The sequence below is a fragment of the Bradyrhizobium sp. Unk1 genome, from assembly GCF_059512345.1.
Genome location: NZ_JCAMOP010000006.1, coordinates 55,302 through 109,254 on the forward strand (window position 1 = coordinate 55,302; position 53,953 = coordinate 109,254).

The 53,953-nt window shown below is 64.9% G+C and carries 60 protein-coding genes (2 of these 60 only partly in view); 46 read left to right on the top strand and 14 right to left on the bottom strand.

What is annotated here, in order from left to right:
• The 19 genes from rpsQ to AC5ZFO_RS09405 form a co-directional block, all read left to right on the top strand.
• Positions 1-58, top strand: the 3' end of a protein-coding gene (gene rpsQ, locus AC5ZFO_RS09315; RefSeq protein ID WP_007603028.1) for a 30S ribosomal protein S17. 191 nt of this gene lie to the left of the window's left edge; 58 of the gene's 249 nt are visible here — the last part of the coding sequence; its start codon lies off the left edge, out of view; its stop codon occupies positions 56-58.
• Between the two features lie 83 nt (positions 59-141).
• On the top strand, positions 142-510 hold the full coding sequence (gene rplN, locus AC5ZFO_RS09320; protein WP_007603030.1) for a 50S ribosomal protein L14: 369 nt from the start codon (positions 142-144) through the stop codon (positions 508-510).
• Positions 510-824 carry a 50S ribosomal protein L24 gene (rplX, locus tag AC5ZFO_RS09325; RefSeq protein WP_014494502.1) on the top strand — a complete coding sequence of 105 codons (315 nt, stop codon included), beginning with the start codon at positions 510-512 and terminating at the stop codon, positions 822-824. Before rplN ends, rplX begins: the two co-directional genes overlap by 1 nt.
• Positions 817-1,374 (top strand): 50S ribosomal protein L5, encoded by a 558-nt coding sequence (gene rplE / locus AC5ZFO_RS09330; RefSeq protein ID WP_008136341.1) that lies wholly within the window; start codon positions 817-819, stop codon positions 1,372-1,374. Before rplX ends, rplE begins: the two co-directional genes overlap by 8 nt.
• Positions 1,375-1,420: 46 nt before the next feature.
• A complete protein-coding gene (rpsN, locus tag AC5ZFO_RS09335) occupies positions 1,421-1,726 on the top strand; it encodes a 30S ribosomal protein S14 (protein WP_057745473.1) in 306 nt (101 codons plus the stop codon).
• A 14-nt stretch (positions 1,727-1,740) separates the two neighbouring features.
• Positions 1,741-2,139 (top strand): 30S ribosomal protein S8, encoded by a 399-nt coding sequence (gene rpsH, locus AC5ZFO_RS09340; protein ID WP_008136338.1) that lies wholly within the window; start codon positions 1,741-1,743, stop codon positions 2,137-2,139.
• A gap of 16 nt (positions 2,140-2,155) precedes the next feature.
• Positions 2,156-2,689, top strand: a complete 534-nt coding sequence (gene rplF, locus AC5ZFO_RS09345) for a 50S ribosomal protein L6 (protein WP_063982587.1) — start codon at positions 2,156-2,158, stop codon at positions 2,687-2,689.
• Positions 2,690-2,700: 11 nt separating this feature from the next.
• Entirely contained in the window at positions 2,701-3,063 is a 363-nt protein-coding gene (gene rplR / locus AC5ZFO_RS09350) for a 50S ribosomal protein L18 (RefSeq protein ID WP_007603036.1), read from the top strand.
• Positions 3,064-3,107: 44 nt separating this feature from the next.
• Positions 3,108-3,698: a 30S ribosomal protein S5 gene (gene rpsE, locus AC5ZFO_RS09355; protein ID WP_028152981.1), complete on the top strand. Its 591-nt coding sequence runs from the start codon at positions 3,108-3,110 to the stop codon at positions 3,696-3,698.
• A 25-nt stretch (positions 3,699-3,723) separates the two neighbouring features.
• Positions 3,724-3,918 (top strand): 50S ribosomal protein L30, encoded by a 195-nt coding sequence (gene rpmD, locus AC5ZFO_RS09360; RefSeq protein ID WP_011088137.1) that lies wholly within the window; start codon positions 3,724-3,726, stop codon positions 3,916-3,918.
• A gap of 75 nt (positions 3,919-3,993) precedes the next feature.
• A complete protein-coding gene (gene rplO, locus AC5ZFO_RS09365; RefSeq protein WP_014494508.1) occupies positions 3,994-4,479 on the top strand; it encodes a 50S ribosomal protein L15 in 486 nt (161 codons plus the stop codon).
• 148 nt (positions 4,480-4,627) lie between these two features.
• Positions 4,628-5,959 carry a preprotein translocase subunit SecY gene (gene secY, locus AC5ZFO_RS09370; protein WP_282521063.1) on the top strand — a complete coding sequence of 444 codons (1,332 nt, stop codon included), beginning with the start codon at positions 4,628-4,630 and terminating at the stop codon, positions 5,957-5,959.
• A gap of 275 nt (positions 5,960-6,234) precedes the next feature.
• Positions 6,235-7,116 carry an adenylate kinase gene (locus AC5ZFO_RS09375; protein WP_282521062.1) on the top strand — a complete coding sequence of 294 codons (882 nt, stop codon included), beginning with the start codon at positions 6,235-6,237 and terminating at the stop codon, positions 7,114-7,116.
• Between the two features lie 187 nt (positions 7,117-7,303).
• Positions 7,304-7,672: a 30S ribosomal protein S13 gene (gene rpsM, locus AC5ZFO_RS09380; RefSeq protein WP_014494511.1), complete on the top strand. Its 369-nt coding sequence runs from the start codon at positions 7,304-7,306 to the stop codon at positions 7,670-7,672.
• A 123-nt stretch (positions 7,673-7,795) separates the two neighbouring features.
• On the top strand, positions 7,796-8,185 hold the full coding sequence (gene rpsK, locus AC5ZFO_RS09385) for a 30S ribosomal protein S11 (RefSeq protein ID WP_007603045.1): 390 nt from the start codon (positions 7,796-7,798) through the stop codon (positions 8,183-8,185).
• A gap of 112 nt (positions 8,186-8,297) precedes the next feature.
• Positions 8,298-9,329, top strand: coding sequence for a DNA-directed RNA polymerase subunit alpha (locus AC5ZFO_RS09390; protein WP_038942308.1), 1,032 nt, complete (start codon positions 8,298-8,300; stop codon positions 9,327-9,329).
• Positions 9,330-9,452: 123 nt separating this feature from the next.
• On the top strand, positions 9,453-9,869 hold the full coding sequence (rplQ, locus tag AC5ZFO_RS09395; protein WP_282521061.1) for a 50S ribosomal protein L17: 417 nt from the start codon (positions 9,453-9,455) through the stop codon (positions 9,867-9,869).
• Between the two features lie 120 nt (positions 9,870-9,989).
• Complete coding sequence (locus tag AC5ZFO_RS09400) at positions 9,990-10,829, top strand: c-type cytochrome (protein ID WP_282521060.1); 840 nt, start codon at positions 9,990-9,992, stop codon at positions 10,827-10,829.
• 200 nt (positions 10,830-11,029) lie between these two features.
• On the top strand, positions 11,030-11,818 hold the full coding sequence (locus AC5ZFO_RS09405) for an SDR family NAD(P)-dependent oxidoreductase (RefSeq protein ID WP_282521059.1): 789 nt from the start codon (positions 11,030-11,032) through the stop codon (positions 11,816-11,818).
• A 116-nt stretch (positions 11,819-11,934) separates the two neighbouring features.
• Here AC5ZFO_RS09405 and AC5ZFO_RS09410 read toward each other — a convergent pair whose 3' ends face one another.
• A complete protein-coding gene (locus AC5ZFO_RS09410; protein ID WP_282521058.1) occupies positions 11,935-12,948 on the bottom strand; it encodes a zinc-binding alcohol dehydrogenase family protein in 1,014 nt (337 codons plus the stop codon).
• Positions 12,949-13,081: 133 nt separating this feature from the next.
• Between AC5ZFO_RS09410 and AC5ZFO_RS09415 the strand changes: the two genes are divergently transcribed.
• A complete protein-coding gene (locus AC5ZFO_RS09415) occupies positions 13,082-13,465 on the top strand; it encodes a winged helix-turn-helix transcriptional regulator (RefSeq protein ID WP_028151187.1) in 384 nt (127 codons plus the stop codon).
• 41 nt (positions 13,466-13,506) lie between these two features.
• Here AC5ZFO_RS09415 and AC5ZFO_RS09420 read toward each other — a convergent pair whose 3' ends face one another.
• Positions 13,507-15,138 carry an OprO/OprP family phosphate-selective porin gene (locus tag AC5ZFO_RS09420; RefSeq protein WP_282521057.1) on the bottom strand — a complete coding sequence of 544 codons (1,632 nt, stop codon included), beginning with the start codon at positions 15,136-15,138 and terminating at the stop codon, positions 13,507-13,509.
• A 312-nt stretch (positions 15,139-15,450) separates the two neighbouring features.
• On the opposite strand from AC5ZFO_RS09420, the gene AC5ZFO_RS09425 reads away from it, so the two are divergent.
• Genes AC5ZFO_RS09425 through AC5ZFO_RS09435 form a run of 3 tightly spaced genes read left to right on the top strand, consistent with a single transcriptional unit; the run spans position 15,451 to position 19,458 of the window.
• Positions 15,451-16,857: a DegQ family serine endoprotease gene (locus AC5ZFO_RS09425; protein ID WP_282521056.1), complete on the top strand. Its 1,407-nt coding sequence runs from the start codon at positions 15,451-15,453 to the stop codon at positions 16,855-16,857.
• Positions 16,854-18,191: a replication-associated recombination protein A gene (locus tag AC5ZFO_RS09430; protein ID WP_282521055.1), complete on the top strand. Its 1,338-nt coding sequence runs from the start codon at positions 16,854-16,856 to the stop codon at positions 18,189-18,191. The genes AC5ZFO_RS09425 and AC5ZFO_RS09430 overlap by 4 nt, the downstream gene beginning before the upstream one ends.
• A gap of 52 nt (positions 18,192-18,243) precedes the next feature.
• Positions 18,244-19,458, top strand: a complete 1,215-nt coding sequence (locus AC5ZFO_RS09435; protein WP_282521054.1) for an RluA family pseudouridine synthase — start codon at positions 18,244-18,246, stop codon at positions 19,456-19,458.
• A 136-nt stretch (positions 19,459-19,594) separates the two neighbouring features.
• On the opposite strand, the gene AC5ZFO_RS09440 is transcribed toward AC5ZFO_RS09435, so the two are convergent.
• Positions 19,595-20,041: a hypothetical protein gene (locus AC5ZFO_RS09440; protein ID WP_282521053.1), complete on the bottom strand. Its 447-nt coding sequence runs from the start codon at positions 20,039-20,041 to the stop codon at positions 19,595-19,597.
• Between the two features lie 74 nt (positions 20,042-20,115).
• On the opposite strand from AC5ZFO_RS09440, the gene AC5ZFO_RS09445 reads away from it, so the two are divergent.
• From AC5ZFO_RS09445 to AC5ZFO_RS09465, 5 genes are all read left to right on the top strand, one after another.
• The gene (locus AC5ZFO_RS09445; protein ID WP_496122002.1) at positions 20,116-20,892 is read left to right on the top strand and encodes an ATP12 family chaperone protein; all 777 of its coding nucleotides are present in this window, start codon (positions 20,116-20,118) and stop codon (positions 20,890-20,892) included.
• A gap of 74 nt (positions 20,893-20,966) precedes the next feature.
• A complete protein-coding gene (gene fliK, locus AC5ZFO_RS09450; RefSeq protein WP_282521051.1) occupies positions 20,967-22,559 on the top strand; it encodes a flagellar hook-length control protein FliK in 1,593 nt (530 codons plus the stop codon).
• A complete protein-coding gene (locus AC5ZFO_RS09455; RefSeq protein ID WP_282521050.1) occupies positions 22,556-22,819 on the top strand; it encodes an EscU/YscU/HrcU family type III secretion system export apparatus switch protein in 264 nt (87 codons plus the stop codon). Before fliK ends, AC5ZFO_RS09455 begins: the two co-directional genes overlap by 4 nt.
• Positions 22,820-22,893: 74 nt before the next feature.
• Entirely contained in the window at positions 22,894-23,712 is an 819-nt protein-coding gene (blaOXA, locus tag AC5ZFO_RS09460; RefSeq protein ID WP_496122003.1) for a class D beta-lactamase, read from the top strand.
• A gap of 63 nt (positions 23,713-23,775) precedes the next feature.
• Positions 23,776-24,432, top strand: a complete 657-nt coding sequence (locus AC5ZFO_RS09465; protein WP_282521048.1) for a carboxymuconolactone decarboxylase family protein — start codon at positions 23,776-23,778, stop codon at positions 24,430-24,432.
• A gap of 175 nt (positions 24,433-24,607) precedes the next feature.
• Here the strand turns inward: AC5ZFO_RS09465 and AC5ZFO_RS09470 are convergent, their stop codons facing one another.
• From AC5ZFO_RS09470 to AC5ZFO_RS09480, 3 genes are all read right to left on the bottom strand, one after another.
• Positions 24,608-25,603 (bottom strand): dienelactone hydrolase family protein, encoded by a 996-nt coding sequence (locus tag AC5ZFO_RS09470; RefSeq protein ID WP_282521047.1) that lies wholly within the window; start codon positions 25,601-25,603, stop codon positions 24,608-24,610.
• 72 nt (positions 25,604-25,675) lie between these two features.
• Positions 25,676-26,272, bottom strand: coding sequence for a hypothetical protein (locus tag AC5ZFO_RS09475; RefSeq protein WP_282521046.1), 597 nt, complete (start codon positions 26,270-26,272; stop codon positions 25,676-25,678).
• 142 nt (positions 26,273-26,414) lie between these two features.
• A complete protein-coding gene (locus AC5ZFO_RS09480; protein WP_282521045.1) occupies positions 26,415-26,819 on the bottom strand; it encodes a DUF4260 domain-containing protein in 405 nt (134 codons plus the stop codon).
• A 149-nt stretch (positions 26,820-26,968) separates the two neighbouring features.
• On the opposite strand from AC5ZFO_RS09480, the gene AC5ZFO_RS09485 reads away from it, so the two are divergent.
• Together AC5ZFO_RS09485 and AC5ZFO_RS09490 are read left to right on the top strand one after the other, a co-directional pair.
• The gene (locus tag AC5ZFO_RS09485) at positions 26,969-28,501 is read left to right on the top strand and encodes an acyl-CoA carboxylase subunit beta (protein WP_282521044.1); all 1,533 of its coding nucleotides are present in this window, start codon (positions 26,969-26,971) and stop codon (positions 28,499-28,501) included.
• A 65-nt stretch (positions 28,502-28,566) separates the two neighbouring features.
• The gene (locus tag AC5ZFO_RS09490) at positions 28,567-28,914 is read left to right on the top strand and encodes a hypothetical protein (RefSeq protein WP_282521224.1); all 348 of its coding nucleotides are present in this window, start codon (positions 28,567-28,569) and stop codon (positions 28,912-28,914) included.
• Between the two features lie 147 nt (positions 28,915-29,061).
• Here the strand turns inward: AC5ZFO_RS09490 and AC5ZFO_RS09495 are convergent, their stop codons facing one another.
• Together AC5ZFO_RS09495 and AC5ZFO_RS09500 are read right to left on the bottom strand one after the other, a co-directional pair.
• Positions 29,062-29,712 (bottom strand): glutathione S-transferase family protein, encoded by a 651-nt coding sequence (locus AC5ZFO_RS09495; protein ID WP_282521043.1) that lies wholly within the window; start codon positions 29,710-29,712, stop codon positions 29,062-29,064.
• A gap of 196 nt (positions 29,713-29,908) precedes the next feature.
• A complete protein-coding gene (locus AC5ZFO_RS09500) occupies positions 29,909-31,867 on the bottom strand; it encodes an alpha/beta hydrolase domain-containing protein (protein WP_496122004.1) in 1,959 nt (652 codons plus the stop codon).
• A gap of 106 nt (positions 31,868-31,973) precedes the next feature.
• Between AC5ZFO_RS09500 and AC5ZFO_RS09505 the strand changes: the two genes are divergently transcribed.
• Both AC5ZFO_RS09505 and AC5ZFO_RS09510 read left to right on the top strand, forming a co-directional pair.
• A complete protein-coding gene (locus AC5ZFO_RS09505) occupies positions 31,974-32,303 on the top strand; it encodes a hypothetical protein (protein WP_282521041.1) in 330 nt (109 codons plus the stop codon).
• Positions 32,304-32,437: 134 nt separating this feature from the next.
• Positions 32,438-32,716, top strand: a complete 279-nt coding sequence (locus AC5ZFO_RS09510; RefSeq protein ID WP_282521040.1) for a twin-arginine translocation (Tat) — start codon at positions 32,438-32,440, stop codon at positions 32,714-32,716.
• Positions 32,717-32,867: 151 nt separating this feature from the next.
• Here the strand turns inward: AC5ZFO_RS09510 and AC5ZFO_RS09515 are convergent, their stop codons facing one another.
• From AC5ZFO_RS09515 to AC5ZFO_RS09525, 3 genes are all read right to left on the bottom strand, one after another.
• A complete protein-coding gene (locus AC5ZFO_RS09515) occupies positions 32,868-33,119 on the bottom strand; it encodes a GCG_CRPN prefix-to-repeats domain-containing protein (protein ID WP_282521039.1) in 252 nt (83 codons plus the stop codon).
• 301 nt (positions 33,120-33,420) lie between these two features.
• Positions 33,421-34,431 (bottom strand): alpha/beta fold hydrolase, encoded by a 1,011-nt coding sequence (locus AC5ZFO_RS09520; RefSeq protein WP_282521038.1) that lies wholly within the window; start codon positions 34,429-34,431, stop codon positions 33,421-33,423.
• A 180-nt stretch (positions 34,432-34,611) separates the two neighbouring features.
• Entirely contained in the window at positions 34,612-35,310 is a 699-nt protein-coding gene (locus AC5ZFO_RS09525; protein ID WP_028154913.1) for a winged helix-turn-helix domain-containing protein, read from the bottom strand.
• A 164-nt stretch (positions 35,311-35,474) separates the two neighbouring features.
• On the opposite strand from AC5ZFO_RS09525, the gene AC5ZFO_RS09530 reads away from it, so the two are divergent.
• Genes AC5ZFO_RS09530 through AC5ZFO_RS09540 form a run of 3 tightly spaced genes read left to right on the top strand, consistent with a single transcriptional unit; the run spans position 35,475 to position 37,019 of the window.
• Complete coding sequence (locus AC5ZFO_RS09530) at positions 35,475-35,783, top strand: NIPSNAP family protein (RefSeq protein ID WP_282521037.1); 309 nt, start codon at positions 35,475-35,477, stop codon at positions 35,781-35,783.
• Between the two features lie 24 nt (positions 35,784-35,807).
• Positions 35,808-36,158 (top strand): antibiotic biosynthesis monooxygenase family protein, encoded by a 351-nt coding sequence (locus tag AC5ZFO_RS09535; RefSeq protein ID WP_028151163.1) that lies wholly within the window; start codon positions 35,808-35,810, stop codon positions 36,156-36,158.
• Between the two features lie 51 nt (positions 36,159-36,209).
• A complete protein-coding gene (locus AC5ZFO_RS09540; protein WP_063982628.1) occupies positions 36,210-37,019 on the top strand; it encodes an isocitrate lyase/PEP mutase family protein in 810 nt (269 codons plus the stop codon).
• A gap of 161 nt (positions 37,020-37,180) precedes the next feature.
• Here AC5ZFO_RS09540 and AC5ZFO_RS09545 read toward each other — a convergent pair whose 3' ends face one another.
• Positions 37,181-37,576 (bottom strand): hypothetical protein, encoded by a 396-nt coding sequence (locus tag AC5ZFO_RS09545; protein ID WP_282521036.1) that lies wholly within the window; start codon positions 37,574-37,576, stop codon positions 37,181-37,183.
• 165 nt (positions 37,577-37,741) lie between these two features.
• On the opposite strand from AC5ZFO_RS09545, the gene AC5ZFO_RS09550 reads away from it, so the two are divergent.
• On the top strand, positions 37,742-38,386 hold the full coding sequence (locus tag AC5ZFO_RS09550) for a trimeric intracellular cation channel family protein (protein ID WP_282521035.1): 645 nt from the start codon (positions 37,742-37,744) through the stop codon (positions 38,384-38,386).
• A 39-nt stretch (positions 38,387-38,425) separates the two neighbouring features.
• Here the strand turns inward: AC5ZFO_RS09550 and AC5ZFO_RS09555 are convergent, their stop codons facing one another.
• The gene (locus AC5ZFO_RS09555) at positions 38,426-39,634 is read right to left on the bottom strand and encodes a c-type cytochrome (protein WP_282521034.1); all 1,209 of its coding nucleotides are present in this window, start codon (positions 39,632-39,634) and stop codon (positions 38,426-38,428) included.
• Between the two features lie 272 nt (positions 39,635-39,906).
• On the opposite strand from AC5ZFO_RS09555, the gene AC5ZFO_RS09560 reads away from it, so the two are divergent.
• From AC5ZFO_RS09560 to AC5ZFO_RS09600, 9 genes are all read left to right on the top strand, one after another.
• Positions 39,907-43,398, top strand: coding sequence for an indolepyruvate ferredoxin oxidoreductase family protein (locus AC5ZFO_RS09560; protein WP_496122005.1), 3,492 nt, complete (start codon positions 39,907-39,909; stop codon positions 43,396-43,398).
• 476 nt (positions 43,399-43,874) lie between these two features.
• On the top strand, positions 43,875-45,032 hold the full coding sequence (locus AC5ZFO_RS09565) for a thiolase family protein (RefSeq protein WP_253571758.1): 1,158 nt from the start codon (positions 43,875-43,877) through the stop codon (positions 45,030-45,032).
• The gene (locus tag AC5ZFO_RS09570; RefSeq protein WP_014494555.1) at positions 45,032-45,421 is read left to right on the top strand and encodes a Zn-ribbon domain-containing OB-fold protein; all 390 of its coding nucleotides are present in this window, start codon (positions 45,032-45,034) and stop codon (positions 45,419-45,421) included. Before AC5ZFO_RS09565 ends, AC5ZFO_RS09570 begins: the two co-directional genes overlap by 1 nt.
• A 209-nt stretch (positions 45,422-45,630) precedes the next feature.
• Positions 45,631-46,491 carry a MaoC family dehydratase gene (locus tag AC5ZFO_RS09575; protein WP_282521032.1) on the top strand — a complete coding sequence of 287 codons (861 nt, stop codon included), beginning with the start codon at positions 45,631-45,633 and terminating at the stop codon, positions 46,489-46,491.
• 152 nt (positions 46,492-46,643) lie between these two features.
• A complete protein-coding gene (locus tag AC5ZFO_RS09580) occupies positions 46,644-47,522 on the top strand; it encodes an SDR family oxidoreductase (protein WP_282521031.1) in 879 nt (292 codons plus the stop codon).
• Between the two features lie 73 nt (positions 47,523-47,595).
• On the top strand, positions 47,596-48,549 hold the full coding sequence (locus AC5ZFO_RS09585; RefSeq protein WP_496122006.1) for a dihydrodipicolinate synthase family protein: 954 nt from the start codon (positions 47,596-47,598) through the stop codon (positions 48,547-48,549).
• Between the two features lie 4 nt (positions 48,550-48,553).
• The gene (locus AC5ZFO_RS09590; RefSeq protein ID WP_282521029.1) at positions 48,554-49,348 is read left to right on the top strand and encodes an NUDIX hydrolase; all 795 of its coding nucleotides are present in this window, start codon (positions 48,554-48,556) and stop codon (positions 49,346-49,348) included.
• 81 nt (positions 49,349-49,429) lie between these two features.
• A complete protein-coding gene (locus tag AC5ZFO_RS09595; protein ID WP_282521028.1) occupies positions 49,430-50,344 on the top strand; it encodes a DMT family transporter in 915 nt (304 codons plus the stop codon).
• A 125-nt stretch (positions 50,345-50,469) separates the two neighbouring features.
• Positions 50,470-53,157 carry a PAS domain S-box protein gene (locus AC5ZFO_RS09600; protein WP_282521027.1) on the top strand — a complete coding sequence of 896 codons (2,688 nt, stop codon included), beginning with the start codon at positions 50,470-50,472 and terminating at the stop codon, positions 53,155-53,157.
• 8 nt (positions 53,158-53,165) lie between these two features.
• Here AC5ZFO_RS09600 and AC5ZFO_RS09605 read toward each other — a convergent pair whose 3' ends face one another.
• Complete coding sequence (locus AC5ZFO_RS09605; RefSeq protein ID WP_306664372.1) at positions 53,166-53,519, bottom strand: GrlR family regulatory protein; 354 nt, start codon at positions 53,517-53,519, stop codon at positions 53,166-53,168.
• Positions 53,520-53,779: 260 nt separating this feature from the next.
• Between AC5ZFO_RS09605 and AC5ZFO_RS09610 the strand changes: the two genes are divergently transcribed.
• Positions 53,780-53,953, top strand: partial view of a hypothetical protein gene (locus AC5ZFO_RS09610; protein ID WP_085405488.1) — the beginning only. Its footprint extends 321 nt past the window's final position; 174 of the gene's 495 nt are visible here — the first part of the coding sequence; the start codon lies at positions 53,780-53,782; its stop codon lies off the right edge, out of view.

Sequence of the window (53,953 nt, forward strand, 5' to 3'; positions counted from 1 at the left end):
GATTTCGAAGTTGAAGCGCTGGGTCGTGATCCGGGGCGAGCACAAGAAAAGCGCCTGATCTGTTGGCTTTAGCCGACTGACTTCAGGGAAATGTTGAGCGCCGGCTGGGCTGGCGCAAAGAGAAGAGGACGAGGTGCATCAATGATTCAGATGCAGACCAACCTCGACGTGGCCGATAATTCTGGCGCACGCCGTGTCATGTGTATCAAGGTGCTCGGGGGCTCCAAGCGCCGCTACGCCACGATCGGCGACATCATCGTCGTCTCGATCAAGGAAGCGATTCCGCGTGGCAAGGTGAAGAAGGGCGACGTGATGAAGGCCGTCGTGGTGCGCGTCCGCAAGGACATCCGCCGCGCCGACGGTTCGGTCATCCGCTTCGACCGCAACGCCGCCGTCCTGATCAACAACCAGTCCGAGCCGGTCGGCACCCGTATCTTCGGGCCCGTGCCGCGCGAGCTGCGCGCCAAGAACCACATGAAGATCATCTCGCTCGCGCCGGAGGTGCTGTGATGGCTGCGAAGATCCGCAAGGGCGACAAGGTCGTCGTGCTGACCGGTCGCGACAAGGGCCGCACCGGCGAAGTGTTCGAAGTGCGCCCCGCCGCCGGCACGGCGCTCGTGCGCGGCATCAACATGGTCAAGCGTCACCAGAAGCAGACGCAGGCCCAGGAGGGCGGCATCATCTCGAAGGAGTCGCCGATCCAACTGTCCAACATCGCGTATGTCGGCAAGGACGGAAAGCCGACCCGCGTCGGATTCAAGATTCTGGCGGACGGCAAGAAGGTCCGCATCGCCAAGAGCTCGGGAGCTGAGATCGATGGCTGAGGCCGCTTACACGCCGCGCCTGCGCGCGGAATACGACGCGAAGATCCGCACCTCCATGACCGAGAAGTTCGGTTATGAGAACGTCATGCAGGTTCCGCGCCTGGACAAGGTCGTGCTGAACATGGGCGTTGGCGATTCCGTCAACGACCGCAAGAAGGCCGAGACCGCCGCTGCCGAGCTGACCCAGATCGCCGGCCAGAAGGCGATCGTGACCTATTCGCGTATCGCGATCGCGACCTTCAAGCTGCGTGAAAACCAGCCGATCGGCTGCAAGGTCACGCTGCGCAAGGCCCGCATGTACGAGTTCATCGATCGCCTGGTGACGGTCGCGCTGCCGCGCGTCCGCGACTTCCGCGGCCTGAACCCGAAGAGCTTTGACGGCCGCGGCAACTACTCGCTCGGCATCAAGGAGCACATCATTTTCCCCGAGATCGACTTCGACAAGGTCACGGAAGCCCGCGGTATGGACATCACCGTCTGCACCACGGCCAAGACCGACGAAGAGGCGAGGGCCTTGTTGACCGCTTTCAATTTCCCGTTCCGGCAGTGAGACGCTGACCTAAAGCCTCTCAAACGCGGATACCCAGGAGCCAAGCATGGCAAAGAAGAGTTCAGTCGAGAAGAACAACCGGCGCAAGCGGATGGTGAAGAACGCCGCCCCGAAGCGCGAGCGGTTGAAGGCGATCATCGCCGACAAGACGCTGCCGATGGAGGAGCGGTTCGCCGCGACCCTGAAGCTTGCGGAAATGCCGCGCAATTCGTCGGCGACCCGCATCCGTCTGCGTTGCGAGCTGTCGGGCCGCCCGCGCTCGAACTACCGCAAGAACAAGCTGTCCCGTATCGCGCTGCGCGACCTTGGCTCCAAGGGCATGGTCCCGGGCCTCGTGAAGTCCAGCTGGTAAGGAGGGTCGTTTAGATGTCTACGCACGATCCAATCAGCGATCTGATCACCCGTATCCGCAACGCGCAGATGCGTTCCAAGAGCAAGGTCTCCACGCCTGGTTCGAAGATGCGCGAGAACGTGCTCGAGGTCCTGAAGACCGAGGGCTACATCCGTGGTTACGCCACGCTCGAGCACTCCTCGGGCCGCAGCGAGATCGAGATCGAGCTGAAGTATTTCGACGGCGAGCCCGTCATCCGCGAGATCGAACGAGTCTCCAAGCCCGGGCGTCGTGTTTACGCCTCGGTGAAGGCTCTGCCGCGGGTCAACAACGGGCTCGGCATTTCGGTGTTGTCGACGCCGAAGGGGATCATGGCCGACCACAGCGCGCGCGAAGCGAATGTGGGCGGTGAAGTTCTCTTCACGGTGTTCTGAGAAGGATTGTTGATCCATGTCACGTGTTGGCAAAAGGCCTGTGGCGGTTCCGTCGGGTGTGACCGCGACCGTCGATGGGCAGACCGTCAAGATGAAGGGGCCCAAGGGCCAGCTTCAGTTCGTCGTCCATAACGACGTCGAGGTGAAGCTCGAGAACGGCCAGGTCAAGGTGAACCCGCGGGTCGAGACCAATCGCGCGCGGGCGCTGTACGGTACCGCTCGCGCCCAGGTCGCGAATCTGGTCGAAGGCGTCACCAAGGGCTTCGAGAAGAAGCTCGAAATCACCGGCGTCGGTTACCGCGCCGCGATGCAGGGCAAGAACCTGCAGCTCGCGCTCGGTTACAGCCACGACGTGGTCTACGCGATCCCGGAAGGGATCACGATCACCGTGCCGAAGCCGACTGAGATCACGGTGACCGGCAGCGACATCCAGCGTGTCGGCCAGGTCGCCGCCGAGATTCGCTCCTATCGTCCGCCGGAGCCCTACAAGGGCAAGGGCGTGAAGTATGTTGGCGAATTCATCTTCCGCAAGGAAGGCAAGAAGAAGTAACGGAGCCGGTCATGTCCAAAGCCAAGGTTACCAATGCCCGGCGCAAGCGGAGTGTGCGGCTGAAGCTGCGCCGCTCCGGTGGCGGTCGTCCGCGTCTGTCGGTGTTCCGCTCGTCCAAGCACATCTACGCCCAGGTCATCGACGACCTGAAGGGCGAGACGCTGGCCTCTGCCTCGTCGCTCGAGAAGTCGATGCGCGACGGCGGCAAGACCGGCGCCGACATCGATGCGGCGAAGGCGGTCGGCAAGCTGCTGGCCGAGCGCGCCGCCGAGAAGGGCGTCAAGGAAGTCGTGTTCGATCGCGGCAGCTACCTCTACCACGGGCGCGTCAAGGCACTGGCCGACGCTGCGCGTGAGAGCGGGCTGAGCTTCTAACAGAATTTGAGGATTGAGGCGCAAGCCTCTGAAGGATTGGAAAAATGGCAGAACGCGAACAACGTGGTGGACGCGATCAACGCGGCGGCGGCGGACGTGAACGCCGGGAGGAGCGCGACAGCGAGTTCGTCGACAAGCTCGTCCACATCAATCGCGTGGCAAAGGTCGTCAAGGGCGGCAAGCGCTTCGGTTTCGCAGCGCTGGTCGTGATCGGCGACCAGAAGGGCCGCGCCGGCTTCGGTCACGGCAAGGCGCGCGAAGTGCCCGAGGCGATCCGCAAGGCAACTGAGTCCGCCAAGCGCAACCTGACCCGCGTCTCGCTGCGCGAGGGCCGCACGCTTCATCACGACATCGCCGGCCGTCATGGCGCGGGCCGTGTCTACCTGCGTGCAGCCCCGGCCGGTACCGGCATCATCGCCGGCGGTCCGATGCGCGCCGTGTTCGAGACGCTCGGCGTCCAGGACGTGGTCGCGAAGTCGATCGGCTCGTCGAACCCCTACAACATGGTTCGCGCAACCTTCGACGCGCTGAAGCATCAGGATTCGCCGCGTTCGGTCGCAGCCCGCCGCAATATCAAGGTGTCCACCCTCCAGTCCCGCCGTATCGGCGGTGATGCCGAGGCGGCTGCCGACTAACGGAAGCTTTTCGGAGTAGACTCCCATGGCCAAGGCCGCAAAGACGATCAAGCTCGAGCAGACCGGCAGCGCGATCCGCCGCCATCACTCGCAGCGTTCGACGCTGATCGGGCTCAAGCTCAACAAGATCGGCCGCACCAGCGAACTGCCGGATACCCCGGCGGTTCGTGGCATGATCGAGAAGGTTCACCATCTCGTTCGCATCGTCGACGAGAAGTAAGCAAAGGCGCAGGATCCCGAACAGCGGGCACCCGTTTTCGGTGAAGATCATGCGCAAGAAACAAGGAGCAGGGCGATGAAGCTCAGCGATATCGCCGACAACGCCGGCTCGCGCAAGAAGCGTATGCGCGTCGGCCGTGGCATTGGTTCGGGCAAGGGCAAGCAGTCCGGCCGCGGCGGCAAGGGCCAGACCGCGCGTTCGGGCGTGCGCATCAAGGGTTTCGAAGGCGGCCAGATGCCGATGCATCGCCGTCTGCCGAAGCGCGGCTTCAACAACATCTTCCGCGTCGAGTTCGCCGAGATCAATCTCGACCGGCTCCAGGAAGCGGTCGATGCCAAGAAGATCGACGCCGGCAGCGTCGTGAACGTCGAGGCCCTGGTGAAGGGCGGCGTGCTGCGCCGCGCCAAGGCCGGCGTGCGGCTGCTCGGCCGCGGCGAGCTCAAGTCCAAGCTCAACATCGAAGTGCACGGCGCCACGAAGACCGCGATTGCGGCGGTCGAGAAGGCCGGCGGCTCGGTGAAGATCCTCGCCCCTGCCAAGGAAGAAGGCGAGGCGGCGTAACAACTGCGTCATTGGCCCGCGGCTCGCGGGCCTTTACGCGTGTGGGACGTGGACTTATCGAAGCCGAGCCCCAGATAATGTCCGGCGTCCGCTAGAGTAGCCCGGCCGCGGGCATGACGGCGCAATAGGCGGCGGGAGAAAGTCCAAGATGGCCTCTGCAGCGGAACAACTGGCAGCCAATCTCAATTTCGGTGCGTTTGCCAAGGCTGACGAACTGAAGAAGCGCATCTGGTTCACCCTGGGTGCGCTGCTCGTTTATCGGCTCGGGACCTATATCCCGTTGCCCGGCATCGATCCCAACATCTGGGAACAGGTGTTCCGCTCCCAGGCGGGCGGCATCCTCGGCATGTTCAACATGTTCGCCGGCGGCGGTATCCACCGCATGGCGATCTTCGCGCTGAACATCATGCCGTATATCTCGGCCTCGATCATCATCCAGCTCCTCACCACCGTCTCGCCGCAGCTCGAGGCGCTGAAGAAGGAAGGTGAGTCCGGCCGCAAGCTGCTGAACCAGTACACCCGCTATCTCACCGTGATCCTGGCCGCGTTCCAGTCCTACGGCATCGCGGTGGGCCTCGAAGGCGCCGGCAACGTCGTCAGCGACCCCGGCATGTTCTTCCGTCTGTCCACGGCGATCACGCTGACCGGCGGCACCATGTTCCTGATGTGGCTGGGTGAGCAGATCACCTCGCGCGGCATCGGCAACGGCATCTCGCTGATCATTCTCTCCGGTATCGTCGCCGAGCTGCCCGCGGCGCTCGCCAACATGCTCGAGCTCGGCCGTCAGGGCGCCATGTCGACCGGCCTGATCCTGGTCGTCATCATCATGGCGGTCGCCGTGATCGCCTTCATCGTGTTCATGGAGCGCGCCCAGCGCCGGCTGCTGATCCAGTATCCGAAGCGCCAGGTCGGCAACAAGATGTTCGAGGGCCAGTCCTCGCATCTGCCGCTCAAGCTCAACACCTCGGGCGTGATCCCGCCGATCTTCGCGTCCTCGCTGCTGCTGCTGCCGACCACGGTTGCCAACTTCAACGCGGGCAGCGGGCCGGAATGGTTCCAGTGGATCACGACGCAGCTCGGCCACGGCCGTCCGCTGTTCCTGATCATGTATCTCGCGCTGATCGTGTTCTTCGCGTTCTTCTACACCGCGATTGTGTTCAACCCGACCGAGACCGCGGACAATCTGAAGAAGCACGGCGGCTTCATTCCGGGCATCCGTCCGGGCGAGCGCACCGCGGAATATATCGACTATGTGCTGTCGCGCATCACCGTGCTCGGCGCTGTTTATCTGGCGATCGTCTGCTTGATCCCGGAAATCCTGATCTCCTACGCCTCGGTGCCGTTCTACTTCGGCGGCACCTCGCTGTTGATCGTCGTCAGCGTCACCATGGACACGGTGGCGCAGGTGCAGGGCTATCTGCTGGCGCATCAGTATGAAGGCCTGATCCGGAAGTCGAAGCTGCGCGGCCGCCGCCGCTAAGCGCGGGGCCTCTAAAGGCGGCGCGACAGCGCCGCCGATTCGCCGCGCGAGCAACGCGCGGCGCCCGCCGAGGCGACCAGTCAGCCATTCCAAGACATCGGCAGAGCTGCTCTCCCTGCGACGCAATCACTGATTTCAAAGGCCTTCTTGGCGTCCTGGCATTTGCTCCCCTATGATATGGGTAGCGGTGCGGCGCCGATTATGATTTGCACTGTCATCACACTTCAAACACAGGTGCGCGACGTATCGCTCACCAATCCGGGGGGCGTACGCCGATGAGAATTATACTTCTGGGACCGCCGGGGTCGGGCAAGGGGACCCAGGCGCAGCTGCTGGTGCAGCGCTATGGCATCGTCCAGCTCTCGACCGGCGAGATGCTGCGCGCGGCCGTTGCGGCGGGAACGCCGGTCGGGCTGAAGGCCAAGGAGATCATGGCCAGCGGCGGCCTCGTGCCCGACGAGATCGTGGTGGGAATCATCTCCGACCGCATCGACCAGCCGGACGCCAAGAACGGTTTCATCCTCGACGGCTTCCCGCGCACCGTGCCGCAGGCCGAGGCGCTGGATGAGCTGCTCAAGCACAAGCATCTCAAGCTCGACGCCGTGGTCGAGCTCCGCGTCAACGAGAGCGCGCTGCTGAGTCGCGTCGAGACCCGCGTCGCCCAGATGCGGGAGCGCGGGGAGGAGGTCCGCGTCGACGACACCCCGGAGGTCCTGACCAAGCGGTTAGCCAGCTACCGCAGCCAGACGGAACCGCTGATTCACTACTATTCCGAGCGGCGGAAGCTCTCGACCATCGACGGCATGATGGCCATCGACGAGGTCACCCGCGCCATTCATCGCCAGCTCCTGGCGCTCGGCGCGGTCGAACCCAAGTCGCATGGCAAGGCCCATGCGCGCAGCGCGGCCAAGTCGGCGCCCGCCAAAAAAGGTGCCAAGAAGGCCAAGACAGCCAAAAAGCCGGCGAAAACGGCCAAAAAGGCGGCCAAATCCGCTAAGAAGGCCGCCAAGAAGGCCGTGAAGGGCACCAAGAAGGCGGCCAATAAAACGGCCAAGAAAACGGTCAAAAAGGCAGCCAAAACGAGCGCCAAGAAGGCTGTCAAAAAAGGTGCCAAAAAGGCCGCAAAAAAGGTCACGAAAAAGCGAGCTAAGCGCTAGCAGCGGTTGACGAAAGCCCCCTGAATCCCCTAATAAGCCCCGCATCCAAGTCGGATAGTTTCAAACGATGCCGGGCCCCAGGAAGACCGGGGGTGGGCGTCGTGTTCGCGTTTGTGAACACCTGCCCGAGAAACCAAGCACTTAAAGACCGGTTCCTGACGAGGGATCGGCAACAGGAGAGAGAGCCGTGGCCCGTATTGCCGGCGTGAACATTCCGACCAACAAGCGCGTGCTGATCGCGCTCCAGTACATCCATGGCATCGGCCAGAAGATCGCTGGTGAGATCCTGGAGAAGGTGAAGATCCCCGAGGATCGTCGCGTCAACCAGCTCAGCGATGCCGAAGTGCTTCAGATCCGCGAAGTGATCGACCGCGACTATCTCGTCGAGGGCGACCTGCGTCGTGAGGTCGGCATCAACATCAAGCGTCTGATGGACCTCGGCTGCTATCGCGGCCTGCGTCATCGTCGCGGTCTGCCGGTGCGCGGTCAGCGTACCCACACCAATGCGCGTACGCGCAAGGGGCCGGCCAAGGCCATCGCCGGCAAGAAGAAGTAAGTTTTCGAATCCGATCGCGGCGTGTGGCGAACAGGGGACATCCCGTTCGCCACGCGCCTTTCGTTCCACAGGTGTAGCCGCTGGCACTACGGCGGCGTTTGAGATCTTCAGGAAAGGTACTCTATGGGCAAGGAAGCCACCCGCGTTCGTCGTCGTGAGCGCAAGAACATCGCCTCCGGCGTCGCGCACGTGAACTCGTCGTTCAACAACACGACCATCACCATCACCGACGCGCAGGGCAACACGATTGCCTGGTCTTCCGCCGGCACGATGGGCTTCAAGGGTTCGCGCAAGTCGACCCCGTATGCCGCGCAGGTTGCCGCCGAGGACGTGTCGAAGAAGGCGCAAGAGCACGGCATGCGCACGCTGGAAGTCGAAGTCGCCGGTCCCGGTTCGGGCCGCGAGTCGGCGCTCCGTGCGCTCCAGGCCGCGGGCTTCACCGTCACCTCGATCCGCGACGTGACCACGATCCCGCACAACGGTTGCCGTCCCCGCAAGCGTCGGCGCGTTTGATACCAAGTTGCGGGCGCATTGGTCGCCCGCAATGACTTTTTGCAAAGCCGCGCGAATGATCCGCGGCCTTTCTCCAACGCCAGTGTCTGCACTAGCAGTTTGACTGGCCTGTATGGGTGAAACAGTGACGATCCAGAAAAATTGGCAAGAACTGATTCGGCCGAACAAGCTCCAGATCCAGCCCGGCAGCGATTCGACCCGTTTCGCGACCATCGTCGCCGAGCCGCTCGAGCGCGGCTTCGGCCAGACCCTCGGCAACGCACTGCGCCGCATCCTGCTCTCCTCGCTCCAGGGCGCGGCGGTGCAGTCGGTGCACATCGACGGCGTGCTGCACGAGTTCTCCTCGATCGCGGGCGTCCGTGAGGACGTCACCGACATCGTGCTCAACATCAAGGACATCTCGATCAAGATGCAGGGCGAAGGCCCCAAGCGCATGGTCGTGAAGAAGCAGGGCCCGGGCGTCGTCACCGCCGGCGACATCCAGACCGTGGGCGACGTCGTCGTCCTCAACCCCGACCTCCAGATCTGCACGCTCGACGAGGGCGCCGAAATCCGCATGGAGTTCACGGTCGCGACCGGCAAGGGCTACGTGCCCGCCGAGCGCAACCGTCCTGAGGACGCGCCGATCGGCCTGATCCCGGTCGACAGCCTGTATTCGCCGGTCCGCAAGGTCTCCTACAAGGTCGAGAACACCCGTGAGGGCCAGATCCTCGACTACGACAAGCTGACCATGACGATCGAGACCAACGGCGCGCTGACGCCGGATGACTCGGTGGCTTACGCCGCCCGCATCCTGCAGGATCAGCTCAACGTGTTCGTCAACTTCGAAGAGCCGCGCAAGGAAGTCGCCCAGGAGATCATCCCGGACCTCGCCTTCAACCCGGCTTTCCTCAAGAAGGTGGACGAGCTCGAGCTGTCGGTGCGTTCGGCCAACTGCTTGAAGAACGACAACATCGTCTACATCGGCGATCTCGTGCAGAAGAGCGAAGCGGAAATGCTCCGCACCCCGAACTTCGGCCGCAAGTCGCTGAACGAGATCAAGGAAGTGCTGGCCCAGATGGGTCTGCACCTCGGCATGGAAGTGCCGGGCTGGCCGCCGGAAAACATCGACGAGCTCGCCAAGCGCTTCGAGGATCATTACTGATCCGACTTCATCGTCGTGGCCGGAGATATCCGGCCACGATTTTTAATGGGCGAACGCAGGCAGCCCACCTGAGCAACATGTCCGACGAACCGTCGCGGCAGTTTCAAACTAAGGAATAGTTACATGCGTCACGGCAAGGTTCATCGGAAGCTCAACCGCACTGCCGAGCATCGCCGCGCGATGTTCGCCAATATGTGCGCCGCGCTGATCAAGCACGAGCAGATCGTCACCACGCTGCCCAAGGCCAAGGAGCTCCGTCCGATCGTCGAGAAGCTCGTCACCCTCGGCAAGAAGGGCGGCCTGTCCTTGCGTCGCCAGGCCATCTCCGAGATGCGCGACAAGGACCAGGTCAAGAAGCTGTTCGACGTGCTGGCGCCCCGCTACAAGGACCGCCAGGGCGGCTACACCCGCATCATCAAGGCCGGCTTCCGCTACGGCGACAACGCCGCGATGGCCGTGATCGAGTTCGTCGACCGCGATGTCGATGCCAAGGGCCTGGACTCCGGTCCGGTGCAGGAGAAGGAAGCCGAGGCGGCGTAAGCCGGCCGGTACCTCAGTTTTCAGAAAGCGGCGCCCCTGGGCGCCGCTTTTTTGTATGGCGCGGCGATATCTCATGCCGCGCATCGTCTGGTGAACGCGATTCCGGCCGGGGGGCTGTCGATGAGGATTGTGTTTGGGATCGCGCTGGCGCTGTTGATGTCGCCGGCCTCTGGCGAGACGCTGGTCGAACGCGGCGCCTATCTCGTCAACAGCGTGATGGTCTGCCACAACTGCCACACGCCGCGCGGGCCGCAAGGGCTCGATCTCTCGCGCGCGCTCGCGGGCGGCAGCCAGGTTTTCGATGAGCCTGCCTTCAAGGTCACCGGCTCCAACATCACGCCGGACAAGGACACCGGGATCGGCAACTGGAGCGATGCCGCGCTGAAGCGGTTTCTGGTCAGCGGTCACAGGCCGAACGGGACCAAGGTCGCGCCGATCATGCCGACTGCGTTCTACACGGTGCTCACGGCCCGGGATCTCGATGCGCTGACCGCCTACCTGCGCTCAGTCCCCGCAATGCGCCACGAAACGCCGGCGCCGGAATACAGGATCGCGCTGCAGCCGGAGGTGCCGACCTACGCCGGCAAGCAGGCGACCGAGGCTGAGCTCTCCGACAAGCTCGCGCGCGGCCGCTATCTCCTGACCATCGCCCATTGCCTGGAATGCCACACGCCGGAGGGCCCGTCCGCCGTGCATGATTTCGCGGGTGCCAGCGGCAAGGGGGGCCGGACATTCAAGGGGCCGTGGGGCGAATCCGTCTCCCCCAATATCACTGCGGATCCCGCGGCGGGCCTGGGCGGCTGGAGCGACGACGAAATCAAACGTGCGATTACGCAAGGCATCGCGCGCGACGGCCACAAGCTCAAGCCCCCGATGGCCTATGCTGCCTATGCCAGCATGACGGCGCAGGACCTCGATGCCATCGTCGCGTTTATCCGGACACTGCCGCCGAAATCGTAGGGTGGGCAAGACGCGCTCCTCGCGCGTCGTGCCCACCATTCGGTCTGCGCGTCGCGTTGACATTGGTGGGCACGCTTCCGCCTTCGCTCTTCGAGCTACGGCGGACAAGTCGTTGTCCCACCCTACGATTTCGCAGTTGTGGCGATTGAAGCGGCGTGCGCTGGACACGATATCCGCTTCAGCAACAATGGAGATGATTCATGAAGATCGACCTTTCCGGAAAGACCGCCCTTGTGACCGGCTCCACCGCCGGCATCGGCCACGCCATTGCCAAGGGCCTTGCCGGCTCGGGCGCGAGCGTGGTGATCAACGGTCGCGGCCAGGACAAGGTCGATGCCGCCGTGCGCAAGCTGGAAGGGGCGGGCGTCAAGGTCCGCGGCATCGCCGCCGACGTCTCGACCGCAGCGGGCTGCAAGGCGCTCGTCGCGGCGCTGCCGGAGGTCGACATCCTCATCAACAATGCCGGTATCTTCGAGCCAAAAGACTTCTTCGAGATCCCTGACGAGGACTGGAGCCGCTTCTTCGAGGTCAACGTCATGAGCGGCGTGCGGCTGTCGCGCGCCTATATGAAGGGCATGCTCAAGCACAACTGGGGCCGCATCGTCTTCATCTCATCGGAGTCCGGGCTCAACATTCCCGTCGAGATGATCCACTACGGCATGAGCAAGACGGCCCAGCTCTCGGTCGCCCGCGGCCTCGCGCAGCTCACCCGCGGCACCGGCGTCACCGTCAATTCCGTGCTGCCGGGTCCGACCATGTCGGAAGGCGTCGAGACCTTCGTGAAGGATCTCGCCAAGCAGAACGGCCAGTCGGTCGATGAGGCCGCGGCCAATTTCGTCAAGCAGCACCGCCCGAGCTCGCTGATCCAGCGCTTCGCCAGTGTCGACGAAATCGCTAACATGGTGGTCTATGTCGCGTCGAAGGAAGCGTCCGCGACCAACGGTGCGGCGCTGCGCGCGGAAGGCGGTATCGTCAACACGATCGCCTAGCACGAGGAATCCGTAGGGTGGGCAAAGCGAAGCGTGCCCACCACCTTGATTGCGTGTATTGGGAAGATGGTGGGCACGGCGCAAGCGCGCCTTTGCCCACCCTACGCACCTTTCGCCTACCAACCCTCCAGCACGATCTTGCCGCGCGACTTGCCGCTTTCGAGCAGCGCATGCGCGCGCTTGAGGTTGGCCGCGTTGATCGTGCCAAAGGTCTGGTCGAGCGTGGTGCGCAGCACGCCCTTGTCGATGAGGTCGGAGACGTCGTTGAGCAGATGATGCTGCGCGATCATGTCGGGCGTCCCAAACGAGGAGCGCGTGAACATCGATTCCCAGTGTACCGAGATCGCCTTGCCCTTGAATGTGCTCATGGCGAACTCCGGGGGATCGTCGATCAGGCCGAACTTGCCCTGCGGTGCCATGAACTCGGCGATCGCCTTGTAGTGCTGGTCGGTGAAGGTGAGGCTCGCCACCAGCGCGACCGGCGGCAGCTTCAGATTCTCGATCTGCTCCTTCATCGGCTTGCCATGGTCGATCACCGCATGCGCGCCGAGATCGAGGCACCATTTTTGCGATTCCGGCCGCGTCGCCGTCGCGAGCACCGTGAGGCCCGTGAGGCGGCGCGCAAGCTGGATCAGGATCGAACCGACGCCGCCGGCGCCGCCCGTGATCAGCAGTGTGCGCGGATCGACGCTTTTGCCGGGCACCGCGCCGAGCCGGTCGAACAGCAGTTCCCAGGCGGTGATGGAGGTGAGGGGAAGGGCTGCTCCTTGCGCGAACGACAGGCTCTTCGGCTTGTTGCCGACGATGCGCTCGTCGACCAAATGGAATTCTGCATTGGTGCCCTGGCGCAGGATCGAGCCGGCGTAAAACACCTCGTCGCCCGGCTTGAACAGCGTGACGTCGGAACCCACGGCATCGACAACGCCGGCTGCGTCATAGCCCAGAATCTTCGTCTCGCCCTCGGGCGGGGCGGCACGCTTGCGTACCTTGTAATCGACTGGGTTGGCCGAGATTGCCTTCACGGCGACGCGGATATCGCGCCCCTTGGGCTCGGGCTTTGCGGTCTCGAAATCGATCAGCGCGTCCTGATCCTCGATCGGAAGCGATTTCTTGTAGCCGACGGCCTTCATGGCTTGTCTCCATCAAATGGCGCGTAGCTTGTGATGTGCGCCTGGCCAGCTAACTGTCCCGCTAGCCCCGATTTGGCAAGTACTGTAAATTCGGGGATATAGTCCCTGTTTGGATACTATTGGGAAAACACGCATGAAGCGGCGAGATTTTACCCGGCGCCCCGGCTGCTCGGTCGAGGCGACGCTGGACCTGATCGACGGCAAGTGGAAGGGCGTGATCCTCTATCACCTCCAGGACGGCACCCAGCGCTTCGGCGAACTGCGCCGCAGGATGCCCGGCATCACCCAGCGCATGCTGACAAAGCAGCTTCGCGCGCTGGAGGAGGACAAGCTCGTCATCCGCAAGGTCTATGCCGAGGTGCCGCCACGCGTGGAGTATTGCCTCTCCGAACTCGGCGAGAGCCTGCGGCCGGTGATCGACATCCTGAAGGCCTGGGGCGAGAGCCATCAGCAACGGCTGTCCTGCGCGCCGCCGCCCGAAGCGGAGCCGGTCAAGAAGCCGAAGCGCGCAGCGTAACTCTCCGGGAGCGGACCGTGCCGCTCCCGGAAGAGATTGCATCAGAACGCGAACTGCGTGCGCAACGCGACCGCATCGAACTTCGAGCCGGTGTCCGCCGCCGACACCGCCGAGGCCTGCTTCGACACCGTGCCATGCAGATAGTCGAGCATGAAGCGCACATTGCCGTTGACGTACCAGTTGAGCGCCAGCGTGTAGACGGTTTGCCGCCCGCCGGCGATGCCGGCGGCGGTCGCCAACTGATCGTTCAGATCCACGGTCGAGTAGCGACCGGCGATCTCCCAGGCACCCCAGCCGCCGCCGTTGATCGAGAATGGATTGTTCGGCTTGACGCCGCCATAGGACGCACTGCCCGGATTGTACTTGCGCGATTCACCGGTCAGGACATAGGCCGCCTGTGCGTAGCCGCCCTGGAATTTCAGGCTCGACGTACCGATGGGCGCCACCGCGGTGTTCGCACCGCGATCGATGTTGAACCAGTAGTATTCGCCCTGGACCCAGAGCGGTCCATAGGTGGCCGCGGCTTCCACGCCATAGACCTGCGCGCCCGACACATTTGCAATCGCTCCGGTCGAGATCAGCGTCGTGGGATCGATGCGCAGCTCGGGACGATCGCTGAGCGTGAGCGTTTGCGTGTTCGCGACCAGATTGCGCGGCGGCTGGATCAGCCACTGGGCGTCGGCGCCGAGATGCACCGAGTAGTCGTTGCCGCTCACGACCTGGCCCGCAACGCGGGCGGTCGCGCCGTATTGCTCGCTGGTCCCGGGAGGTGACACGCTCGAGGCCGAGTGAATGGCACCCGAGGTCGGGCCGGTCACGTAAGCGCCGGCCCAGAACACGTCGTTGTACCAGCGGGCACCGGCGGCGGAACGGAAGTCGCCGGCGGCGATATTTTGCGCGATGATGCCGACCGAGGCGCGTTCCATGAAGGCAATGTCGTTGGAACTCGTGGATTCATCCAGGGTCCAGGCAAGGTCCATGACGCCGGCTTCGATTGCCATCTTGCCGCCGAACGGCTTCAGCCCCGTGTAGCTCACGAACGCGTTTTCGATGCCGGATGTGCCACCGCCAGGCAGGAAGCCGACAGGCGTAGCGCCAGCGGCGCCCGTGCCGCCAAATCCGTCGGACGAGCCCCCGAAATCGTAGATCAGCGCGAAATTCCAGTCTTCGAGGAATTTGCCGACGACACCGATGCGCGCGCGACGCACGTTTTCGCCGCTGTCCAGCTTTTGCGGCACAGTTGCCGCCGTGTTGGGACGATAGTCATAGCCGCCCATATCGTAGTGCACGCGACCGGTGATCGCGACGCAGTTTGCCCCATCGGCGGTGCAGATGGTCGGCCGGTTGTTCGGCATCGTCACGACAGCACCGGAGACCGGTACCGGTCCCTTGAGCGGGATCGCGGCGTTGGCGTTGGCGACGACGGCTTTCGCCTCCGAGCGCGCTTCGGCCTTGGCCTCCGCCTTTGCTTCGACTTTAGCCTTCGCCGTCGCCGCCGTGTTCGCGGCGGTCTGACTCTGGAGCTTATCGAGCTTCTGCTCCAGCATCTTCAACTGCTGCTTCAGGAGCGCGATCTCCTGATCGCTGCTGCTTGCCGTTTGGGCCTGGGCCTGCGAGGCCGCCAGCGCACCGGCGAGACCAATCGCGGTGGCTGCTATTCTTATCCTGCTCACGTCTGACTCCATCGTTTGACGAACGTCCCCAAGTCGTAACGGGAGAGCCTAAGAGTGATCGATGACTGCCCCGCGACGCTGCGCCCGGTTGCGCGGTTCCCACTGATGCCAATTCGCCGCAACCGAATCCGCCACCGAGTAGAATGCTGGATGACGCGCATCATGCCAATCCATTGCACCCTGCCATTTGCCATTTCGCACGTCCGGCTTGCATTTGGGACACACCGGGAAGGGGCCGAATATTGCCGCCCGGCGGCCTTCTATTGGCGGGCGAACGCGCCTATATTCCGGCGTCTTTTCCAAGAGGTAGGAATGTTTCGATCGACCCGGACCGCCGTGCTCACGGCATTGTGCATAGCGTTTTCAGCCCAGTTCAATCCGGCCGCCGCGCAGGATCGCCGTGTCCCGTCCTCGCCCGCCGAGTTGCGGCTGTCCTATGCGCCGATCGTGCAGCGGGTGCAGCCGGCGGTCGTCAACGTCTACGCCGCCAAGGTGGTGCAGAACCGCAATCCGCTGCTGGACGACCCGATCTTCCGCCGCTTCTTCGGCGTGCCGGGCCAGCAGCCCGAGCAGATGCAGCGCTCGCTCGGCTCCGGTGTCATCGTCGATGCCTCCGGCCTCGTCGTTACCAATGTCCACGTCATCGAGGGCGCGGACCAGGTGAAAGTATCGCTGTCGGACAAGCGGGAGTTCGAGGCCGAGATCCTGCTGAAGGATCCGCGCACCGATCTCGCCGTGCTGCGCCTGAAGGACACCAAAGAGAAGTTTCCGACCCTGGACTTTACCAATTCCGACGAACTGCTGGTTGGCGACGTCGTGCTGGCGATCGGCAATCCCTTCGGCGTCGGCCAGACCGTGACCCACGGCATCATCTCGGCGCTCGCGCGCACCCAGGTCGGCATCACCGACTACCAGTTCTTTATCCAGACCGATGCGGCCATCAATCCCGGCAATTCCGGCGGCGCGCTGGTCGACATGAGCGGAAAGCTCGCCGGCATCAACACCGCGATCTATTCGCGCTCCGGCGGCTCGCAAGGCATCGGCTTTGCGATCCCCGCCAACATGGTGCGCGTCGTCGTCGCCTCCGCCAAGAGCGGCGGCAAGGCGGTGAAGCGGCCGTGGCTCGGCGCGAAATTGCAGGCGGTGACGCCCGAGATCGCCGAGAGCCTCGGCCTGCGTTCGCCGACCGGCGCGCTGGTGGCAAGCGTGGTCTCGAGCGGCCCCGCGGCCAAGGCCGGCCTGAAATCCTCCGATCTCATCACCGGGATCGACGGCCAGACGGTGGATGATCCCAACGCCTTCGACTACCGTTTCGCCACCCGTCCGCTCGGCGGCACCGCGCAGATCGACGTGCAGCGCGGCGGCAAGCCGCTCAAGGTCACGATCGCGCTCGAGACCGCACCGGACTCCGGCCGCAACGAACTCGTCGTCACGGCGCGCTCGCCGTTCCAGGGCGCGAAGGTCTCGACCATCACGCCGGCAGTTGCCGACGAGCTGCATCTGGACGCCGACACCGAAGGCGTCGTGATCACTGATCTCGGCGGCGACAGCGCGGCTGCAAATGTCGGCTTCCAGAAGGGCGACATCATCCTCGCCGTCAACAACCAGAAGATCGGCAAGACCACCGACCTCGAAAAGGCGGCGGGCGAACGGCCGCGGATCTGGCGCATCACGCTGGTGCGTGGCGGCCAGCAGATCAACGTCACGCTGGGCGGATGAGCCCAAAGCGACCACAGGAGACGCCAACTCTCTTCGCCGCGGCGGGGCTCGACCACGAGGCTCCGCATCCGCTGCCGGACCGATTGCGCCCGCGCGCGCTGTCGGAGGTCGTTGGCCAGGACCATATCCTAGGTCCCGACGGTGCGCTGACGCGCATGCTGGAGACGCGCACGCTCGGCTCGCTGGTCTTCTGGGGCCCGCCCGGCACCGGCAAGACCACGGTGGCACGGCTGCTGGCGGATGCGACGGATCTGCATTTCGAGCAGATCTCCGCGGTGTTCTCCGGCGTCGCCGATCTGAAGAGAGCGTTTGAGGCCGCACGCGCCCGCCGCGAGATGGGCAAGGGCACACTGCTGTTCGTCGACGAGGTGCATCGCTTCAATCGCGCCCAGCAGGATTCGTTTCTGCCCGTCATGGAAGACGGCACCGTCGTGATGGTCGGCGCGACCACCGAAAACCCGTCCTTCGAGCTCAACGCGGCGTTGCTCTCTCGCGCGCGCGTGCTGGTATTTCGCTCGCTCGATGCCGCCGCGATCGAGAAACTGTTCGCGCATGCCGAGGAGGTCGAGGGCCGCAAGCTGCCGCTCGATGACGAGGCGCGTGCCGTGCTGGTGCGCATGGCCGACGGCGACGGAAGGGCATCGCTGACGCTTGTCGAGGAGGTCTGGCGTTCGGCGCGGGCGGACGAGATCTTCAACGCGGCGCAGTTGCAGGAGATCCTGCAGCGCCGCGCGCCGATCTACGACAAGTCGGCCGACGGTCACTACAATCTGATCTCGGCGCTGCATAAGTCGGTGCGGGGCTCCGATCCCGACGCCGCGCTGTATTACCTCGCGCGCATGCTCGATGCCGGCGAGGACCCGCTGTTCCTGGCCCGCCGCGTCGTGCGCATGGCGGTCGAGGACATCGGCCTTGCCGATCCGCAGGCGCTGGTCATCGCCAATGCCGCCAAAGACGCCTTCGACTTCCTCGGCCATCCCGAAGGCGAGCTCGCCATCGCGCAGGCCGTGGTCTATCTCGCCACCGCGCCGAAATCGAATGCGGTCTACACCGCCTTCGGCACGGCGATGCAGGTCGCCAAGCAGGCCGGCTCGCTGCTGCCGCCAAAGCACATCCTGAATTCCCCGACCAAGCTGATGAAGTCGGAGGGCTACGGCGCGGCCTACGAATACGACCACGACGCCCCCGACGCCTTCTCCGGCCAGGACTACTTTCCGGAAGCCCTGGGCCGCCAGACCTTCTACGACCCGCCCGAGCGCGGTTTTGAGCGCGAGATCCGCAAGCGGCTGGATTACTGGGCCAAGCTGCGGAAGGAGCGGGGTGGCGCGCGCTAGAAGCGGCCATTTCGCCGTGACGGGAGCCGGCTTTTAGGGTACGCAGGCAACCATGAGCCGCCGCATCAAGAGAATGAACCCAAAGCCCCGCTCGCGTGACGAGCGCGACGATTCGCGTCCGTTCAAGGCGCGCACTGCGAAGAAGGCGGGACCACGGCTGGGGGCTAAGCCAGGTGCGAAGCCGCCGCGCTTTGCGGGCGAGCGCGCTGAGCGGCGGCCGCCCAAGGCTGCGCCCGAAGCATCTGCGCCGGCAAAGCCGGTCGAGGCGCTGCTGCCGACCAAGGTGCAGACCGTCAAGGTGACGGCTGACGAGAACAACATGCGCGTCGACCGCTTTCTCGAAGCGCGGTTTCCCGGCCTGTCCTTCTCCCACATCCAGCGCGTCGTCCGCAAAGGCGAGCTGCGCGTCGACGGCAAGCGTGTCGACAGCAAGGATCGGCTGGAGGAGGGCCAGAGCGTCCGCATTCCGCCGTTGAAGCTCGACACGCCGAAGGCCGCCGGTGAGCTGTCGGAAGGCGCCCAAAAGACGCTTGCCGCGCTGAAGGAGATGACGATCTACGAGGACGACGACGTCCTGGTCCTGAACAAGCCTGCCGGCCTCGCCGTGCAGGGTGGCTCGGGCATGACGCGGCACATCGACCAGATGCTGGAGGTGATGCGCGATTCCAAGGGCCAGAAGCCGCGCCTCGTGCACCGCATCGACCGGGAGACCTCGGGCTGCCTGCTGATCGCCAAGACGCGATTTGCCGCCTCGCATCTGACGGGCGCCTTCCGCTCGCGGTCCGCGCGAAAAACCTATTGGGCGCTGGTGCCGGGTCTGCCGAAGCCGAAGCAGGGCCGCATCTCGACCTTCCTCGCGAAGGAAGAGAGCGAGGACGACACCATCATGCGCATCGCCCAGCATGGCGACGAGGGCGCGAGCCACGCGGTGACGTACTATGCGGTGGTCGAGACCGCCGGCAACAAGCTGACCTGGGTGTCGCTCAAGCCCGTGACGGGCCGCACCCATCAGCTGCGCGCCCACATGGAGCATATCGGCCACCCCATCGTCGGCGATCCCAAATATTTCAACATCGAGAATTGGCAGCTGCCGGGCGGCCTGCAAAACCGGCTGCATCTGCTCGCACGCCGCATCGTCATTCCACATCCGCGCGGCGGCGTGATCGACGCCACCGCGCCACTGCCACAGCACATGCAGCAGTCGTGGAATCTGCTCGGGCTCGATGCGAGCCGGTTTGATCCGATCGAGAACGCGCCGGAAGAGTAGGATCGGGGCCTCGTACCAGCCCCGTCATTGCGAGGAGCGAAGCGACGAAGCAATCCAGAATGCTTCTGCGGATACGGTCTGGATTGCTTCGCTGCGCTCGCAATGACGGTGTTGACGCAGTGGCGACTAGCACCGCTCACTTCCGAAACTGCTCCAGAAACATCCGCAGACTGTCGTGCGGGCTCTCGACGTCGGTGATCAGCCATCCCTCCGCGCCGTTGACCAGGACGAAGTTCAGCGTGACCTGCCGCCCGCGATTGTCGAAGTTCGCCGCGACATAGGTCTTGTCGTATTGCCTGCGAACGACCGTGATCGCGATCGGGCCGAGCTTCCAGTTCGGGCTCTGCACCAGGAAGTCGTAGGGTTCGACCCTTGGCGCGCTCCAGGCCCTGCGCAGGCTGGGGTCGAAGAATTGCCGGGCGGAGGCGGCATCGCGCGGCAGGCCTTTCGACAGTTCCGGCGCGCCATCGCCGTAATGCGCGTAGACATTGCGGACCAACGATTCCGGGGTGCGGAAACCGGCGTCCGCCGCGGCCGGCCAGAGCCCGGCGAGCAGGGCCACAATGCCCGCAAGTTCCCTCATGCCTTGCCGCTCGCTTTATCAGCCGCCGGTCTTGGCTTACAAGCCTAGCATTCAGAGACCGAGGCCGAAACGAGATGCGCGAATTGTTCGATGAGGTTGCGGGGCGGTCCCCGCTCGATCCGCAGGAGGCGGTGCGCCAGGCCGCACGTACGCCGCAGCGCAAGCGCTTCTACAAGGAGGCGGGCGTGGCCGAGGCCGAGGGCGGCTTCGCCATCACGCTGGACGGCAGGCCGATCCGGACGCCATCGGCCCGCCAGGTGGTGATCCCGTCGCGCGCGCTGGCCGATGCTGTGGCCGCGGAATGGGCGGCCCAAGGCGAGACGATTAATCCCGTGACCATGCCGCTGACGCGGATCGCCAACAGCGTCGTCGAGGGTGTCATCGATCGCGTCGAGCTCGTCAGCGACGACCTTGCAAAATACTTCGAGACCGACCTGCTGTTCTATCGCGCCGGCCACCCCGAAGGACTGGTCGCCCGCGAGGCCACGCATTGGGACCCCGTGCTGTTCTGGGCCGCGGAGACGCTGGGCGCGCACTTCATCCTGTCCGAGGGCATCATGCATGTGAAGCAGCCGGACGAGGCCGTTCAGGCCGCCCGCGCGGCGCTGCCCGGGGATCCCTGGTCGATCGCGGCGCTCCACGTGGTCACGACCCTGACCGGTTCGGCGCTGCTGGCGCTGGCGCTCGCCCATGGCGTGCGCGATGCCGGCCAGGTCTGGGCCGCCGCCCATGTCGACGAGGACTGGAACGCCGAGAAATGGGGCGTGGACGAGGAGGCGGCTGCCCGCCGCGCCGCCCGCCTGAAGGATTTTCAGGCCGCCGTGGCGGTTCTTGCGGCCGTGAAGCCGTAAGCGGCCAAAGGTCCTTAACGAGAGGTTTACGAGGGCGGCCTTAGGGTGGGGCCAGCGTTCCACGAGCCCCTGAAATGCCAACGCCGATAAGCTCGATCGTTCCGGTCAGTTCCGCCAGCCCCGTGGCTGATGCGGCGACGCCCGATCTTGTGCTCCAGGCCGGCAGCGTCGTCGACGCAAGGGTCGTCAGCGTGATGGCCGACAATCTGGTGCGGATCGCAATCGCCAATCTGTCGATGGATGTGATGTCCGAGGTGTCGCTGACACCGGGGCAAAATCTCCAGCTCGCAGTGTCGCGGAACGACGGCACCATCAGGCTCGCCATCATGAACGGGGCAGGCGAGGCGACGGCCGATCAGATCACGCTGACGCCGCGGGCGGCTTCGCTCGTGGACAGCCCGCCGCTTGCGCCAGCTGCGACGACCGCACGCAACACGCTGACGCCGTTGGAGCAGGTCGCCGTCACCGTGGCTTCCGCCGAGGCGGTGACAAAACAGGGCAGCCAGGCGCCGCTGTTCGCCAATCTCGCCTCCGTCGTCACCGGCAGCGATCTGCCCGCGGGACTGAAGCAGGCCGTGCTGGGCGTGCTGGCGCAGCAGACGCCGCTCAACACCGCCCTCGATGGCGGCGATATCGAATCCGCCTTCCAGAAGTCCGGTCTGTTTCTCGAGGCGTCATTGGCCGCAGGCGCAACGCCGTCCTCCGGCACGATGCCGGACCTGAAGGCGGCGCTGCTGGTGCTGCGCCAGACATTGGCCACGCTCGAGACCGCCACTCCACAGGCGCAAGGCGCCGCGATCGCTAGGGCGGGGACACCACAGACCGCCACCGTGCCGGCTCAGGCAGCATCGCCGTCGACCGAGCTCGATATGGCCCAACAGCCGCAGATGCCGCGCAGCGCCAATCTCGCGGCCACTGTGCTCGCCGACATCGCCGGCGGCGCGCCTCAGGCCGCGATGCCGCGAACCATGTCCGCCGGCCTTGCCGCGGCCCTCCTTCAGGAGGCCACGCAAAACCTGCCGCGCCTGACCGGCAATGTGCCGGGCTCGAACAAGGCCGTGCCGGACGGTCATCTCTTCGAGGCCGCGCGCGCGACGACTCCGCCGCCGTTCCGCGGCGCGCTGCCGGCGCCGCAGGCGATCGCCTCGCCATCGCTCGCGCCGGATACACCGCTCTCCGCAACGGTGCACCGCCTGCTCGACGACACCGATGCCGCGATCGCGCGTCAAACGCTGCTCCAGGTCGCCTCGCTCCCCGATCGCACCGACGCCAGCGGTCACCGCATCGACCCGAGCGTGCCGCAGTGGAATTTCGAGATTCCCTTTGCGACGCGACAGGGTACCGCGATGGCGGAGTTCGAGATCTCGCGCGATGGCGGCAACGAATCCGCCGATCCCGCCAAGCGCGCCTGGCGCGCGCGCTTCACGCTCAATGTCGAGCCGGCCGGCCCCGTGCATGCTCTGATCACGCTGAACGGCGACAAGACTTTCGTGCGGATGTGGGCGGAGCGGCCCGCGACCGCGCAGCAACTTCGCGCCGGCATCGGCGAGCTCAATCAGGCCCTGACGCGGGCGGAGCTCAAGCCCGGCGACATTCTGGTTCGCGACGGCGCGCCACCGCAGCCGACGCCGGCCCGCGCGGGCCACTTTCTGGATCGCGCCACATGAGCGATCCATCCAAGCTCGCAATTGCGCTGCATTACGAGAAGGGCGGCAACGCGCCCGTCGTCGTCGCCAAGGGCAAGGGCACGATCGGCGAAAAGATCGTCGAGATCGCCAAGGCCAACGACATCCCGATCGAAGAGAACGAGATTTTGGCCGGCGCGCTCTCCAAGGTCGAGCTCGGCGAGGAGATTCCGCCGGATCTCTACAAGGCCGTCGCCGAAGTGCTGGTGTTCGTGCTGCGGCTGTCGGGCCGAGGGCACTGAGAGCGCTGTCATCGTTTCACCACGATAGCGGCTGCATGGTCGCGGCCATTGTCATCGTTTGACGGACACCGCCCTTGCTCACCCGCCGTTCCACCCTCGGCCTTCTTGCCGCAGCCGCCACCGTGCCGCAGCGTGCGTTCGCCCATGTCGCGCCGCCGCGCAACGAGATCCGCGACAGCCTCGCAAAGCGATTCACCGACCTCGGCACATCAGGCACCTTCGTTGGCTATAAGGTCGAGGACTATCTGATCGTCGCGAGCGACAAGGACCGTTCCGGCGAAGCGAAGCTGCCGGCCTCGACCTTCAAGATCCCGAATTCGCTGATTGCGCTCGAGACCGGCGTCGTCGCCGATCCCGACAAGGACGTGTTCCCCTGGGACGGCGTGAAGCGCCCGATCGAGGCCTGGAACAAGGATCACACGCTGCGAAGTGCGATCGCGGTGAGTGCGGTTCCGGTCTATCAGGAGATCGCGCGCCGGATCGGGCAAGAGCGGATGCAAAAGTATGTCGACCTGTTCGACTACGGCAATCGCGATATCGGCGGCGGCATCGACCAGTTCTGGCTCACCGGCAATTTGCGCATCGACCCGGTCGAGCAGATCGATTTCGTCGACCGGCTGCGCCGCCGCGCGCTGCCGATCAGCAAGCGCAGCCAGGATCTCGTCGCCGACATCCTGCCGGTGACCAAGGTCGGCGACAGCGTCATCCGTGCCAAGTCCGGGCTCTTGGGCGCCGAGCGTGGCGAGCCGTCGCTCGGCTGGATGGTCGGCTGGGCCGAGAAGGGCGAGGCGCACACCGTGTTCGCGCTCAACATGGATTGCAAGGAGCCGCGTCTCGTCGGCGAGCGCATGCCGCTGACGCAAGCCTGCCTTGCCGAGATCGGCGCGATCTAGCTGGCGCGTACGAACCTGCTAGCATCTTTCCGACCAAATAAAAGAAAAGGTCGGGAGGACAAAATGAATTCAACGCCACTCTGGCTGTCGTCGCTTACGCTTGCCGCCGCGGGCGGCTGGCTCGCCGCCACGATGTTTGCCGCACCCGCCACCAGCAAGGAGCCGCGCTTTCCGCAGCTCACCATGGACCAGCTCGACGCCAAGCAGAAGCCGCTCGGCGAGCAGATCATGAAGGTGTCGAGCGTCGGCATCGGGGGGCCCTATAATCCCATGATCCGCAGCCCGGTGCTGGGCCAGCGACTGTTCGACCTGTTCTACTATCTGCGCTGGGAGACGTCGGTCCCGACCAAGCTGAATGAGTTCGCGATCCTGATCATCGGGCGGCAGTGGCGCTCGCAGGTGGAATGGTTCGCGCACGCGCCGCTGGCGGCGAAGGCTGGATTGTCGACAGATATCATCGCTGAGCTGAAGGCCAACAAGCGCCCGTCGAAGATGGCCGAGGACGAGGCGGTGGTCTACGATTTCGTCACCGAGCTCACCACGACAAAGAAGGTCAGCGACGAGACCTATGCGCGCGCCAAGAAAACCTTCAATGATCAGCAGATCGTCGACCTCACCGCGCTCGCTGGCAATTACGTGATGGTCGCGATGCTGCTGGCCATGGCGGAAGAGACGGTGCCGCCGGACAAGCAGGAGCCGTTCAAGCCGGGCGAGCCGTAAACTCGTCCGCGTTGTTGGGAGCGCAACTCTCGCCAACGTCATTGCGAGGAGCCCGCGACAAAATTGCGAAGCAATTTTGCGCTGGTGCGACGAAGCAATCCAGACTGCCGCCGCGGAAAGATTCTGGATTGCTTCGCTGCGCTCGCAATGACGGAGAATGTCGCGCTGACGTCGCCTAGCCCAGCTTGAACAACGCCTGCAAGAATTCCACCACCGCCTTGCGCGACTCCGCCGCCGTCGCCGGATTGCCGCCGACATGCGGGTTCAGCTCGACGCAGGAATCCTTGTAGGTGAAGGGCGCGTTGGTGTCGCCGTTCATCAGCACGCCGCCGTTGCCCTCCTTGATACGGCAATTGCGCACGGTCTGCGCGTTGGCGGACACCGCAACGGTGCTGACGCCGAGCAGGCCGCTGTCGAAGCCGTGCGCGCTGTCGGGGTATTCGGTCAGCACCACATCACGCCCGGCTGTCTTGAGCCGTCCGACGAACGCCTTGCAGCTCGTCACGGGATTGTAGTCGTCGGGCGTGCCGTGGAAGATCCGGATCGGGCGCGCGGCGACCTCGGCGTCGCCAACGTAGGTCGTCGAGCAATCCGGATAGAACGGGATGTAGGCGGAGAACTGGACGCCGGACTTGTTCCAGAGCTTGTTGAAGCGATCGAGGCTCGCATAGAGCGTCGCCTGTCCGCCGCGCGAAAAGCCCATCAGCACGATGCGGTCGGGATCGACGCGGGGATGCTTCGCAAGAATCTCCAGTGAGCGGTAGATGTCGACGATCAGGTTGAGCCGGCCGAGCAGCGCCTGGTTCGGCCCGACCACCGTCAGCCCGCGGCCGGTGAATCCGTCGATCACGAAGGTCGAGATGCCCATGGCGTTGAAAGCGTGCACCCAGGCCTCGGTGGTGGCGCCGACGCCGCTCGAGCCGTGCATCAGCACCACGACGGGAAGTTTGCCGGTGCCCTGGGCGACGCGGAATTCGCCGGCGACGGTCACCGGCTTGCCGGCCGCCGCATCGCCGCTGAGGAATTGTTGGTCGGAAAGGGTGAGCGAGGGGATCGGGTAGATCTCGGCGCGGGTGGCGACTTCCTTCGGCAGGGATTGCGCGTTGGCGCCAATGCCGGCGAACAGTGTTGATAAACAGAACGCCATAGCGACGCGGAATGCCGTCGGCATCGTGATCCTCCCCCATGATTTTCATGGAGTAGAACAACGGCCTGCGCGCTGTCAATTTGATGCGCGACGACTTCAGGGGTTATCGGCCGTCTTCTTCGCCGTCAGCGCCTGGTCGATCGCAAAGCCGCCGATCTCGCTCATCGCCTGTGAGATCACGTCGCCTTTCCCGGCAAAGCCGTTCGAGAGATAGTCGAACTGCGTCCGTGCCAGGCGCAGCACCTCGAGCGGCACCGAGACCACGGTCTCGTTGAAACTGTCGACGGAGGCGCGCAACGTCTCGAGCTCGGTGGTGAGCTTGCCGATATGGCTTTCCGCATCCTGCATCAGGCCGAGCAGCTTGCCGCGCTCGGCGTCGAACGCGGCGCGCTCGGCCGCCGCGGCCGCGGTCACCTCGGCGAGCTGCGTCCCCAGCGCCGCGATCTGGCTGACCATGGTGCATGAGGCGAGCGCGGTCGCCTCGCGCAGCTCTACAAGGCGCTTGTTCTCTTCCTGTTGCTCGTGAAACAGCCGTTCAGCTGACATCGCCCGTTGCTTGAGTGATTCGATCAGCGCGGCCGCGCGCAGCAGCATCTCGCCGTTGCGCCCCGACACCATGCTGGCCATCCGCCGCAGGAAGTCGGTGGTTTCGGACGATGAGTTCGGCGGCAGAGGGACGACCGTGGCGGACATGGGCAATGCTTGCAGCCAGACGTGGTGACCGCCGCCGTACCGACTGGGCTCACGCAACATCCGGCGCCTGATCGTGGAGGGAGCAAGCCTGAATCGGCCGGCCGGGTCAACCGGCGGGACCGACAAAATGGCGGCAGTCCCCTCAGGCGTCTTTCTGGCGGCCGATCTTTCCGAGATGGGTGAAGCCGAACCCGGCCGAATATTTCAGGCCATAGCCGAGCGCCCGGTCGATGCCGATATGGGCGAGCCAGATCAAGGCGACGGACAGCGTGAGCGGCGAGGCGAAGCCGAAGCCCAGCGTCAGCAGCGCCACCGGCGCCATGTAGCTGTGAGCGGCATTGTAGACCAGCGCCCCGAATCTGGCGTCGGCCAGGTACGCCAGGAAGCTCAGATCGGGGACGAAGAAGAGCAGGGCGAACACCAGCCACGAGCCGTCCCAGGAGGCGTAGAGCATCACCATCCCCGTAAACAGGGTCAGGCCTTCCAGCCGCAGCAGGATCTTGACGCCGCCGGTCGCTGCGCCCGTCTCGGCCGTTACCTCATCCATCGTCGTCTCCCAGGCAAAACTTTGTAATTCCTTGCGCTTTGGCGCTGCGGCAAGGCAGCCCTGCGACGCCGAAAGCAGCTTCCCGGCCCGCAAAATGCCGTGTTAGAACCCCCGGCAATCGCATTTAGGCTAAGAACTGGCGGGAGCAAATGAAGAATATTTTGGACGCCCTTGAAGATCGTCGCGCCGGCGCAAAGCTCGGCGGCGGGGAGAAGCGCATCGAAGCGCAGCACGCCCGCGGCAAGCTGACCGCGCGTGAGCGCATCGAGCTCCTGCTCGACAAGGGATCGTTCGAGGAGTTCGACATGTTCGTCGAGCACCGCTCCACCGAGTTCGGCATGGAGAAGACCAAGGTGCCCGGCGACGGCGTCGTCACCGGCTGGGGCACCGTCAACGGCCGCAAGACCTTCGTCTTCGCGAAAGACTTCACCGTGTTCGGCGGCTCGCTCTCCGAAACGCATGCACTGAAGATCACGAAACTCCAGGACATGGCGATGAAGGCGCGGGCGCCCATCATCGGCCTCTATGACGCGGGCGGCGCCCGCATCCAGGAGGGCGTCGCCGCGCTCGCCGGCTATTCCTATGTGTTCCGCCGCAACGTGCTCGCCTCGGGCGTGATCCCGCAGATCTCCGTCATCATGGGCCCCTGCGCCGGCGGCGACGTCTATTCGCCGGCGATGACTGACTTCATCTTCATGGTGAAGAACACCAGCTACATGTTCGTCACCGGGCCCGACGTGGTGAAGACCGTCACCAACGAGGTCGTCACGGCCGAAGAGCTCGGCGGCGCCTCGGTGCACGCCACGCGCTCCTCGATCGCCGACGGCGCCTTCGAGAACGACGTCGAGACGCTCTTGCAGATGCGGCGCCTGATCGACTTCCTGCCGTCCAACAACACCGACGGCGTGCCGGAATGGCCGAGTTTTGACGACATCGGCCGGGTCGACATGTCCTTGGACACGCTGATCCCCGACAATCCGAACAAGCCCTACGACATGAAGGAGCTGATCCTGAAGGTGGTGGACGAGGGCGATTTCTTCGAGATCGCGGATGCCTTCGCCAAGAACATCGTCACCGGTTTTGGCCGCATCGCCGGCCGCACCGTCGGCTTCGTCGCCAACCAGCCGATGGTGCTGGCCGGCGTGCTCGACAGCGACGCCTCGCGCAAGGCCGCGCGCTTCGTCCGTTTCTGCGATGCCTTCAACATCCCGATCGTCACCTTCGTGGACGTGCCGGGCTTCCTGCCGGGCACCGCGCAGGAGTATGGCGGCCTGATCAAGCACGGCGCAAAGCTGCTGTTCGCCTATTCGCAGTGCACCGTGCCCCTGGTCACCATCATCACCCGCAAGGCCTATGGCGGCGCCTTCGACGTCATGGCCTCCAAGGAAATCGGCGCCGACATGAACTACGCTTGGCCGACCGCCCAGATCGCGGTGATGGGCGCCAAGGGCGCGGTCGAGATCATCTTCCGCGCAGACATCGGCGACCCCGACAAGATCGCCGCGCGCACTAGGGAATACGAAGACCGCTTTCTGTCGCCGTTCATCGCCGCCGAGCGCGGCTACATCGACGACGTCATCATGCCGCACTCGACCCGCAAGCGGATCGCCCGGGCGCTGGCGATGCTGAAGGACAAGAAGGTGGAAACGCCGGCGAAGAAGCACGACAATTTGCCGTTGTGAGGCCTCGTAGCCCGGATGGAGCGTAGCGACATCCGGGTTCTTAACCCAAGTCCCGCATGTCGCTGATGACCGAAGACGATCCGACCGACGAGATTTCACAGATCGAAGATCGGATCGAGGCCCTTGCCGAGATCGCCGAGCGCTGCCGGAAGTACATCCTGGCATCCAAGATCGCGATTGGGGGTGGTGCGGCGCTATTGTTGATCACGATCCTCGGCTTGTTGGGGACAGGTCTGACCGCGGCGCTCGGATCGATCGCCTTGGTGCTGGGCGGGATCGTGTCGCTCGGTTCGAACATCAGCACGTTGCAGCAAACGGATGACGCCATTCGCGCCGCGGAGGCGCTTCGCGCGCAACTGATCGGGAGGATCGACCTTCGCGTGGTTGAGGACACGCCGATGAAATTGGTGTGAGGCGAAATTCGTAGGGTGGGTTAGCCTTGCGAGTGGGCAAAGCGCAGTTCGCTGGGCAGACCCCACCATCTTTGTTGAAACATGCGCTGGCGGATTACGCTTCCGCCTTCGCTCTCCGAGCTTCGGCGGACAAGCCGCTAATCCGCCCTACGAGCGTGTCTTATCCGCCGCAGCGAAATGCGCCAACTGGTCGGCGTGGGCCTTGGCGAAGGCCGGGCGAGCGGTGGCGCGCGCGACGTAGTTGCGGCAGGCCGGGTGTTCCGCCAGGCCGTCGAATTTATCGACGACGCGCAGCACGTCCGACATCAGGATGTCCGCGACAGAGAACGAGCCCGCCAGCCACTCGCGTCCCGCCAGCACCGTCTCCATGTGCTTGAGGCGGAGCTTGAGGAAGTCGTCGACGAATTTTACGGCAGGTGAGCCATCGTCACTGCCGGTGAACTTGAACATCGTCCAGGGCAGGGCCGGCATCTCCACCGAATTGAGCGCGGCGAACACCCATTCGACCGTGTCACTGCGGCCGCGCGGATCGGTGGGCATCAGCCTGTCGCTGAGCTCACCCAGATGCAGCAGGATCGCGCCGCTCTCGAAGATCGAGAGGTCGCCGTCGGTCAGCCACGGCACCTGGCCGAAGGGCTGGTGCGCGAAATGCGCGGCGTCCCGCGGGCCGAACGGTACGCTCGCGACGCCATAGGGCAGCGCGGCCTCTTCGAGCGCCCAGCGGACACGAAGGTCGCGCACGAAACCCCGCGGCATCTCGGGAACCCAGTCGAAGGTGGTGAGGGTGAGGTTGGCCATGCGGTGTCTCCGTGCTGTCTGGACATAGGACGGATGAGGGGCGGGCGTTCCGACAGCGTGAGAATTTTTTCCTCCGCAGGCAGCGACCGTAGGGTGGGCAAAGGCGCGCTTGCGCCGTGCCCACCATCTTTCGGCCGGAGACAGACGTGGTGGGCACGCTTCGCTTTGCCCACCCTACGGGGTCACTGGGTTTTGCTCACTGCCCGAGCTTCGCCAGCTTGCCTTGCTTCGCCGCTTCCACCGCGCGCTCCGCATCCTCCGGCAACAGGATCCGCTCCGCCACCTGCCGCGCCGCCTCGCGCCGGACCGCGGCCACGTACGCCCCATCATCAGCATATCGCTCCGCGATCGACAGTCTGGGATCATGCACTTCCTTGCGCGCTGCCTCCGTTGGTGCGAACGGCACCACCGCGCCTTGCAGCGGATAGAGCGCCGTCGGGCCAAAGCCCTGTGCGCGCGGATTCCAGGCGGTGTAGGTCCCGCGCGGGACCGCGAGCGCAAGCTGGCGGATGCCAGCGACGGCCATGCCGTCATTGTCCGCCTTCGGCACGAACACGGGATAGCGGCCGATCTCCTTGGGCGGCAGCACGCTCTGGTCGGAGAACGCGGCGAGCGTGTGGATGCCGGCATAGGGCAGGCCCGGGATATCCATCGGCACCGCGCCTTGCGCCGGCGCCAGCGTGCCGTGGGCGCGCATGGGGACGCGGCTCGCGGGCGGTTTGATGCCGTCGCTGATCCAGGCGTTGAGGTCGGTGAGGAGGGCGCGCATCGGCCCGCCCGCATGCATCGGGTTTTGCGGCAGCGACATCGCGGGCAGGCCCTTCTTCATCACGTCGGCGGCTTCCGCGAAATGCGGCGTGCCTGCGATCATGTAGGCGCGGACGCTGTCGGGCAGATCAAGGTGGTTGCCGGCGAGGTCGGTGACCAGCAACGAGGCGTGCGAGGCCCACCATTCGTGCTCGCTGTCGGTCTGCATCACCTTCGGGCACGTCGCCGAGAGCGCGCAGCGGCGGAGCAGGCCGTCGGTCTTGCCGGAATAGGGATCGCTGAGGCTCGCATAGGTGAAGGGGAAGAGATCGGCCTGCCACGCCGGATCCTGCGGATGGCGCGGGTTGCGGCCGGGCTGGCCGAAGCGGACATTCGTCGCCATCCGCCGCGTGCCCGCGACATGCGGCATCAATCCGTCGAACACGGTGCGTCCCTGGAGATCCTCGTTGAAGCCGAGATAGAGAAAGTCGCGCAGGAAGCGGCCGGATTGCGACACGCCGAAGCCGATGGCGCGGCTGACGGAGGGATGCAGGCCGTTCAGCAGCGGATTCGCCTGCGTCTCGTCGTGGCGGAGGAAGCTGACGACGTCGCGCACGGCGGCATAGCCCATGCCGAGCGGCACCGGATCGCGCGCAGTGTAGGTGATCTCGTAGAGCGCGCCGGCATCAAAACCGTCGGGCCGGGTGATCTCCACCGCCACGGGATCGACGAGCTTTGCGAGGAGGCCGGAGGGCGCCTGCCGCGCATCGGCCCAGGCGGCGCGCACGGAGACCTTGAGGTCGGCGGCATCAGTCGCCGGCCAGGTCAGCGTCGCACGCGCGGGATTGGTCGTGTTGTCGAAGACGATCTCTTCGCGTGCGGGCCCGGTGACGGTCTTCAGCACCGGTGCCGTCATCGCCATCTGGCCGGGCCTGGAGGGGATGTCGCCCTGCCAGCCGACCCAGACCATCGTAAAACCCTGGCGGTGCAGGAAGCCGATGCCTGCATCCTCGGCCTTGTCGGCATTGTTGGCGCCGGGCTGGGCGGCATCGTCGAACAATTGCGGCGCCAGCTTGCGGCCGCGATTGGGCACCTCGAGCAGCAGCGTGCCGTTGCCATGGGTGGGGTCGGTGGGTCGCAGGATCACGACGTCGGCGGTGGCTGCCACCTTGCCGTCGGAGCTACGCGGCGCGAGCGCGAGGTCGGTGATGACGGCGTTGCGATCGTCGGACGGGTTGAGCGCGAAGGTCGCGCGCGCGGTGATGCGTTCATAGGTGCCGACATCGCCAAAGCTGCGCCCGGCAAAGGCGGGCTCGCGCGCGAGGATGTCGAAGCGGACGATTTCGGCGAGCGAGGCCACGGGCCACAGGCAGGTGATCGCAACGACGCCTGTGATGATCCTGCGCATGGCCATTCCTTCCCCCATCGGCGCGATCATGAAGTTCCGTCGCGCGGGTTTTTTGTTGCCGCGACTATAGCCGTCCATGCTGCGGCCAAACAACGGGAGGAAACACATGCCTGTTGCCTACTTCGTCGTTCGCGCCACCGTCGCCGACGCCAGCAAGCGCGCCGCCTTCGACACATGGTACGAGACCGAGCATGTGCCGGACGCTGTGAAGGCGTTCGGCGTGAGCAAAGCCTGGCGGTTCTGGAGCCTGGACGATCCCTCGCTGCATCAGGCGATGTATCAGTTCGATGACGAGGCCAAGCTGGCTGCGATGTTGAAGGGCGATGCGTTGAAGCAGCTCGTCGCCGATTTCAACCGCGACTGGCCCGACGTGAAGCGCACGCGCGAGACGCTGGTGCTGGCGCAGGAGTTTGCGAAGCAGGACTCTGGAGCGTAGTCCACACCGAGTCCCGTGGTCCGCTTGTCCCTGACACCCATGTCATGAATCTGAAGATGCGATTCAGCTTCCGTTCATGTCGTGACCGCGACACTCCCTCTGCATCACTTGCTCGATAGCCTAGAGGACATGTCATGGAGCGCCGGAACTTTTTGAAACTTGCATTCGGCGTCGCGGCCGGAGCCGCGACGTTGACTGCAACCGCACAAGCTGCGCCGTTGGCGCCGCAGCCGCTCGGTGATCCCGCGCGCGCGCCGCAAGGCAATCCCGACGCTCGTCCCGCTGTCACCACCAGTGAGGAAGCCGCCAAGCTGACGCCCGAACAGGTGCACTGGCATGGCCACCACCGCGGCTGGGGGCGCCGTCATTGGGGCTGGCATCGCCGGCGTTGGCACCGCCGCCATCACTGGTAAGCTCGCATCGGTCGAGTCTCGACGGGGACCGCAATTGCGGTGCCCGTTTTGATTCGCCGCGGATCCTCCACCATGGGACGTCAGGCGTTCAAACGAAAATGGCCGCGCAGGCTTTCACCGCGCGGCCACTTTGTAACGCGAAGAGACGAGATCAGATCGGGCGGCAGCGGCCACCCCACCAACGGAAGCCGTACGGGCAGACGCGGGCGCGGGGCACGACGACGACCGGCGCCGGGGCAACCACCACGGGGCCGGGCCGCACAACGACCGCGCCGCGCATCGGGCGGCAGCCGCCATAGGCGCCGCGGTACCAGCCGGGGCCGCAGCCGCCGGCGGCGCTGGCCGCCTCGCTGAAACCGACGACCGCGCTGGCAAGCATCACGGCGGCAAACAAGTATTTCATGTGATCTTCCTCTTGTCCTTGGGCAGGTTTTTGGGGCAGATTTTTAGGGGATTGGCGCTTGCGGCGCACAATGAATCAAAAGACACGATTCGACACGTTAAATCTGGGGACGTGCCGACACGTCGCGATCCAAACCTGCCAATCATGACCTGAATGCGGCATGAACATTATCCGCATGCGGCTGCAGGCGACAGCAATGGCGCTGGAGCGCCGTCCCGATGGAATCGGAACGGTGCTCCAGCTTCTTTGTTCTGACGCATTTTCTTGACGCGAACCGGTATCCACTTCGCTCGAAAACGCTCTAGCGACCGAGAAAGCCCAGCACCAATTCCTTGTACTTCTCCGGCGCCTCCAGGAAGACGAGGTGACCGGTGTCCGGGATCACCTCGGCCCGCGCGTTCGGCATCTTTGCGGCGAGCGCCCTTGCCAGCTCCGCGTTCTGGCCCATTTTCGCGCGCAATGCCTCCGGCGCGTTTGGCCGGCCCGGCGCGTTGTGATCGTCGGCGCCCATGATGAACAACGTCGGCTCGGTGATCAGCGCGACTTCGTGCGCGACCGGCTCGCGATAGATCATCTGGCCGGAGCTGACATAGGCGCGCAGCCAGCGCGGATAATCCGGGCTGCCCTTGATGTTGAAGCGGGCATCGACGAACGGCGTGATCGCGTCCGGCGGCAGCTTGATCGCATAATTGGTCTGGAGCTGCTTGCGGTAGCCGTCGGGTGTGAGCTTGTCCTCGCTCTCGATGATCTTTTCGGTCGGCGTCGGCGGCACGTAGAGGCGGTAGTCTTCCAGCCCGATCGGCGCGGTCAGCACGAGATGGGCGACACGCTCCGGATAGGCGCGGGCGATGCGCACGCCCAGCATACCGCCGAGCGAGTGTGCGATGACCTCGGCCTTGTCGATCTTGAGATGATTGAGCAGCGCAATGGTGTTGCGCGCCAGCGTGTCGAAGTGCAATTCGCCTTGCGGCTTGGAGGATTTGCCGAAGCCGATCTGGTCCGGCACGATCACGCGAAAACCGGCGTCACTGAGCATCTTGATGACGGGCGCCCAGTAGCTCGATGGAAAATTGCGTCCGTGCAGCAGCACGATTGTGCGGCCGTTCGGCCGCTCGGGCGCAACGTCCATATAGGCCATGCTGAGCTGCTCGCCGTCGTTGATGACAGGCAGAAGATGCACGGGATACGGATAGGCGAAGCCTTCGAGCGCGATGCCATAGGGCTCGCGCGGGGTGGTGTCGGCGGCGTAAGCGGACGTGAACGGGGAAGCGAGGAGGGTTGCGGCGAGAGCCGCGCGAAGGATATAGCTCATGGAGGGCTCAGAGTAATGGTTGAAGCTGGGAGACACGACCTCCGTCATGCCAGGGCCTGTCCCGGGCATCCACGTGGTTCGGCGAGAACTGCACTAAAGGCGTGGATGGCCGGGTCAAGCCCGGCCATGACGATGGTGCTCGTTCACACGCAAACGTGCGATCTCACGCACCTGGCGTGATCAATCCTTCCCAGTCCCGAACAGCGTCGCAAACTGCTTCTCGCCGGTGCGGGTGAAATTCACCACGCGGCTGCCGGGCGTGGCGTCGCGCGCAGCCCATTTCAGCTCAGCGAAACGCTGCATCATGGCGGCGCCCAGCGTGCCGGCGAGATGATGGCGCCGCTCGCTCCAGTCCAGGCAGGCCTTGCACACCGGGCGGCGCGGATGGGTGAGCATGTCGGGCGAGATCTGCAAATGCTTTGCGAGAAACCGCTCGCCCTCGGCCGTCAGCTCGATGTCCTGCTTCTTCTGCCTGACCAGGTTTCGCGTGCGTAGACTATCGAGCATCTGCACCCCGAGATCGCCGGCGAGGTGGTCGTAGCAGATCCGCGCGCGCCGCAGCGCCGGATCCTTCGGCCCGGTGCGCACGCGCATGTGGCCGGTGCGCGCGGCAAGGCCCGCAAGGCCTTCGAGCACGCCGGCCACGTCATCGTCGGTGAGGCGGTAGTAGCGGTGGCGGCCCTGCTTCTCCGGCTCGATCAGCCCGCCGGCCTCGAGCTTGGCCAGATGCGAGCTCGCGGTCTGCGGCGTGATGCCGGCCTCCTGCGCGAGCTCGCTCGCCGTCAGCGCGCGGCCGTTCATCAGCGCGGTGAGCATGTTGGCGCGGGCGGGGTCGCCGACCAGCGAGGCAATCATGGCGATGTCAGGACCTGATTTCATGCTTCGATGGTAGCCGAAGCATTGCGGTGGGGCAAGGACGTAGTCTGTCTCTGCGAACACGTCATTGCGAGCGAAGCGAAGCAATCCAGAAATGTTTCCGCGGAGGGATTCCTGGATTGCTTCGCTGCGCTCGCAATGACGATGTGGAAACACAGGAGCCAACCATGTCCGTCACCGTCTTCATCCGCTACCAGCTCGATCCCTTCAAGCGCGCGCAGTTCGCGGAATATTCGAAGCGCTGGCTCACCATCATCCCGAAATGCGGCGGCGACCTGATCGGCTATTTCATGCCGCATGAGGGCACCAACAACATCGCGTTTGCGCTGATCACCTTCGAGAGTCTGGCCGCCTATGAGGCCTATCGCGCCCGGCTGCGGCAGGACGCGGACGGCATGGCCAACTTCCATTTCGCCGAGGAGAACAAATTCATCCTCGCGGAAGAGCGCACCTTCCTGCGCAAGGTGGTATTGTAGACCGCCAACGCAAAGGAGACGCCCATGATTGCCGTGATTTTCGAAGTCTGGCCCAAGCCGGAACATCGCCAGGACTACTTCGACCTCGCGGCCGACCTGAAGCCGATCCTGCAAACCATCGATGGCTTCATCTCGGTCGAGCGCTTTGAAAGTCTGACCGAGAAGGGCAAGATCTTGTCGGTGTCGTTCTGGCGCGACGAGGCGGCGGTTCAGGCGTGGCGCAACACGATGGAGCACCGGCGCACGCAGGCGAAGGGCAGGGCAAAGATCTTTGCCGATTATCACCTGCGCATCGCCAGCGTCATCCGCGACTACGGCATGAATGATCGCGAGCAGGCACCGAAGGACAGTCGCGCCGTGCACGACGCGCACTAGCGCACTTGAAAATGCGCGCTTATGTCTGCGCGGCCAACAAGGGAGAGAAACATGCATGTGACAACCGCTGACAAGCGCGCCACGTTCAAGACAATGCACGAGAGCGGCTGCTTCATCCTGCCCAATCCGGTCGACGTCGGCAGCGCCAAGGCGTTGCAGCATCTCGGTTTCAAGGCACTGGCCTCATCGAGCGCGGGCTTTGCCTGGACCATCGGCAAGGCCGACAACCACGTCACGGTCGACGACGTCTGTCAGCATCTGGCAGCATTGTGCTCGGCCGTCGACATCCCCGTGAATGCGGATTTCGAGGGTGGCTTTGCCGTCGAGCCGGACAAGGTTGCGGACAATGTCGAGCGTGGTGTGCGTACCGGCGTCGCCGGCCTCTCGATCGAGGATTCCACCGGCGACAAGGACAAGCCGCTCTACGAGCGCGCGCTGGCGGTCGAGCGCATCAAGGCCTCGCGCAAGGCGATCGGCGACAGCGGCACGCTGCTGGTCGGCCGGTGCGAGGCGTATTTGTGGGGCGTGACCGACCTCAAGCTCGTCATCGACCGGCTCACGGCCTATGCGGACGCAGGCGCCGATTGCCTCTACGCGCCGGGCCTGAAGACGCGCGAGGACATCGCCGCGGTGGTGAAGGCTGTCGCACCAAAGCCGTTCAACCTGCTGATCGGCGCGTCCGGCCTGTCCTTGCAGGAGGCCGCCGACCTCGGCGTGCGCCGCATCAGCGTCGGCGGCTCGCTCGCCCGCGCTGCCTGGGGCGGCTTCATGCGCGCCGCGAAGGAGATGGCGGAGAAGGGGACCTTTACGGAGCTTGGCACCGGCTATTCCGGTGGCGAACTCAACAAGATGTTCAGCTGAACGAAAAGCGGCGGGATGTGAGGTCCCGCCGCTCTCTCATCCTCTCGCTGTCATGCCCCGCGAAAGCGGGGCATCCAGTACGCTGCGGCCTCTCGATTCAATCTCCGCCGCTGGTGGAATACTGGGTCGCCCGGTCAAGCCGGGCGACGACAGCTGTTGTCTTACTTCGCGCCCTCGGACGGGGCGGCCGGATCAGGCGCCGCCGGCTTGCTCGGGGCAGCACCCGTGGTCACGCCGGGGGCGGTGTTGTTGCGCGGCGTCACGTCGCGCATGCCGGGAGGCGTGGCCGGATTCGCAGGCGGAGCCTGCTGGGCGGTCTGCGTCGCCGGCGTGTTGCTCGCCTGGTTGCCGGTGCTCGTGTTGTTCAGTCCGTAGAACACGGCACCCAGTACCAAGGCGATCGCCACTGCGAACAAGGCTACCTTGCCGCTGGAGGCGGGGCCTTCGCCAAGCTCGGGATCGGCCTGAAGCTCGGCATCCCGTCGCGCCGCACGGACATATTCATCATCGGCGAGATTCGGGCGATACGGATCGTTGGGAAAACGGTCGTCAGCCATCGATTTTGTCTCCTCGATTATTGCAGCTGGACAACCCCTAGATGCGAGATTCCGTTCCGCCCTCCTTAGTGCTTTCGTCGCATGTTGCCCTTGCGCGAGGAATCGGGAACCTGTTCATTTTGGAACCGTGCGCGTCGGTTCCATCGATGGGGAAGGGAACAAGCGATGTGGAGCTTGCCGCCGAGCGATAGCGTGCTGCATCTGTTGTCGCTGGTCGCGGTCGCAGCGCAAGGCATGACCGCCGCGCTCGCCGCCGGCCGCCGGAGCATGGACTGGCTCGGCGTCTGCTTCCTCGGCTGCATCACCGCGCTCGGCGGCGGCACCTTGCGCGATCTCTTCCTCGGGCATTATCCGTTGGCCTGGGTCGCTCATCCCATCTATCTCGCGCTGGCCGGCGGCGCGGCCTTCCTCACCATCCTGATCGCGCGGCTCGTGCACCGGCTGAAGCTGGCCTTCATCGTGCTCGATGCCATCGGTCTCGTCGTCTTCACCATGACCGGCTGCGACATCGCCTGGCAGACGAATGCCGCGCTGCCGATCGTCATCGTCTCCGGCATGGTGACCGGCTGCGCGGGCGGGGTGCTGCGCGACGTGCTCTGCAACGACGTGCCGCTGCTGTTCCGCTCCGAGCTCTATGCGACCGTTTCGGTGGCGACCGGCCTGTTCTACGCCACCGCCTTCGGCCTCAATCTCAACGCCGAGCTCTGGACGATCCTGACGTTTGTCCTCGGCGTCAGCTTCCGCCTGCTCGCGGTGCGTTACAAATGGGAGATGCCGAAATTCGTGTTCACGGAAGGCGAGGAGCGGTAGGGCTCTTTCGTTCACTGCTCGCAATGATGGAGGTGAGAGCTACGGCGCCCTCCGCGCCTTCGCCACTTGCGCCGCGGTCACCAGCGGCGCGGCGTTGCCCCAGGAATTGCGGATGTAGTTCGTCACGGCGGCGATCTCTGCGTCGGACAATTGCTTGGCATAGCCCGGCATCTCGCCGGTGTTGGGCGCGCGTGGCGTCGTCACGGTGTGGGCGCCGTCGAGGATGATGCGCAAGCTGGAGGACGGATTGACCGATTGCAGAAGCGCGTTGCCGGGCAGCGGCGGATAGATGCGCGGCGCGCCGGAGCCGTCGGCTTCATGGCAGGCGATGCAGAGTTTTGCGTAGACGGCCTGGCCGGCCTTCATCTCGGCATCGTCGGGTGGCGTCACGATCGACTCGCGCCGCGACGGCGGCAGACCCTTCAGATATTCCGCGATGGCGCGCACATCGGCATCGCTCATCTTCGAGGTCGAGCCGACGACCACCTCGGCCATCAGCCCGCCGGCATGGCTTTTGGCGTTGCGGCCACTCTGCAGATACTCCGTGATGTCCTCGACGCTCCACGACTTCAGCCCGGTGCGCGCGGCGCCATCGAGCCTTGGTGCGTACCAGCCGCCGACCTCGTTGCCAGACAGCGCCTGCGCAGTTTTGTCGGCGCCGAAATAGTTCTTCGGCGTGTGGCAGGCGCCGCAATGTCCGAGCCCGGTGACGAGATAGCCGCCCCTGTTCCACGCCGCGCTCTGGCTCTGGTCCGGCTCGAACAGGGCGGGCTTGAAATACATCGCGTTCCAGACCCGCATCAGGCGGCGATAGCCGAACGGCCAGCGCAGCTCCGGCGGCTTGTTGCGGCTCGCCACGGGCGCCAGCGTTCCAAGATAGGCCCGGATCGCCAGCGTGTCGTCCTTCGTCACCTTCGTGAAATAGGGATAGGGGAAGGCCGGGTAATAGTTCGAGCCGTCGGGCGCGACGCCGGTGCGCACCGCGCGGGTGAAATCGGCGTCGGTCCAGGCGCCGATCCCGGTGTCACGATCCGGCGTCAGGTTCGGCGCGTAGATCGCGCCGAAGGGCGTATCGATGCGCTTTCCGCCCGCGAATGGCTTTGCCGGATCGGCGGTGTGGCAGCCCGCGCAGTCGCCGGCCTCGACCAGCGCCTTGCCATAGGCGATCAGCTCCGGCGATGGCTCGGCGGCGTGGGCCGTGCTCGCAATTGCACTGCACAATGCGACAACGACCAGAATCATTCGCATCGAAAGCCTCCCCTGCGACCAATCGCCCGGACAGGAGCCTCACGTCGTTTCGCGATGGCGGGGGTATGGTGACACAAATTGAAAATGCTTGATGCCTTTGCAGCCACGAAATTGCGATTTTTACCCGGCGCTTCCTTTGGTCCAGATTTGTGATGCGGAGCGTTAAATATCCGACATAGAGTGGCAGAGATGGTCGGCGCGCCCTAGCTAAAAACAACGGGCAGGCAACGGCTTAAGTGGCCAAACGCTCAAAAGGGCGGAAGAGGACAAGAATGGGTATCAACCAGGGTCCGATCAGTCTCGACCAGAAATACACCCAGGAAACCGGGCACGTCTTCACCACGGGCATCCAGGCCCTGGTCCGGTTGCCGATGGCTCAGATCCGGCGCGACCGCGCCAATGGCCTCAACACCGCGGGCTTCATCTCCGGCTACCGCGGCTCACCGCTCGGCGGCTACGACCAGCAGCTGTTCGCGGCGCGAAACCATCTCGAGCAGTACAACATCAAGTTCCAGCCCGGCGTGAACGAGGATCTGGCGGCGACCGCGGTGTGGGGCTCGCAGCAGCTCAACCTCTCGCCCGGCGCCAAATATGATGGCGTCGTCGGCATCTGGTATGGCAAGGGCCCCGGCGTCGATCGCTGCGGCGACGTGTTCCGCCACGGCAATGCCGCCGGCTCGGCCAAGAACGGCGGCGTACTGTGTCTGGCCGGCGACGACCACGGTGCAAAGTCCTCCACCGTTCCGCATCAGTCCGACCACGCCTTCATGTCGGCGCTGATGCCGTATCTCTATCCGTCCAGCATCCACGAGATGATCGAGATGGGCCTGCTCGGCATTGCGATGTCGCGCTATTCGGGCTGCTGGGTCGGCATGAAGGTGATCACGGAGACGGTGGAGACCACCGCCGAGATCGACCTCACCGACGAGATGAAGCCGTTCATCATCCCCCCGGATTTCGAGCTGCCGCCCGGTGGCCTCAATCTGCGCTGGCCCGACGACCGCTTCGAGCAGGACCGCCGCCTCCAGGACTACAAGGGCTTTGCCGCGATCGCCTTTGCGCGCGCCAACAAGGTCAACCGCGTCACCATGGACTCGCCGAACGCCCGCTTCGGCATCATGGCGTCGGGCAAGAGCTATGAGGACGTCCGCCAGGCGCTGCGCGAGCTCGGGATTACCGAGGAGGTCGCCGCCAAGATCGGGCTTCGCCTCTACAAGATCGGCATGCCCTGGCCACTGGAGCCGGAAGGCGTACGCCAGTTCGCGGTCGGCCTCGAAGAGATCTTCATCATCGAGGAACGGCGCGAGATCGTCGAGAACCAGGTCAAGCAGGAGCTGTTCAACTGGCGCGACGACGTCCGCCCGCGCATCGTCGGCAAGATGGACGAGCACGACAAGCGCTTCCTGACCTTCGCCGCCGAGCTCAGCGTTGCCTCGCTTGCGACCTCGATCACCGAGCGACTGCTTCGACTTAATCTCAACCCCGAGATTGCGGAGATGCTCCGCGTCAAGGCCGACTGGTTCAACGGCCGCCAGGCCACGCAAATGCAGGCGACGGCGCCTGTCTCCCGCACTCCGTATTTCTGCTCCGGCTGCCCTCACAACACATCCACGAAAGTCCCCGAAGGCAGTCGCGCCATGGCCGGCATCGGCTGCCACTTCATGGCGCTGTGGATGGATCGCTCGACCGAGACGTTCACCCATATGGGCGGCGAGGGCGTGCCGTGGGTCGGCATCGCGCCCTTCACCAACGAGAACCACATCTTCGCCAATCTCGGCGACGGCACCTACTTCCACTCGGGCCTTCTCGCCATCCGGCAGGCGGTCGCCTCCAAGACCAACATCACCTACAAGATCCTGTACAACGACGCTGTCGCCATGACCGGCGGCCAGCGCCATGACGGCGATCTCTCGCCGCAGCAGATCACGTTCCAGCTCCATGCCGAAGGCATCCGCGAGATCTACCTGGTCTCGGAGGCGCCCGATGCCTATCCCGCCGACACCATCGCGCCCGGCGTGAAGAAGTATCACCGCGACGAACTCGACAACGTCATGAAAATGTGCCGCGAGTACAAGGGCACCTCGGCGATCGTCTTCGTGCAGACCTGCGCCGCCGAAAAGCGCCGCCGCCGCAAGCGCGGCCTGATGGAGGATCCGGCGCGCCGCGTCATGATCAACCCGGCGGTGTGCGAAGGCTGCGGCGACTGCTCGGTGCAGTCGAACTGCATCTCGGTCGAGCCGCTGGAGACCGAGTTCGGCCGCAAGCGCGCCATCAACCAGTCGTCCTGCAACAAGGACTATTCCTGCGTGAAGGGCTTCTGCCCGTCCTTCGTCACCGTCGACGGCGGCAAGCCGCGCCATCGTGCGCCGGCCGATCTCGGTGACATCGGCGAGCTGCCGGAGCCCGCGTCTCGGCCGACGGTGGACAAGCCCTACAACATCGCCGTCGGCGGTGTCGGCGGCACCGGTGTGCTCACGATCGGTGCGCTGCTCGGCATGGCCGCTCATATCGAGGGCAAGGCCTCGATGATCCTCGACATGTCGGGCCTGGCGCAGAAGGGCGGGGCGGTGCTCAGCCACGTCCGCCTGTCCGATCATCCGGCCGAGGTGACCTGCTCGCGCATCGTCACAGGTACGGCGGATCTCGTGCTCGCCGCCGACGAGGTGGTCGCGGTCGCCAAGGATACGATCTCGCTCTGCGACACCAGCCGCACCCGCGGCATCATCAACAGCCACGTCATTCCCACCGCCGACTTCGTCCTCAACCGCGATTTCAACTTCCAGACCCGCAAGCTGAACGGGCTGCTGGAAACGGCGCTGCACAAGGACTCGGTGTTCTTCGACTTCACCAAGCCGGCCGAGCAGCTGCTTGGCGACAGCATCGCCACCAACATGATGATGATGGGATATGCCTATCAGAAAGGCCTGTTCCCGCTGTCGGCAGAATCGATCGAGCAGGCCATCGAGGTCAACGGCGTCGCGATCAAGATGAACAAGGAGGCTTTCCGCCTCGGCCGCCTCGCGGTCGCCGATCCCCAGCGTCTCGCCGACATGCTGAAGGGGACCGACGAGGTGGTTGCGCCGAAGACGCTCGACGCAATGACGCTGGATGAGGTCGTCGCGCATCGCGCCAAGCACCTGACCGCCTACCAGAGCGGCCGCCTCGCAAAACGCTATCGCAAGCTGGTCGACCAGGTTCGCGATACCGCCAAGCAGGGCGGTTATGACGATGCGCTGCCGCGCGCGGTCGCGGTGAACTACGCCAAGCTGCTGGCCTACAAGGACGAATACGAGGTTGCGCGCCTCTACACCGACGGTGCTTTCGAGCAGCAGCTCCGCGACCAGTTCGAGGGCGACTTCAAGTTCAACTTCAACCTGGCCCCGCCGATCCTCAGCAGCGGTGTCGACGCGCTCGGCCGCCCGAAGAAGCGCGCCTTCGGCCCGTGGATGCTGAAGGTCTTCCGCGTGCTGGCGAAATTCAAGTTCCTGCGCGGCACGCCGCTCGACATTTTCGGCCGCAGCGCCGACCGCAAGCTCGAGCGCGATCTGATCGTGGGCTACGAGAAGGACGTCGCTACCGTGCTCGGCCTGTTGTCGCCGGTCACGGTCGACACCGCGGTCGAGCTCTTGTCGCTGCCCGACCGCATCCGCGGCTACGGCCCGGTCAAGGAGAAGGCCGTCGCCGACGCGAAAGCCCGCTACGCCCAGCTCGCGGCCGACCTCGCAAGCCCGCCGCCCGCGCCAAGGCAGATCGCGGCGGAGTAGGGCGGTCTCGACGCGGACGCCGCCTCGTAGGGTGGGCAAAGGCGCGTAGCGCCGTGCCCACCATCCCACCAGAATCGATCAGGACGTGGGCACGCTTCGCTTTGCCCACCCTACGATTTCCCGTTTGAAATCAACGAGCGTTCTACTGTGCATGGGGTTGTTTTCGCGAAATCGGTTGTTTCGATAAAACGAAATCGCTTGTGCCGTCGGGCAAAACACCTTTAGGATTTTGCCTGTCGCGCCCGTCATTGCGAGCGCAGCGAAGCAATCCAGAAATGCATCCGCGGAAAGACTCCTGGATTGCTTCGCTACGTTCGCAATGACGGTGAGGAGGCAGACGGACGTTCCATGACCGTCGCCACTTGCGCCAACCCGCTGCCCTCTCGCCCGACGGAATATTTCCGCGCTTGCCAAGCTGGCCCCCGCGGTTCAGAAAAACGGAGCAAGAAGAAACGCGAGCGCGGAGACCTGACGTTTTGACCATCAAGGGCAAGGCCTACATTGCCGGGATCTACGAACACCCGACCCGGCATGCGCCGGACAAATCCACCGCCCAGCTCCATGCCGAGGTCGCCAAGGGCGCGATCGAGGATGCCGGGCTCTCCAAGGACGATGTCGACGGCTATTTCTGCGCCGGCGATGCACCGGGCGGCGCCTGGCCGATGGTCGATTATCTCGGCCTGAACACCAAAAAACTCCGCCACGTCGATTCCACCGAGACCGGCGGCTGTTCCTACATCATCCATCTCGGCCATGCCGCTGAAGCCATCGCGGCCGGCAAGTGCTCGATCGCGCTGATCACGCTCGCAGGCAAGCCGCGCACCGGCGTGATGCCGCCGCGCGCAGCCGGCGCGGAAGCCGATTTCGAGTCTGCTTACGGCGCGACCACGCACAATGCCTATGGCATGTGTGCCATGCGCCACATGCACGACTATGGCACCACGAGCGAGCAGCTCGCCTGGATCAAGGTCGCGGCCTCGCACCACGCGCAATACAATCCGCATGCGATGCTCAAGGATGTCGTCACCGTCGAGGACGTCCTGAACTCGCCGATGATCTCCGATCCCCTGCACCGCATGGATTGCTGCGTCGTCTCCGACGGCGGCGGCGCGCTGATCGTGACGACGCCCGAGATTGCGAAGAGCCTGAAGAAGCCGCTGGTCAAGCTGATCGGCCATGGCGAGGCGATGAAGGGCCCGCGCGGCGGCAAGGACCTCGATCTCACTTACTCTGCCGGCATCTGGTCCGGCCCGCGCGCGTTCGAGGAAGCCGGCATCACGCCGAAGGACATCAAATACGCCTCGATCTATGACAGCTTTACCATCACGGTGCTGATGCAGCTCGAGGACCTCGGCTTCTGCAAGAAGGGCGAGGGCGGCAAGTTCGTTGCCGACGGCAATCTGATCTCCGGCGTCGGCAAGCTGCCGTTCAACACCGACGGCGGCGGCCTCTGCAGCAACCATCCCGTCAATCGCGGCGGCATGACCAAGATCATCGAGGCCGTCAGGCAGCTGCGCGGCGAGGCGCATCCGAAGGTGCAGGTCAAGAATTGCGATCTCGCCATTGCCCACGGCACCGGCGGCCTCCTCGGCGTTCGCCACGCCGCCTCGACGGCCATTCTGGAGCGCGTGTGATGGTAGATGCAAAAAAATACCCGGCCCCGGTGACCAATCCGGAGACTGCCGCGTTCTGGGACGCAGCCAAGCAGGGCAAGTTCATGATCAAGCGCTGCACCGCCTGCGGCGAGGCGCATTACTTCCCGCGCTCGATCTGCCCGTTCTGCTACTCCGACAAGACGGTGTGGGAGGAGGCTTCGGGCGAGGGCACGATCTACACCTGGAGCCTGATGCGGAAGTCGCCGACCGGCCCTTACGCCATCGGCTACGTCACCCTGAAGGAGGGGCCGTCGGTGCAGACCAATTTCGTCGACTGCGATCTCGAGAAGCTGAAGATCGGCCAGAAGGTGAAGGTGGTGTTCAAGCCGACCGACGGCGCGCCGCTGCCGTTCTTCACGCCGGCCTAAATTTCTTCCCTTCTCCCCTTGTGGGAGAAGGTGGCGCGAAGCGCCGGATGAGGGGTTCTCTCCACGGAGAGAGTGTTCGCTGCGGAGCCAACCCCTCACCCAAACGAGTTTGGTGCAAGAGCGGTGCAGCCCTCTCGCACAAGGGGAGAGGGCACATTAACGAGCGCCGGTGCTCGCTGAGAAAAATGCCGGGGAGGAAACAGCCAAAAATGTCCGCCAGATACGAAGAACTCAAAGGCCTGAAAAACCTCGGCCAGAAGTACGCCTATGGTGATCGCGAAGTCATGCTCTACGCCTATGGCATCGGCCTCGGTGCCGATCCCATGAACGAGAGCGAGCTCGCCTTCGTCAACGAAGGCACGTTCACGCCGCGGCCGCTCAAGGTGGTGCCGACCTTTGCGTCCGTCGCAGCCTGGGGTTCGGGGCCGGGCGAGATGAACCTCAACCGCGTCATGGTGGTCGATGGCGAGCGTGACATCACCTTCCATCAGCCGCTGCCGGTGGCTGCGAACATCACGGCCGACTCCTCCGTTGTCGAGGTCTACGACAAGGGCAAGGACAAGGGCGTCGTCATCAGCCACCAGACCGTGCTCAAGAACGAGAAGGGCGAGAAGCTCGCAACGCTGGTCGCCTCGCGCTTCGCGCGCGGCGATGGCGGCTTTGGCGGGCCGAACCTGACCCAGCCCGATCCGCACAAGATCCCGACCCGGAGCCCCGACAGGACCATCGACATCGTCACACGCCCCGACCAGGCGCTGGTCTATCGCCTCTGCGGCGACCGCAACCCGCTGCACAGCGATCCGGAATTTGCGAAGAAGGCCGGCTTCCCGCGCCCGATCCTGCACGGCATGTGCACCTACGGCATCACATGCCGCGGCGTGCTCCAGACCTATGCCGACTACGACGCCTCTGCTTTCCGCCAGCACGTCGCGCGGTTCTCATCGCCCGTCTATCCCGGAGAGACCGTGACCATGGATCTCTGGAAGGATGGCAGCGTGATCTCGTTCGAAGCCAAGGTGAAGTCGCGCGGCGTCACCGTGATCAAGAACGGCAAGACGGTGCTGGGATGATCGAGCCGCTTGCGCTGCTCTGAGTTATTTCGTCATGCCCGGGCTTGTCCCGGGCATCCACGTTCTTTCGTGCAGTTGGCGATCAAGTTCGTGGATGGCCGGGACAAGCCCGGCCATGACGGAGCAAGAAAAACAAGCAGGGAGAAGCCACGATGGGACTACTCGACGGCAAGGTTGCGCTGATCACCGGCGCGGGCGGGGGGCTTGGTGAGGCCTACGCAAAACTGTTCGCGCGGGAAGGGGCGTCCGTCGTCGTCAACGATCTCGGCGGTCCCCGCGACGGCTCAGGCGCCGACAAGTCGATGGCGCAGCTCGTGGTCGACGCGATCAAGGCCGAGGGCGGCAAGGCGGTCGCCAACGGCGCCGACATCTCCACCATGGAGGGCGGCCAGTCGGTGTTCGACGACGCCATCAAGCATTTCGGCCGTGCCGATATCCTCGTCAACAACGCGGGCATCCTCCGCGACCAGACCTTCGCCAAGGCGTCCGAATCCGACTGGGACAAGGTGATCAAGGTGCATCTGAAGGGCACCTTCTGTTGCACCATGCCGGTGTTTCGCTGGATGCGGGAAAACGGCGGCGGCGTCATCGTCAACACCTCCTCGACATCAGGGCTGATCGGCAATTTCGGCCAGACCAATTACGGCGCGGCCAAGGGCGGCATCTGGGGCCTGTCCAACGTGCTGGCGATCGAGGGCCGGAAGTACAACATCCGGATCTGGACGCTGGCCCCGGGCGCTCTGACCCGCATGACCGCAGACCTGCCCCGCTATAAGGAGAACCCCGGCGCGGCGCTGGGGCCGGACGGCATCGCGCCGGCCGTGCTATATATGGTCAGCGATTTGTCGGGCGACCAGACCGGCAAGGTGCTGGGCGTATCCGGGCCCCGCGGCGTGCGCGAAATGCGGATGATGGAAATGGACGGCTGGAAGCCGCCGCACACGGGCTGGAAGGCCCAGGACATCGCCGATCACGCCAAGGAGATCTTCTTCTCCGAGGAGCAGATCAAGATGGGCGCGCGGCGGTTTTAGCCACACTGTCATTCCGGGGCGCGACGACGTCGCGAGCCCGGAATGACGACAGACGATAGGACAGAGAGACCAGATGAAACTGACCGCCGACGCCAAGGGCACCTTCGCAATCGCGCCGACACCGTTCCACGATGACGGCCGGATCGACGAGCGCTCGATCGACCGCCTGACCGATTTCTACGAGGAGGTCGGCTGCGACGGCGTCACGGTGCTGGGCATCCTCGGCGAGGCGCCGAAGCTCGACGCCGCGGAGGCCGAGCAAGTCGCGGTGCGCTTCGTCAAGCGCGCCAAGAAGATGCAGGTGATCGTCGGCGTCTCAGCGCCTGGCTTTGCCACGATGCGCTCGCTGGCGAAGGCCTCGATGGATGCAGGCGCGGCCGGCGTGATGATCGCGCCGCCGCCGTCGCTCCGTACCGACGACCAGATCGTCGGCTACTATAAGCAGGCGGCGGAGGCGATCGGGCCCGATGTGCCCTGGGTGCTGCAGGACTATCCGCTGACGCTCTCGGTAATCTTCACCCCTGCGGTGATCCGCAAGATCGTCACCGACAATCCGAATTGCGTGATGCTCAAGCACGAGGACTGGCCGGGTCTGGAAAAGATCTCGACACTGCGCAACTTCCAGAAGGACGGCTCGCTCCGTCCGCTCTCGATCCTCTGCGGCAATGGCGGACTCTTCTTGGATTTCGAGATGGAGCGCGGCGCCGACGGCGCCATGACCGGCTACGCTTTCCCGGAGCTCCTGATCGACGTCGTGCGCTTCTCGAAGGAGGGCAAGCGCGACGCTGCGCATGATCTGTTCGACGCGCATCTGCCGCTGATCCGCTACGAGCAGCAGCCGGGCGCAGGCCTGGCGGTGCGTAAGCACGTGCTGCAGAAGCGTGGCATCATCGCTTCCAGCGCCCAGCGCAATCCGGGCGCGACCATCACGCCGGCAGCGAAGGCGGAGGTCGACTACCTCCTGTCGCGCGTCGCCCGCGTCGACAAGCGCGCCAATCTCGGCCCGCAATCCAGCGCCGCAGGTTAGTTGAATGCCAGAGACATCAGCATCGCGCCCGGCTTCGACCATCCTTCTGCTCCGTGACGGTGCAAAGGAAATCGAGGTCTTCATGATGGTTCGCCATCATCAGATCGAGTTCAACTCGGGCGCGCTGGTGTTTCCCGGCGGCAGCGTCGATGCCGGCGACAACGAGATCGTCGCCCGCGCTCACCTCTATTCGGGCGGCGAAGCCTTAAGTGAATCGGATCGCGGATTTCGGGTCGCCGCGATCCGCGAGACCTTCGAGGAGAGCGGCATCCTGCTGGCGCGGGCGAAGGGTTCGGGCACGCCGATCGATGCCAAGCGCGCCGGCGAGATCGCCGACAAGCATCGCGTCGCCCTCAACGAGCACAAGATCAGCTTCCTGAGTATCCTGGCCGACAACGGCCTCCAGCTCGCGCTCGATACGCTCGTGCCCTACGCGCATTGGATCACGCCGGAGGGCATGCCGAAGCGGTTCGACACCTGGTTCTTCCTCGCGGCCGCACCGCCCGATCAGCTCGGCGCCCATGACGGCCGGGAGTCGACCGACTCGATCTGGGTGTCGCCGCGCGAGGCGGTGGAGGGCGGCGAGAGCGGCCGCTTCAAGCTGCCGTTCCCGACCACGCGCAACCTGATCCGGCTCGCCAAGCAGGACAGCGTGGGCGCCGCGCTGGAGCACGCCCGCGGCCTGTCGGTCGTGACGGTGATGCCGGTGATGACCAAGACCGAGACCGGCCGCCAGCTCCGCATTCCCCGCGAAGCCGGCTATGACGGCGAGGTGTTCGAGGTCGGGGCGGTCGGCTAGGATACTTCGATACCAAACGAAGTATTGGCGGCCCCGGACGCGCTAAGGTTCCGTCCATCGCGAATGGACGGGACGTGCAAAATGGATAAGGGACGGGACCCCAACATCGCCGTCGAGCTGGCGCTGCTGGTCGCGCTCGCAACGCTCTGGGGCGGCTCCTACACCTTCATCAAGCTCGGCGTCGCCACCATTCCGCCGATCACGCTGATCGCGGCGCGCACCACGATCGCCGGTCTGCTGCTGCTCGTCGTCATGTGGGCGCGCGGCATCAGGATGCCCACGGATGCCGCGACCTGGCAGCGCTTCGCGTTCCAGGCCGTGCTCAACAGCATGATCCCCTGGACGCTGATCGCCTGGGGCGAGCGTCACGTCGATGCCGCGCTCGCCACCATCCTCAACTCGGCCGGGCCGCTCTTCACCTTCCTGCTCACAGCCGTCGTCACGCGTCACGAGGTGACGACGCCGCGAAAACTGTTCGGCGTGGTCGCCGGTATGGCCGGCATCCTGCTGATCGTCGGCGTCGACGCTTTCCACGACGTCCGCAGTGGCCTGGTCGCGGAGGCCGCCATCGTCGCCGCCACCATCTGCTACGCCTGCGCTGCGATCTTCGGCCGCGGTTTTAAAGGCCTCGATCCGATGGCACCGGCCGCGGGCTCGCTGCTGGCGGGCGCGGCGGCGCTGATCCCGGCCTCGCTGATCGTCGAACAGCCCTGGACGCTGTCGCCCTCGCTGAGTTCCGTGCTGGCGCTGCTCGCGCTGGCGACCTTCTCGACTGCGGCAGCGTTCGCGATCTACTTCCGCCTGATCCAGACGCTGGGCTCGGTCGGCACCACTGCGCAGGCCTATTTGCGCGTGCCGATCGGGGTCGCCATCAGCGTCGCCGTCCTCGGCGAAACCCTGAGCCGGACCGCCTGGATCGGGCTTGCCTGCGTCGTCCTCGGCGTCGCCGCCATGACGATCCCGGCCCGGCGGGCGGCCAGCGTCAAAACGTCATAATCGGGGAGGTGAGACGGGCGGCGGGCTCGCGATATTAAGGATATTCGGCAGCGCGAGGCATGTTCCCCCGGGGCCGCAAACCATCGTATATTGGGCCTCCAATAGCCCGGTCCTCAAAAGCCCCAATGTCCGCCGAATTGACGCCGACCCCTGAGAAAAAGCGAACATTCTCGCTCTCCATCGGCCAGCTCACCTTCGGCAGCTTTCTCCTGGTGCTGGCGGTGATCATCGTCACCTCGACCGCGAGCGTGATCGCGATCCGGCACATCGATACGACCTTCGCCGAGCTGCAGCGGCTCCAGAGCGTCGGCGACCTCGCCGAGGACATCGACCGCCGCATGAACGAGCTGCGGCTCGCCGCGCGCGACTTCGTCACCGATCCCGGCGCCGGCACCCAGTTCAAGCAGGTCGGCGAGGCGGCCTCGACGCTCAGCGACATCCTGAAGAAGACCCGCATCGAGCTCGCTCCCGAGCAGCAGGACATGATCGACGGGGTGACCGAGCGCCTTGCGACCTATCGCAATGGCCTCGAGCGAATCTCGACCCTGATCGACCGCCGCGCCCAGCTGCTCGCCGGCCTGCCGCCGCTGCGCGACCGGTTCGACGTGGCCGTTGGAGCCGCGGCGGACCGCGAGCTCGCCTCCCGCCTGTCGGAGGCGCAGAGCCAGATCGCGCTCGGGCTGCTGGCGCGCAATCCATCCGCCGCCGAGCAGGCCGCGCAGGGGATGCGGGCGATGGACATCGCGGACGCCAGGCTGAAGACGGCCGTGAACGACTATGCCGAGGCCATCATCGCGGTGGCGGTCCGGGAGCGACAGATCGCCGATATCGATCGCGAGGTGCTGGGCACCGAGGGCCGCCTGATCGGCCGCGTCACGGAACTCCTGCGCGAGGTCAGCGCTAGGCGCGGCCACGTGCTGTCGCGCGATTTCGCCCGCACGCTGACGGAGGCGCGGTGGCAGAGCATCGTGTTCGGCACCATCGGCGTCTTGATCGGCATTCTCGCGGCCGGCTTCGTGGTGCGGCGGACCGTCCGGCCGCTTGCGAAGATCGCGAGATCCATCCGCGCGCTCGCAGCGGGCGAGAAGGACGCCTCGATCCCGTCGGCCGACCTCGACAACGAGATCGGCGACATCGCGCGCGCGGCCGAAGTGTTCCGCCGCGCGCTGGAGGAGGCCGACACGGCGCGCGAGGCGGCGGTGCGGGCGCTCACCGAGCAGCGTCTCGCCGAAGAGAGCTATCGCAAGCTGTTCGAGGGCTCGGTCGACGGCATCTATGTCACGACGCCGGCCGGTGATCTGCTCAACGCCAATCCGGCGCTGGCGCGGATGATGGGCTATGACAGCCCGCAGCAGCTCATCGACAGCATCAACGACATCGCCCACACCATCTACGTCCACCCCGAGGCGCGCGCCGAATATCAGCGGCTGATGGCGCGCGACGGCATCGTGCGCGAGTTCGAGTACCAGGTGCGCCAGCGTAGCGGCAACATCCTGTGGCTTTCCGACAGCGCGACGGGCGTGCGGGACGAGGCGGGCAACATCGTCCGCTACGAGGGCACGCTGCGCGACATCACCGACCAGAAGCGGGCGGAAGACGCCATCGCCGAAGGACGGCGCCTGCTCCAGCAGGTCATCGACACCGTGCCCGCGGTCATCAACGTCAAGGACCGCGAGCTGCGCTACGTGCTGATGAACCGCTACATGGCCGGCATCTTCGGCATCGAGCCCGGCGATGCGCTCGGCCGCACCACCGCGGATCTGATGTCGCGCTATGGTGCGGCCAAGTCCGACGAGAGCGACAAGAGGGTGCTCAAGCTTCGAAGGGGCCTCGGCTTCTACGAGGAGGAGTACAAGGATTCCTCCGGCAACATGCGGCAATGGCTGGTCAACAAGCTGCCGCTGCTCGATGCCGACGGCGAGATCGAGCGGATCGTCACCGTGGCGCTCGACATCGGCGAGCGCAAGCGCGGCGAGCAGGAGATGCGCAAAGCCAAGGAATCCGCCGAGACCGCGTTGCGAAACCTGCGCGAGACCCAGGCCTCGCTGATCGAGGCGGAGAAGCTCGCCGCGCTCGGACGGCTCGTCGCCGGCGTCGCCCACGAGGTCAACAATCCCGTCGGTATCAGCCTCACCGTCGCATCCGCGCTGGAGCGCAAGACCGCGATGTTCACCGCCGAAGTCGAGCGCGGCGAGCTCCGTCGCTCCACGCTCAACGATTTCCTCAACACCAGCCGCGATGCGTCCTCGCAGCTCGTCTCCAATCTGAACCGCGCGGCCGAGCTGATCCAGTCGTTCAAGCAGGTCGCGGCCGACCGCAACTACTCCGATCAGCGCAGCTTCGATCTCGGCGACCTCACCGAGCAGGTGGTGATGAGCCTGCGGCCGGGCCTGCGCAAACACAATCTGACGCTCAACGTCGAGTGCCAGCCGAGCCTGACCATGAACAGCTATCCCGGCCCGTATGGCCAGGTGCTGACCAATCTGTTTCTCAATTCGGTGGCGCACGCCTTCCCGGACGGCCGGCCGGGGATCATCGACATCCAGGTGCGCGAGTCCGGCAAGGACAATGTCGAGATCATCTTCTCGGACAATGGCTGCGGCATGTCGCTCGACGTCCGCCGCCGCGCCTTCGATCCGTTCTTCACCACGCGGCGCGACCAGGGCGGCACCGGCCTCGGACTGCACATCGTCTACAGCATCGTCACCAATCGCCTCGGCGGGCGGCTCGATCTCGATTCCGAGCCGGGCGAGGGCACGCGGATCCAGATCATCCTGCCGCGCACCGCGCCGCTCGAGCAGGCTGCGGAATAGTCCCGCGCCTAATCGGCTTCCACGAGCTTGTGCAGCGTGGCGCCGAAAATCAGGCTGGCCTTGCCGACGAGCGCTGTGCCCGTCATCTCCGCGCGGGTGTCCGTGTAGGTCCCGCTGACGCCGATGCCGACCGGGGCAGGGCCGCCGAACAGCGGATTGTCGTCGCCCCGCGGCGAGGTGTGCCGTTGCACCAGCACCTCGCCTTTGAAGGTGTGGTCGTCCTTCACGACGTAGCTGCCGGTGTAATAGAGGTACGCATCGCCGCCAAGAATCTTGCCGTCGCGAAAAAGAATCACGCCGCTGCCCTTGCCGACTCGACCATCGAGCAGGTTCACGTGAATCGAATAGAGGCCGTTCTTCATCACGTCCCACAGGCCGGCCGCCATCGCCCAACGGCGTAACCGGTAGAGCTTTTATGCCAAAGCGCGTTCCCGCGCGCAACGCGGCAGTTTGCCGGCCGGCGGTGCGATCTTGCCGCCGCCAGCCGTAGTTGTCCCGGCTTGTCTATGACACCACCATGACGGTCTGATCATGACGCGAGGCCCGTCGTTGCGAATCAAGTTGGCCCGCGAAATGCATAACCATTGTTGCACTGGCCGCGGGGTGCTGGAGCAAGACAAACGTGAGCAACTGGATCGATTCCGGCGGCGATGAGCCGCGTCTGTACAGTGTGCGTCCCACGATTTGCGAAACACAACGGCCGACTGGCGGCGCGCCACGCTGGCGAAGCATGGTGAGCCTCACTTGCGCCTTGGCTCTGATCGCGCTCGCAGCCCCCTCGGGGCATGCGCGCGAC

Excerpts from the sequence above, each read along its gene's own strand:
- rplN (WP_007603030.1), top strand. The coding sequence starts at position 142 with ATGATTCAGATGCAGACCAACCTCGACGTGGCCGATAATTCTGGCGCA.
- rplX (WP_014494502.1), top strand. The coding sequence starts at position 510 with ATGGCTGCGAAGATCCGCAAGGGCGACAAGGTCGTCGTGCTGACCGGT.
- rplE (WP_008136341.1), top strand. The coding sequence starts at position 817 with ATGGCTGAGGCCGCTTACACGCCGCGCCTGCGCGCGGAATACGACGCG.
- rpsN (WP_057745473.1), top strand. The coding sequence starts at position 1,421 with ATGGCAAAGAAGAGTTCAGTCGAGAAGAACAACCGGCGCAAGCGGATG.
- rpsH (WP_008136338.1), top strand. The coding sequence starts at position 1,741 with ATGTCTACGCACGATCCAATCAGCGATCTGATCACCCGTATCCGCAAC.
- rplF (WP_063982587.1), top strand. The coding sequence starts at position 2,156 with ATGTCACGTGTTGGCAAAAGGCCTGTGGCGGTTCCGTCGGGTGTGACC.
- rplR (WP_007603036.1), top strand. The coding sequence starts at position 2,701 with ATGTCCAAAGCCAAGGTTACCAATGCCCGGCGCAAGCGGAGTGTGCGG.
- rpsE (WP_028152981.1), top strand. The coding sequence starts at position 3,108 with ATGGCAGAACGCGAACAACGTGGTGGACGCGATCAACGCGGCGGCGGC.
- rpmD (WP_011088137.1), top strand. The coding sequence starts at position 3,724 with ATGGCCAAGGCCGCAAAGACGATCAAGCTCGAGCAGACCGGCAGCGCG.
- rplO (WP_014494508.1), top strand. The coding sequence starts at position 3,994 with ATGAAGCTCAGCGATATCGCCGACAACGCCGGCTCGCGCAAGAAGCGT.
- secY (WP_282521063.1), top strand. The coding sequence starts at position 4,628 with ATGGCCTCTGCAGCGGAACAACTGGCAGCCAATCTCAATTTCGGTGCG.
- AC5ZFO_RS09375 (WP_282521062.1), top strand. The coding sequence starts at position 6,235 with ATGAGAATTATACTTCTGGGACCGCCGGGGTCGGGCAAGGGGACCCAG.
- rpsK (WP_007603045.1), top strand. The coding sequence starts at position 7,796 with ATGGGCAAGGAAGCCACCCGCGTTCGTCGTCGTGAGCGCAAGAACATC.
- AC5ZFO_RS09390 (WP_038942308.1), top strand. The coding sequence starts at position 8,298 with ATGGGTGAAACAGTGACGATCCAGAAAAATTGGCAAGAACTGATTCGG.
- rplQ (WP_282521061.1), top strand. The coding sequence starts at position 9,453 with ATGCGTCACGGCAAGGTTCATCGGAAGCTCAACCGCACTGCCGAGCAT.
- AC5ZFO_RS09400 (WP_282521060.1), top strand. The coding sequence starts at position 9,990 with ATGAGGATTGTGTTTGGGATCGCGCTGGCGCTGTTGATGTCGCCGGCC.
- AC5ZFO_RS09405 (WP_282521059.1), top strand. The coding sequence starts at position 11,030 with ATGAAGATCGACCTTTCCGGAAAGACCGCCCTTGTGACCGGCTCCACC.
- AC5ZFO_RS09410 (WP_282521058.1), bottom strand. The coding sequence starts at position 12,948 with ATGAAGGCCGTCGGCTACAAGAAATCGCTTCCGATCGAGGATCAGGAC.
- AC5ZFO_RS09415 (WP_028151187.1), top strand. The coding sequence starts at position 13,082 with ATGAAGCGGCGAGATTTTACCCGGCGCCCCGGCTGCTCGGTCGAGGCG.
- AC5ZFO_RS09425 (WP_282521056.1), top strand. The coding sequence starts at position 15,451 with ATGTTTCGATCGACCCGGACCGCCGTGCTCACGGCATTGTGCATAGCG.
- AC5ZFO_RS09430 (WP_282521055.1), top strand. The coding sequence starts at position 16,854 with ATGAGCCCAAAGCGACCACAGGAGACGCCAACTCTCTTCGCCGCGGCG.
- AC5ZFO_RS09435 (WP_282521054.1), top strand. The coding sequence starts at position 18,244 with ATGAGCCGCCGCATCAAGAGAATGAACCCAAAGCCCCGCTCGCGTGAC.
- AC5ZFO_RS09440 (WP_282521053.1), bottom strand. The coding sequence starts at position 20,041 with ATGAGGGAACTTGCGGGCATTGTGGCCCTGCTCGCCGGGCTCTGGCCG.
- AC5ZFO_RS09445 (WP_496122002.1), top strand. The coding sequence starts at position 20,116 with ATGCGCGAATTGTTCGATGAGGTTGCGGGGCGGTCCCCGCTCGATCCG.
- fliK (WP_282521051.1), top strand. The coding sequence starts at position 20,967 with ATGCCAACGCCGATAAGCTCGATCGTTCCGGTCAGTTCCGCCAGCCCC.
- AC5ZFO_RS09455 (WP_282521050.1), top strand. The coding sequence starts at position 22,556 with ATGAGCGATCCATCCAAGCTCGCAATTGCGCTGCATTACGAGAAGGGC.
- AC5ZFO_RS09465 (WP_282521048.1), top strand. The coding sequence starts at position 23,776 with ATGAATTCAACGCCACTCTGGCTGTCGTCGCTTACGCTTGCCGCCGCG.
- AC5ZFO_RS09470 (WP_282521047.1), bottom strand. The coding sequence starts at position 25,603 with ATGCCGACGGCATTCCGCGTCGCTATGGCGTTCTGTTTATCAACACTG.
- AC5ZFO_RS09475 (WP_282521046.1), bottom strand. The coding sequence starts at position 26,272 with ATGTCCGCCACGGTCGTCCCTCTGCCGCCGAACTCATCGTCCGAAACC.
- AC5ZFO_RS09480 (WP_282521045.1), bottom strand. The coding sequence starts at position 26,819 with ATGGATGAGGTAACGGCCGAGACGGGCGCAGCGACCGGCGGCGTCAAG.
- AC5ZFO_RS09485 (WP_282521044.1), top strand. The coding sequence starts at position 26,969 with ATGAAGAATATTTTGGACGCCCTTGAAGATCGTCGCGCCGGCGCAAAG.
- AC5ZFO_RS09490 (WP_282521224.1), top strand. The coding sequence starts at position 28,567 with ATGACCGAAGACGATCCGACCGACGAGATTTCACAGATCGAAGATCGG.
- AC5ZFO_RS09495 (WP_282521043.1), bottom strand. The coding sequence starts at position 29,712 with ATGGCCAACCTCACCCTCACCACCTTCGACTGGGTTCCCGAGATGCCG.
- AC5ZFO_RS09500 (WP_496122004.1), bottom strand. The coding sequence starts at position 31,867 with ATGCGCAGGATCATCACAGGCGTCGTTGCGATCACCTGCCTGTGGCCC.
- AC5ZFO_RS09505 (WP_282521041.1), top strand. The coding sequence starts at position 31,974 with ATGCCTGTTGCCTACTTCGTCGTTCGCGCCACCGTCGCCGACGCCAGC.
- AC5ZFO_RS09510 (WP_282521040.1), top strand. The coding sequence starts at position 32,438 with ATGGAGCGCCGGAACTTTTTGAAACTTGCATTCGGCGTCGCGGCCGGA.
- AC5ZFO_RS09515 (WP_282521039.1), bottom strand. The coding sequence starts at position 33,119 with ATGAAATACTTGTTTGCCGCCGTGATGCTTGCCAGCGCGGTCGTCGGT.
- AC5ZFO_RS09520 (WP_282521038.1), bottom strand. The coding sequence starts at position 34,431 with ATGAGCTATATCCTTCGCGCGGCTCTCGCCGCAACCCTCCTCGCTTCC.
- AC5ZFO_RS09525 (WP_028154913.1), bottom strand. The coding sequence starts at position 35,310 with ATGAAATCAGGTCCTGACATCGCCATGATTGCCTCGCTGGTCGGCGAC.
- AC5ZFO_RS09530 (WP_282521037.1), top strand. The coding sequence starts at position 35,475 with ATGTCCGTCACCGTCTTCATCCGCTACCAGCTCGATCCCTTCAAGCGC.
- AC5ZFO_RS09535 (WP_028151163.1), top strand. The coding sequence starts at position 35,808 with ATGATTGCCGTGATTTTCGAAGTCTGGCCCAAGCCGGAACATCGCCAG.
- AC5ZFO_RS09540 (WP_063982628.1), top strand. The coding sequence starts at position 36,210 with ATGCATGTGACAACCGCTGACAAGCGCGCCACGTTCAAGACAATGCAC.
- AC5ZFO_RS09545 (WP_282521036.1), bottom strand. The coding sequence starts at position 37,576 with ATGGCTGACGACCGTTTTCCCAACGATCCGTATCGCCCGAATCTCGCC.
- AC5ZFO_RS09550 (WP_282521035.1), top strand. The coding sequence starts at position 37,742 with ATGTGGAGCTTGCCGCCGAGCGATAGCGTGCTGCATCTGTTGTCGCTG.
- AC5ZFO_RS09555 (WP_282521034.1), bottom strand. The coding sequence starts at position 39,634 with ATGCGAATGATTCTGGTCGTTGTCGCATTGTGCAGTGCAATTGCGAGC.
- AC5ZFO_RS09560 (WP_496122005.1), top strand. The coding sequence starts at position 39,907 with ATGGGTATCAACCAGGGTCCGATCAGTCTCGACCAGAAATACACCCAG.
- AC5ZFO_RS09570 (WP_014494555.1), top strand. The coding sequence starts at position 45,032 with ATGGTAGATGCAAAAAAATACCCGGCCCCGGTGACCAATCCGGAGACT.
- AC5ZFO_RS09575 (WP_282521032.1), top strand. The coding sequence starts at position 45,631 with ATGTCCGCCAGATACGAAGAACTCAAAGGCCTGAAAAACCTCGGCCAG.
- AC5ZFO_RS09580 (WP_282521031.1), top strand. The coding sequence starts at position 46,644 with ATGGGACTACTCGACGGCAAGGTTGCGCTGATCACCGGCGCGGGCGGG.
- AC5ZFO_RS09585 (WP_496122006.1), top strand. The coding sequence starts at position 47,596 with ATGAAACTGACCGCCGACGCCAAGGGCACCTTCGCAATCGCGCCGACA.
- AC5ZFO_RS09590 (WP_282521029.1), top strand. The coding sequence starts at position 48,554 with ATGCCAGAGACATCAGCATCGCGCCCGGCTTCGACCATCCTTCTGCTC.
- AC5ZFO_RS09595 (WP_282521028.1), top strand. The coding sequence starts at position 49,430 with ATGGATAAGGGACGGGACCCCAACATCGCCGTCGAGCTGGCGCTGCTG.
- AC5ZFO_RS09600 (WP_282521027.1), top strand. The coding sequence starts at position 50,470 with ATGTCCGCCGAATTGACGCCGACCCCTGAGAAAAAGCGAACATTCTCG.
- AC5ZFO_RS09605 (WP_306664372.1), bottom strand. The coding sequence starts at position 53,519 with ATGAAGAACGGCCTCTATTCGATTCACGTGAACCTGCTCGATGGTCGA.